The organism is Enterovibrio paralichthyis (assembly GCF_019209835.1).
GTDB classification, from domain to species: Bacteria; Pseudomonadota; Gammaproteobacteria; order Enterobacterales; family Vibrionaceae; genus Enterovibrio; species Enterovibrio paralichthyis.
Map to the genome: position 1 here is coordinate 1 of NZ_JAHUTS010000016.1, position 57,671 is coordinate 57,671.

Below are 57,671 nucleotides of genomic sequence, written 5' to 3' on the forward strand. Positions count from 1 at the left end.
ATTCGCGAGGGTAAGGGCTGTGGTCAATTGCAAAATAAAAGGCTCTAAGTATGGGGACTTAGAGCCTTTATAAGCCATCTGTTGGATCGTTCAACCGATCATTTATCTCTTAACTGATCGGCATTAGAGCATAGGCTCCCTTTTTTACTTTCTGCCAACTGTGCCGTTGAATCCTGACAATCTATCCCCATATACTCATTAATAACGAAAACGGAAGAGAGAAAAATATGAACTTGGAGCGTTCCGAGCGCATTGAAATTCCGGTCCTGCCCTTGCGTGACGTGGTTGTTTATCCTCACATGGTTATCCCACTGTTTGTGGGACGGGATAAATCTATCCGTTGCCTTGAAGCAGCGATGGACAATGATAAGCAGATTCTACTGGTTGCGCAGAAAGATGCCGCGACTGATGACCCATCCATTTCCGATCTATATAAAGTCGGTACAGTCGCTTCTATCCTCCAGTTGTTGAAACTGCCAGACGGCACAGTAAAAGTGCTGGTAGAAGGTCTACAGCGCGCAGAAATCCAGAAATTCCACGAAGATGATTTCTCCACTGCGGATGCCGAGTACATGCTTACCCCAGAAATGGACGAGCGTGAGCAGGAAGTGCTGGTACGTACGGCGATCAGTCAGTTTGAAGGCTTTATCAAACTGAACAAGAAGATCCCGCCTGAAGTGCTGACATCCCTGAATGGTATTGATGAAGCAGCGCGTTTGGCTGACACCATTGCTGCACATATGCCGTTGAAGTTGCATGACAAACAGCAAGTACTGGAAATCATTGATATCGCAGAGCGTCTTGAGTTTCTGATGACCATGATGGAATCAGAAATCGATCTGCTGCAGGTTGAGAAACGCATTCGCAGCCGCGTTAAAAAGCAGATGGAAAAGAGCCAGCGCGAGTACTACCTCAACGAACAGATGAAGGCAATCCAGAAAGAACTGGGTGAGCTGGATGACGCACCGGATGAATTTGAAAGCCTGAAGCAAAAGATTGATGAATCGAAAATGCCTCAGGAAGCCAAAGAAAAGACCGAGCAGGAACTGCAGAAACTGAAGATGATGTCGCCAATGTCGGCAGAAGCAACAGTGGTACGCAGCTATATCGACTGGATGGTCAGCGTGCCATGGTCGAAACGCTCGAAAGTGAAGAAAGACTTGGCGAAAGCGGAAGAAATTCTAAACGCTGATCACTACGGTCTTGAGCGTGTTAAAGAGCGTATTCTTGAGTATTTGGCGGTACAAAACCGTATCAACAAGTTGAAAGGGCCAATTCTTTGCTTGGTGGGGCCTCCAGGTGTGGGTAAAACATCACTGGGGCAATCAATCGCTAAAGCAACCGGTCGCCAATACACCCGCATGGCACTGGGTGGCGTACGTGATGAAGCGGAAATCCGCGGTCACCGCCGTACCTATATCGGTTCGCTGCCGGGTAAGCTTATCCAGAAGATGGCTAAAGTCGGTGTGAAAAACCCGCTGTTCCTGTTGGATGAAATCGACAAGATGTCTTCTGATATGCGTGGCGACCCCGCTTCTGCATTGCTGGAAGTGCTGGATCCGGAACAAAACAATGCGTTTAACGATCACTATCTGGAAGTAGATTACGATCTGTCAGACGTGATGTTTGTGGCGACGTCGAACTCAATGAACATTCCTGGCCCGCTATTGGACCGTATGGAAGTGATCCGTCTCTCAGGTTACACCGAAGACGAAAAGCTGAACATCGCCAAGCAGCACCTTGTTGATAAACAAGTGAAGCGCAATGGTCTTAAGCCGAAAGAAATTACCATTGAAGACTCTGCCATCATCGGCATTATCCGCTACTACACGCGTGAAGCGGGTGTGCGTAGCCTTGAGCGTGAAATTTCTAAACTGTGCCGCAAAGCTGTGAAAGAAATTTTGCTCAATAAAGACATCAAAACCATCACCATCAATCAGGACAACCTGAAACACTACCTGGGTGTTCAGCGTTTTGATTACGGCAAGGCAGATGAAAGCAACCGCATTGGTCAGGTAACTGGACTGGCATGGACGGAAGTGGGCGGCGATCTGCTGACCATTGAAACTGAATCTATGCCGGGTAAAGGCAAGCTGACCCAAACCGGTTCGCTGGGTGATGTGATGCAGGAGTCGATTCAGGCAGCGATGACGGTAGTCCGTACCCGTGCAGAGAAGCTTGGCATCAACAGTGATTTCTATGAGAAGCGTGACATTCACGTTCACGTGCCAGAAGGTGCAACACCGAAAGATGGTCCAAGTGCCGGTATCGCAATGTGTACGGCGCTGGTTTCGAGTCTGACGGGTAACCCGGTGCGTGCTGATGTTGCAATGACCGGTGAGATCACCTTGCGTGGTGAAGTGCTTCCGATTGGTGGCCTGAAAGAGAAACTGCTCGCGGCACACCGCGGCGGCATTAAGACTGTTATCATCCCGAAAGAAAACGAACGTGATCTTGAAGAGATCCCGGACAACGTCAAAGCCGATCTCGACATCCATGCGGTGCGCTGGATCGATGAGGTTCTGACGCTCGCACTGCAAGACAACCCGCTTGGAATCGAGCTTGTCGCGCCACAAAAGAGTGACGTGCAGCAAAATTAAGCAACGTAAAGCGCTGACAGTCAGTAAAAGGCTTGTCAGCGTTTTTTTTGAGGGCTAACTTAATGGAAACGCTGCAAGCCCTTAATTCATAACAGCTACAGCGTTTTTTTAGAGTCTTGTTTAGATAACTAAGGCGATATCAAATATACGCCACCGCAAAAAATGGGATTTGTGGTTCGTTTGTAAAGGGGATGAAAAAGTGAACAAGTCGCAGTTAATTGATAAAATTGCAGAAAACGCTGATCTGTCTAAAGCATCAGCTGGTCGTGCTCTTGATGCGCTGATTGAAGCAGTATCAGATAGCCTGAAAGACGGTGATCAAGTGGCACTGGTTGGTTTCGGTACTTTCTCTGTTCGTGAGCGTTCAGCACGTACTGGCCGTAACCCACAAACAGGCGCAGAAATCAAAATTCCTGCGGCCAAAGTACCTGGCTTTAAAGCGGGTAAAGCTCTGAAAGACGCGGTTAACTAATCTTAACGTTCCGTTTTGCTCTATGTCGCACACGTCCTAGTTTTAAGCTGTAAAGTGTGTGACATCAGCGTATAATCAGGCTCAATCAGAGTGTTAAAGGCGCATCTCTCGATGCGCTTTTTTAGTTTTAAGAGAAATGACAATTCAACCCTTGAATGTTGTTTTGAATTTTAAAAACGAACGTTTCAACAAGCAGGAGTGACGGCGCGTTATGATGGAGCGACTACGCGAGGGCGTAAATAGCATCGCGGTTAAGATCATCTTAAGCCTTATTATCTTTTCTTTCGTATTCGCCGGTGTTGGCGGCTATCTAGCCAGTGGTTCGGTTCAGCCCGCCGCAACAGTAGGTGATCACGAAATCAGCCGCAGCCAGTTTGAGCAAGCTTATCAAAATGAGCGTGCCCAGATGCAGGCACAGGCCGGCGACATCTTTACAACCCTGCTGAGTGACCCTGTTTACCTGGCACAATTCCGTCAAAACGTGCTTGATCGTCTGGTCAATCAAGTCGTGCTGGATCAAGAGGCTGACAGCCTGGGTCTTCGCGTGAGTGACGAGCAAATCAAACAGGCTATTCGAGAGATGCCGGCGTTTATTGGCAGCACGGGTATGTTTGACAATGATCTGTATCTGGCAGCATTGCGTCGTAATGGTTTGACCCCTGACCAGTTCGCTGAGTATGTGCGTCAGGACATGACCCGTGAGCAGTACATCAATGCGTTGGTAAACAGTGAATTTGCGCTGGAAGGCGAGTTGGAGTCACTTTACAAGCTGGAAGGTCAAACCCGTGTGGTTCGTACATTAACACTGCCACTGTCTGAGTTTGCTGCCAAAGCAAACATCACTGACGAGCAGAAAAAAGCGTACTACGAACAAAACCCTTCAGAGTTTGTTCGCCCAGAGCAATTCAAGATTTCCTACGTTGAACTGTCAGGTGATGGCATCGCTGACGGTGCTGATGTCACTGAAGAGCAAGCAAAAGCGTACTACGAAGCCAACAAGGCTAACTATGGTGCGGCTGAAAAACGTAAAGTTAGCCATATCATGATTCAGGGTGATGACGCGGATGCCAAACAAAAAGCAGAAGCGGTATTGACCGAATTGAACAATGGTGCTGATTTTGCAGAGCTGGCGAAATCCCGTTCAGATGATACCTTCAGCGCAGAGCAGGGTGGTCAACTGGATTGGTTTGACAAAGGCGTGATGGATCCTGCGTTTGAAGAAGCGGCATTTGCGCTGAACAACAAAGGTGACATTTCAGGTGTTGTGCAATCAGACTTTGGTTTCCACATCATCAAGCTGGACGATATCAAACCTTCTCAGGCGAAACCTTTTGCAGATGTGCGTGACGAGATCGTAGCACAGCTGGGTCAACAGCAAGCAGCGGAGAAATACTACGCGCTGTCTACTGAGCTGGCAGAAAAAGCGTTCGAAATGCCAGACAACCTGGAAGATGCAGCCAATGCGGTCACTAGCCAGGTTAAGAAGACCGACTTCGTATCACTGTCAGACCTGAGCGGTGTTCTGGCTTCACCAGCGGTTTTGCAAGCGCTGCAACAGCCGGAAGTTCGCGAAGATGGCTTGAACTCAGACATCATTGAAATTGCTCCTGAGCATTCTGTGGTCGTGCGTATCGACGATTCGCGTCCTGAAACTGTCCTGCCTTATGAAGAAGTAGAAGCACAGGTTGCTGAGCGTCTGCAACGTCAGGAAGGTGAGAAGGCGGCTGAGGCACTGGCTAACTCACTGGTGACAGAGCTGAATGAAGGTAACACCGCAGGTCTGGATGCATCCGGTTATAACTTTGGCGCAGAGCAAGAGTTGGGTCGCGTATCGGCGGAACGCGCAGTTGCACAACTGGCATTCACCATGGCAGCACCTGCTGATGGCAAAGCGGAATATGGCTTTACCCGTGAAATGAACGGTGATGTGGTTGTGGTTGCCCTTGATGCGGTGAAAGAGCCTAAGAGCGAAGAAATCAGTCTGCAGAGTCAAATGGCTGATCGTGTGATCAATACGACGGCGAATATGGATCTGTCTTCAATCGTCGAGCAACTGAAAGAAAATACGGAAGTGACTTACTCCATCGAACCTGTCGAGCAATAAGCCTCATAAAATTTGATGTCATTACAACTCGGTTGTAATTGATAAGTCGCTACGACGGAGGGCAATTCGCCCTCCGTCGTTTTTTTATCTACGCCAATGGCGACAATCTCTGCGACAGGTATGTTGAAAACGCATATGTGTTATGGAGAACCCAAGATGAAAACCTTTATTTCAGCCCTTATTTTTGCAGCAACCTTGATCATGGCGCCGATAGCAAGCGCCGAAGCCGTGGGCACGGACAATCAAATCGAGGTAAATATCAACGTAGCTGACGTAGAAGAACTGGATAAGTATCTGGACGGTATCGGCAAAGCGAAAGCGCAGGCAATTGTTGATTACCGCAATGCAAACGGTGACTTCGAATCTGTTGAGGCGCTTGAAAGCGTCAAAGGTATTGGTCCTGCCATCATCGAAAAGAACCGCGACAGAATTGTACTTTGAGTTAATTGGGGAGCGTGCTCCCCATTATTTATCCCGTCGATATCCCTGCTTTTGTCGTCAACGCTTGAGAAATCCCGTCACTGCTTACAGAATGGACTCCCATTCTTTGTGAATTATCTGGGATTGTATGACGTCTAAAACCAGTCACTTTTTTGCCCACCTGGCCCGTATGAAGCTTATCTACCGCTGGCCTCTTATGCGCAATGTTTTCAACGAGAATATTTCCGAGCATAGCCTGCAAGTCGCTTTTGTCGCCCACGCCTTAGCCTTGATTGAAAACCGCAAATTTGGCGGTAATTACAGCCCGGAACGAGTGGCACTGCTTGCCATGTTCCACGACTGCAGTGAAGTGCTGACCGGCGATTTGCCGACGCCAATTAAGTACTTCAATCCTGCGATTGCAGATGAATACAAAAAAATCGAGCGAATTGCGGAAGACAAGCTGGTTGGGATGCTGCCTGAGGAGTTTCGTGACGACTACCGACCCCTTATCGACAGCGATGCGATCAACCAAGAAGACTACCGCTTGGTTAAACAAGCGGATGCGATATGCGCTTATCTGAAATGTCTGGAAGAACTTTCTGCAGGCAACCACGAATTTGGTCAGGCCAAACGCCGTCTGGAAAAGACCATGTCTGACCGTGGCAGTGACGCCACGGCGTATTTTATGGAAACCTTCGCACCAAGTTTTGAGTTGACGCTGGATGAGATAAGTGACGAAGAGGAGCGTTAATCGCGTTTCCCAAAGTGCTTTTCATAAACGCCCGGTGGCATTTGCTGTATTTGGAAATCAATCATGCCATTAAAGGCATCAATCAAGGGCAGAAAAGGCTCGGTTTTACCTGTCATTGCAGACAGTGCGTAAAAGCCGGCCTCCACCGTTGAAAGACCATCAGCCTTCGGGGATTTTCGGATACGGTAGTTGCCCTTGAGTGTTTCTCCCAGTGCCACGCATGGCAGGGCTTTGAGGTTTTCAGACAACTGCCACATCTTAAACGCTTTGCGCCAGGTACCATCAAGCAGGATCAGACCCCGTTGCATGCCAGGTTGGGACTCCCAAGTTTCAATCGGCTTTGCATCGTCAGCAGGGTATAAAAGGGCAAAAGCTATATCGCTTTGCAACAAAGCGTTAAGTTCTGCGTTGTCGGTAAAGTCTTCACCCACAATGATGCGGCAATTGGGCAGCGACAACGACAAGATCCGCGCTGTTCCAACCGCCTGTTTCACCTCTGAGGGGTGCTGCAGGACAATCAGGGGAATATCACTGTCGATGCGCGTAATAAGTTGGCAGATACAGGCTTTCAGGGCTTTGCCACACTGCGGACAATATCGGCTGGCTTTATCGGTTGTGGCCACGGTACGCTATAACTCTTTAATAAATCGAAACTCATGGAGAACACGGTGTCCCCACTTTGGTTTATCGGCTCACTGACACTGCTTGTTGTCATTGCGCAGATCCCCGCATTGCACGCACTGCTTGTCTGGGAGCGCGCAGACATTCTTGCGGGACAGTGGTGGCGGATCGTAACAGGAAATCTGACCCATACCAATGCAATCCATTTGATGATGAATATTGCGGGTCTGCTGGTGATTTTCTTTCTTCACCGTCGCTACTACAGCGATCGTTCTTTGTTGCCGATGGTCTGGCTGATGATGGCGGCAATCGGTGTGGTGATGTTCTTCAGTCCTTACTCATGGTATGCCGGGCTTTCCGGCGTGCTTCATGGCCTGTTTGTGTGGGGCGTTGTCAAAGATATCCAGAACAAGGTGCCATTGGGGTGGGCAATGCTCGCCGGGGTATTTATCAAACTTGGGTATGAAGCTTACACCGGTGGTGACAGTATGACTGCGGCGCTTATTCAGGCAGGCGTTGCCTATCAGGCTCATTGGACAGGAGCAATCGTCGGGCTGATTTGCGCACTGGTTTGGGGAAGGAAGAGCAGGTCTTAGGAACGGGCGGTCCTAGCAGGGGAAGGTCCTAGGACCTGGGAAAAGCATAACCGGCCCTGGGGAAGAGCAAGAGCGTTAAAGAGCTTGACTCTAGCCACAACAAAGCAAAGCTCTGTAGGACCCAGGACCCAGGACCCAGGACCCAGGACCCAGGACCCAGGACCCAGGACCCAGGACCCAGGACCCAGGACCCTTACTGACTATACGTCGACAGGAAGCGCTCGAAACGGCCGATAGCGACTTCAAGATCATCCACGCGCGGCAGAGTCACGATGCGGAAGTGATCCGGTTTGTGCCAGTTAAATCCGGTACCGTGAACCATCAACACTTTTTCCTGCAGCAGGAAGTCCAGCATCATCTTTTCATCGTTGTGAATGCTGTAGCGCTTCAGGTCGATTTTCGGGAACAGGTACAATGCGCCTTTCGGCTTCACGCAGCTGACGCCCGGAATTTGGTTTAACAGCTCATGTGCTTTATCACGCTGCTCCAGCAGTCGGCCACCTGGCAGGATCAACTCGTTGATACTTTGATAACCGCCAAGTGCTGTCTGAATTGCGTGTTGCATTGGCACGTTGGCGCAAAGGCGCATGGAAGCCAGCATATCCAGACCTGCGATATAGCCTTTCGCCAAACTGCGAGGGCCAGACAGGATCATCCAACCGGAGCGGAAACCACAAACACGGTAGGATTTGGACAGACCGCTGAAGGTCACACAGAACACATCCGGTGCCAGTGGGGCAATCGAGTGGTGTTGTGCACCGTCGTAAAGGATCTTGTCGTAAATTTCATCAGCGAAAATGATCAGCTTGTTTTGGCGTGCGATCTCAGCGATCTGCATCAGGAAGTCACGACTGTAAACGGCACCGGTTGGGTTGTTCGGGTTGATCAGAACAATACCTTTGGTGTTTGGCGTGATCTTGGCTTTGATATCGTCCAGATCCGGATACCAGTCTGACTCTTCATCACACAGATAGTGCACTGGCTTACCGCCAGACAGGGAAACAGCTGCTGTCCAAAGCGGGTAGTCCGGAGAAGGAACCAGCAGTTCATCGCCACTGTTAAGTAGCGCTTGCATCGACATTACAATCAGCTCAGAAACGCCGTTACCGAGGTAAACGTCTTCTACATCCAAATCCAGCATGCCACGTTTCTGGTAGTGCTGAACAACGGCTTTGCGTGCTGAGTAGATGCCTTTGGAGTCACAGTAACCTTGTGAAGTTGGCAGGTTACGGATCACGTCCACCAGAATTTCGTCCGGGGCGTCAAAACCGAAAGGGGCGGGATTACCGATGTTCAGTTTTAGAATTTTGTGGCCTTCTTCTTCGAGGCGCTTAGCCTCTTTCATCACTGGACCACGAATGTCATAACAGACGTTATCCAGCTTGGTCGACATCCCGATTTCTTGCATCTTGATTCCTGAGCGAAAATTTTGGTGTTTCCAGTAAATTACACTAACGATTACCGATATATAAGTAGTGAATAGTAAAAAATGACGAAAAGAAGAAAATAAAGTAATTTAATCCTGTTTTAGCGATATATTATGCTGCCTGATACGATTTTCATCAGAATCAATAAGGTTGTAGAATGGCTTTCCAACAGGAAATATTATTAAGTTTGTTGAGAAGTAACGGGCTTTGACGCAAAAAACACCGATTCGGTGGCGTTTTAGACACTTTACAAGTTGAATGCACTTAACTGGCTCACAAACGCAGTTCCACAACATGGCAAAAGGTAACCCAAGGAATCGGATGCTTGCCGTTTTGGTTGTGAGTGAAATGAGAGGTTAGTTTGACCGATTTAACCCAGGCTATCGTCAGGCTGGTGTCATCCCTGTCGACAGCAACACCGATTCCGCATCAGATAACGTATCCTTTTGTCTGGTCAGAGCGTACTGACCCTGTCGAATGGCTGGCGGCTCAGCCACTCTTTCCTAAGTTTTATTGGCAAACCCGTGACGGCCTTGAAGAAGTGCTGGCATTGGGGCAGGTGAAAACCTTCACCGATCCGGCGGCCGCTGAAAAAGTGCTGGCGCCCGGTCAGCGTATCTGGGGAGGGAAAGCGTTTGATGGAAAAACAGAACGCAATCAACGCTGCCTGCAGTCCTTCTTCTTTTTACCTCAGATAGAGCTTGCCCGCCGTGACGGCAACTGGACAATAACGGTCAACGTCAGTGAAGATCTGCTGAAAGTCCGCGCCTCGCTATCAAAACTTACCGGCGGTTGCCCGTCACTCAACGCACCCCATTGCGACATTCTTGAAACGGAACACTCTCCGGCGTTTCCGCAGTGGGCTGAGATGGTAAAAAACGCGCTAAGCACCATTGGTACCAGCGCGTTGCAGAAAGTGGTTCTTGCCAGGAAATCGTCCTTAAAGCTCGACAGAGCGCTATCCGCATTTCAGCTTCTTAAAGCTTCCCGCGATGCAAATACAGCTAACTTCCATTTCCTTCTGGCGCTGGATGAAAAACACTGCTTTCTGGGGGCTACGCCGGAGCGGCTTTTCTGGCGGAGCGGACAGGATGTTTATACAGAAGCGCTGGCAGGCACCATTGGCCGAGGCAAAAACGCGGATGAAGATCTGCAACTGGCCACCTGGTTGCTGAATGATGAAAAAAATATCTACGAAAACCGCCTTGTCGTGGACGACATCTCTCAGCGGCTTGCGCCATTCAGCGAATCGTTGAACATCGAACAAACCCCGCATTTGGTGCGACTGAGGAAAGTGCAGCACTTGAAAAGGGATATCGAAGGCCAGTTAGCGCGGTCTGTCGACAGCGCCACTTTGCTGTCTGCGCTTCAGCCAACCGCTGCTGTCGCGGGCTTGCCCCGCAATGATGCAGTGAACTTTATCGCCAGCAATGAACCATTTGCCCGCGGCTGGTACAGCGGCTCGGTAGGTTACCTCAGCCCTGACCAAAGTGAATTCTGTGTGGCAATCCGCAGTGCGCTGGTGATGAAAGACACCCTGCATCTATTTGCCGGAGCGGGCATTGTTCCCGGATCTGATGCCAAGAGCGAATGGAAAGAACTCGACCGCAAAATGTCGACCCTTCGCAGCCTGTTAAGTCCGCTTCCGGACAACTTAATGGAGAAAAAGGCAGGATGAAGCCATCCACCTTAAACCGCATTTGGGCGCGCCTTATCCTGATGTCGTTAAGCCGCGCCGGTGTCAAAGACATTTGTATTGCCCCAGGTTCCCGTTCTACGCCTCTCACATTGGAGGCTGAAGCGCTGTCAGCACAGAACCCTTCAGTGCGTATCCATACCCATTTCGATGAACGCGGTTTGGGCTTCCTGGCGTTGGGATTGGCGAAAACGACAGATAACCCCGTGGCTGTGATCGTGACATCAGGTACAGCTGTCGCCAACTTAATCCCCGCGGCAGCGGAAAGCCGGCTGACACGGGAAAAGCTGATTTTCCTGACCGCAGACCGGCCACCGGAATTAATCCAGTGCGGTGCCAACCAGGCGATCAGCCAGGAAGGCATCTTTAGTCACCATGCAGAAACCACGACTTTCCTGCCTTCGCCGTCCGAGGCAGTTTCACCCTCCTGGTTGCTTTCAGTAATAGGAGAAGGTCTGCACCAGCTTGTGACTGGCGGTGGTAGTTATCACATCAACTGTCCTTTTCCTGAGCCGCTCTATGGCGAAATGGAAGATGCCAGCCACTACCTGGCCCCTGTAAACGCCTGGCTGGCCGGTGATCAGCCTTATCTGTCTTTTACCCATGCTCAGGCTGACCTGCAAACCTTGTTACCCTGCTGGCAGGCACTTCAACATCAAAGAGGTATTTTGGTAGCCGGGCGCATGCGCCGTGATGCGCGTGAGGCAGTGCAATCTTTGGCTGACCACTTGGGCTGGCCGCTGTTGTGCGATCCTCAGGCCGGAGAGGGATCAGATTTCGCCGGGTTTGATGTCTGGTTACAAAATCCAGATTGTTCAGCGCTGCTGAAGCAGTCTGAGGTCGTTATTCAGTTTGGTGGCCGCTTGGTTTCCAAACGCCTGGGGCAGTTTGTCGATGACTTTAAGGGGGCTTACTGGTTGGTGGATAAGCATCCAGGCCGGCTTGATCCTTCACATCGCTCAGGCACGCGCATTATCGCTGATATCCATAAGGTTGCTTTGGCGCTGGAAAAAGGTCTGGAAAAAAGCCCAGCCAACGCCGGGTGGGGTGACATGCTGAAAATGGCCAGCGCCCGGTATCTGGCATTGCTAGATAACGTTGCGGGCGGCACCTTATCTGAATTGTCTATGGCAACACATTTTGGGTCCTGGCTTGTTGGGGGGAGCGATCTGTTTATCGGTAACAGTATGGCAATCCGCCTGCTCGACATGGGGTGCCGTTTGCCTGCGTGCGAAGTATTTGCCAACCGCGGCGCTTCAGGAATTGATGGGCTGATCGCCACCGCCGCCGGGGTACAGCGTGGCAGGGAAAAGCCGATGTTGATGGTAATGGGCGATACATCGGCACTTTATGATCTCAACAGCCTTGCGCTGCTTGCCAATAACCTGAATCCAATGGCATTGGTGATCATCAACAATGATGGCGGCGGTATTTTCGACATGCTGCCGGTACCAGAAACGCAGAAAGACACCTACTACCGAATGCCACACGGTCTCTCCTTTTCCCATGCGGCGGCTATGTTTGGCTTGAAATACCAGCGCCCGGCGACCCTCCATGAGGCAAAAACCTGTTGTCTGGAAGCGCAATCCAGCCCGGGGACCACTGTGATTGAGCTTTGCACGCCCGCCGGTGCCTGCGGTCAGGATCTGAAAGCCCTGTTTGCCGATATTGCCCATGCCTCGCTTATCTAACCCGCTAGCCTGCCGTACCACTGGCGCACCCTCCAAACCGGCCGTGGTGTTTCTTCATGGCTTGCTGGGTAGCGCCAGGGATTGGCAACCGGTGCTGGATGACATGTCGCATGACTATTATTGCCTTGCCATTGATTTGCCGGGGCACGGTGACAGCAAAGCTGTTGATGTCTGTGGCTTTGAAGATACCAGCGAGGCGATTTTTCAGGCGATCACATCGCATATCAACGGCGCGTTTACCTTGGTGGGCTATTCGCTGGGCGCGCGTCTGGGGATGTATCTTTCTGCCTTTTACGCACCGCGTTTTCGCAACAGTGGCACGCCTCTGGAAGCGCTTATCATTGAAAATGGCCATCCCGGACTCGATGAATCTGAGCGTGAGGCGCGTTGGCAAAATGACGACACCTGGGCTGCGCGGTTTGAGGGCGAGCCAATGGAATCTGTGTTGCAAGATTGGTATCAGCAACCCGTGTTTTCATCGCTAAATCATGAGCAAAGACAAAGTTTCGTAGTAGCACGCAGTGATAACCTCGGTACCAAAGTGGCTGGGATGTTGCGTGCTACATCCTTGGCAAAACAACCACTTCTGGTTGAGCCTCTGAAAGCAGGCGGGGTTCCTGTCGCTTACATCTGTGGTGAGAACGACCGGAAGTTCAAGGCATTGGCCGCGCAAACAGGCTGGCCAATTGTTGAAGCCAAAAATGCCGGACACAATATTCACGCAGAGCAGCCCGCGCTGTTCTGTCGGTTAGTGAGAACGCTGACCAACCCTTATTTACAGACAAATTAATGGTAACAAGATGGCAAGAACAACAGGATTAACCGAGCAGGAACTGTATGCAGCGGTCGAGTGGAAAGATTGCTCTGAAGGCTACGAAGATATTCTTTTCCACAAGTCTCCGGAAGGGATCGCGCGTATTACCATCAACCGTCCGGAAGTGCGTAATGCATTCCGTCCACAAACCGTCAAAGAGATGATCAATGCGCTGGCTGATGCGCGCTACGACGAAAAAGTGGGTGTCATTGTGCTGACAGGCCAGGGTGAGCATGCATTCTGCTCTGGCGGCGACCAGAAAATCCGTGGCGATTACGGCGGCTACCGTGATGACGAAGGTACCCACCACCTGAACGTGCTGGACTTCCAACGCCAGATCCGTACTTGTCCGAAACCCGTGATTGCATCAGTTGCGGGTTATGCTGTCGGTGGCGGTCACGTGCTGCACATGATGTGTGACCTGACTATTGCTGCTGAAAACGCACAGTTTGGCCAGACGGGTCCGAAAGTGGGCTCATTCGATGGCGGCTGGGGTGCATCTTACATGGCGCGTATCGTTGGCCAGAAGAAAGCCCGTGAAATTTGGTTCCTGTGCCGTTTCTATGATGCACAGGAAGCGCTGGACATGGGTCTGGTTAACCATGTTGTGCCTTACGCAGAGCTGGAGCGTGAAACTGTGCGCTGGTGTCGTGAAGTGCTGCAACACAGCCCAATGGCGCTGCGCTGCCTGAAAGCTGCACTGAATGCGGATTGTGATGGTCAGGCAGGTCTTCAGGAGCTGGCAGGTAATGCAACCATGCTGTTCTACATGACAGAAGAAGGCCAGGAAGGCCGCAATGCGTTTAATGAAAAACGCCGTCCTGATTTTGACAAATTCCCTCGTAACCCATAATGGTTGAGCCAATGAAACAGGCACGTTTGTTGGCGTATACCCTGCCGATGGACAGTGGTGTGATTTTGCGTCACACCCGTCTGGCGCAGCGTGAAGGGTTTATCGTGGAGCTGAAAGATGGCGAGCGTATCGGGCGCGGTGAAATCGCGCCTTTGCCTGAATTCAGCGTGGAAACGTCGCAAGAAGCGGGTGAGCAGGCAAAGGCCGTCATGACTTCTTGGCTGGAAGGCGAGGTTATTGGTTGGGATACCCTGTATCCCTCTGTCGCATTCGGTCTGTCCATGGCAATCGCAGAGCTTGAAGGTGAATTGCCGTTGACGGGCAATTTCCTTGCTGCGCCACTTTGCTGCGGCGATCCGGATGAGCTGGTAGAGCGTTTGGCGGAGCTGCCGGGGCAGAAAGTCGCCAAAATCAAGGTGGGTATGTACGAGCCAATCCGTGATGGGCTGGTGGTCAATATGTTCTTGGAAGCTATCCCGGATCTTTGGCTGCGTCTGGATGCCAACCGCCAATGGACTCTGGAAAAGGCAAAGAAATTTGCCGGTTACATTGCACCTGAGTTCCGCCAGCGTATCGCGTTTCTGGAAGAGCCTTGCCAACAACCTGATGACAGTTTGTTGTTCTCTGCCGAAACCGGTATTGCGATTGCCTGGGATGAAACCGTGCGTGACGCTGGATTTGAACCTGCTGCGCGGAATGGTCTTTCCGCAATTGTGATAAAACCGACCCTGGTTGGTTCGCTTGCTTATGTGTGTGAACTGGTGAAAGAAGCGAAGGCTCTGGGTCTGGATGTGGTGATTAGCTCCAGTCTCGAGTCGAGCTTTGGCCTTAACCAACTGGCGCGGCTTTCGCATTGGCTGGTGCCGGAAACCATTCCCGGGCTGGACACCATTTCGCTGTTTAAAGCCCAGTTAGACACCCCATGGCCGGGAAGTGACTTGCCGGTTATGTCTTTGGATAGCTGCGACCTTGTATGGCAACAACGTCGCTGACTGACTGGCCGTGGCGTCACTGGTGTCAGACAAAGCCAGAAGCCACAGCCTTGTTAAATAACGGCACCGCAGTGAGTTGGCGACAGCTCGCTGCGGATGTCGATGCTCTGGCACTTCCTCTTTCCAGCGCCACAGACAAGCTGGCGATGGCAAGCATCAACAACTACCAAACTCTCATCACCCTGTTTGCGCTGTGGCAACGTGGTGTTGCGACCTTACTCCTTAATCCGGCATTCAGCGCCGGACAGCGCAATGAAATCCTTGATAAAGCCGGTGTCTCCGCTTTCTTGCAAGCCGAGGTCGCGTTCGATAGCGGAGCTGTATTTCCTGCGGTACCATTTCATCGCGATGCCGTGTTAACCCTGACTCTGACTTCCGGTTCGAGCGGTGTCCCCAAGGCGGTCGCCCACAGTGCAGGAAACCACATTGCCAGTGCGCAAGGCCTGTTTTCGTTGATGCCCTATGAAGCATCAGATTGCTGGCTTTTGTCGCTGCCACTGTTCCATATCTCCGGCATGGCTATCGTCTGGCGCTGGTTGACGCAGGGAGCAATACTGAAAGTCGCAGATACCCGCGGCGACGCGCTCTTGTCGGCACTTGACGGTGTGTCGCATGCTTCACTGGTGCCTACCCAGTTACAACGGGTGTTGGCTAAGGGAGAAACGCATACTTTGCAGTCTGTGCTGCTTGGCGGCGCAGCTATCCCACAGGCGCTGGTGGACAGTGCTGAAAAAGCCGGTATCCGCTGTTGGTGTGGCTATGGCATGACGGAAATGGCGTCGACAGTGACTGCCAAGCGCGCAGATGGGCGTTTTTCCGTCGGGCAACCCTTGCCAAACCGTGAGGTATTGCTCTCTGATGAGGGTGAAATTTGGGTAAGGGGGGAAACCCTTTCTCCGGGCTATCTTGTTAACGGTGTTTTAGTTCCACTTGCCGAGGACTGGTTTGCAACCAAAGACAAAGGAGACTGGCTGGCTGAGTGTCAGGAGCTTCGTATTGTCGGGCGGCTTGATAACATGTTTGTCTGCGGCGGTGAAAACGTACAGCCGGAAGACGTGGAGCGGCAGTTAAGCGGGTATCCCGGGCTGACCCAGCTATTTATCCTGCCGGTACCCCATCCAAAGTGGGGGGCAGTGCCTGTGGCGTTGACTGATACTTATACCGATCCGGATAAGTTTCTGGCTTGGGCGGCAGAAAAATTGCCACCACACCAGCGACCGCAGAAGCTTTTGGTTTATCCGGCCACGCTTGACAGCGGTGGTATTAAACTGTCACGTGCACGGCTTGCTCAATGGCTGGCTGAACAAAATCCATTGTTCTAGCGCAGGGCTAACACGCCTCGCCCCGGAGCGCTTTTACTTCGTCAAACAGCTTCTGGGCGTTGGCATCTTTGGGCTCGATAGGGCGTCCTGCAACCACCTCCACTTTTGACCAGAAGCGGCGCGGGAATTTCAGCAATGCCCGTCCACCTTCCCGGCTGAAATAACTTCCCCATAGCCCACGTAACGCCATCGGGATCACCGGTACTGGCGTTTGCCTCAGGATAATGTCGATACCGCGTTTGAACGGGATCATTTCCCCGTCATAGGTCAACTGTCCTTCAGGGAAAATGCACACCACTTCACCAGCATCCAGCTGCTCTTTGACGGCATTGAGTGCACTGCGTATGGAGCGGTTGGAAAGCTTTATAGGAATGGTGCGGCTGGCGCGGAAAAACCAATGCAGAATTGGAAGGTGGTAGTAGTCTTCATCCATCACAAAACGGATAGGTCTTGGACAGGCTCCGGCCAAAACCAGAGCATCGACATAACTGACATGGTTGCACACCAGCAATGCGCCGCCTTGCTCCGGAATGTTTTTCAGGTTGCGATGGTGGACACGGTAAAAGCTGTGGCTCAGAAGCCAAATCACAAACCGCAGAGCAAAAACCGGCACCTGTTTACCCACGTAAATCGCAACAACAAGGTTTACCAAGGCCAGCACCAGGAAAAATGCAGGGATAGACAACCCGGCCACACCCAGCAATACAATCGCCAATACAGCGCTGACGACCATAAACAGGGCATTATAGATATTGTTGGCAGCGATGACCTGTGAGCGCTCACTCTCTTTGGCTCTGGCCTGCATCATGGAATAAAGGGGAACGATAAATATCCCGCCAAAAATCCCGATGCACAGCAGATCGACGAAAACCCACCAAAGCGAAGGCTCGCTGATGAAAGCCAGTAGCCCTTCGGTTTGTGGCGGTTGCGCTGGTGTTGAGAAAAAGAGGTGGGTGCCAAATAGGGTCAAACCCAAGGCGCCAATCGGCACTATTCCCGGTTCAATACGGTGGCAGGAGAGGCGGTCGCAAAGCAGTGAGCCAATAGCGATTCCAATCGAAAATAACGTCAGCAAGAAAGAAACCGAGGCTTCCTGCCCGCCCAGATAGAGCTTGGCGAAATTCGGGAACTGAGTCAGGTAACTTGCGCCCAAAAACCAGAACCAGCTGATGCCGAGAATGGCCTGCAGCACCACTTTGTCGCGGTGGGCGATACCCAGTGTTGTTTTCATCTGGCGGATAGGCGAGAAGGATACCTTGAGTTCGGGGTTTCCTGCCGCGACAGTGGGGATAGCACGGGCGCTTAGATATCCCAGCACAGCAAAAAGCACGACAGCCACGGCTGCGATATTTTTCGCATCCGGCAGGTTGGCAATCACACCGGCTGCCATGGTGCCAAGAAGGATAGCGAGAAACGTGCCGGTTTCGACCAGAGCATTACCGGAAACCAGTTCGTTGGGTTTCAGGGTTTGTGGCAAAAGTGCATATTTTACCGGCCCGAAAAAGGCCGACTGGGTACCCATCAGAAACAGCAACACCAACAGGGTGAGGTAGCTGTCGTAGATGAACGCGATCGCAGCAAGCGCCATAATGCCGATTTCAAGCAGCTTAACACTGCGGATAAACCGCGACTTTTCGAACTTGTCCGCCAGCTCTCCGGCAAACGCGGAAAAGAGAAAGAAAGGAAGAATAAACAGCCCGGCGGCAAGGTTGATAAAAAGGTCGGTCGACATTCCGATAGCTGAAGGGCCGGCAAATGCCACCAAAATCAACAGGACGTTTTTGTAGACATTATCATTGAACGCGCCGAGTGCCTGGGTAATAAAGTAGGGAAGAAACCGGCGCTGCCTCAGTAGCCCTGATTGGGTGGTCATGCTGTTTCCCCTAGACGCCACATGATCAGTTTTCAACCCAACCGGCGAGGTAACCGGTCAGCAAGTTGTCAATCAAGGCTGCGCCGTCAACCGGAGCGGTGGTAAACAGTTTGTCGTCAACGCTCAGGAGCGTGATGCCATGAACACCTGCCCACAGTACGCGGCTGGCTTCGATGATCTGGGTGTCGGATTTGGAAGGTGAAAGCTGGCGCAACATGGCTTCCAACATTCCGGTCATGCTTTGGATCCGGTCACTTTGCCACTCAGGCAATGTGTCACCTTGCATGCTGTGCTCAAAAACCAGTTGCCAGCGGTAAGGGTTGGCGGCGGCAAAGTTGAGGTAAAGGTTGGCAAGGGCAAAGAGAGCATCTTTAGGATCTTCAACGGTGGCGAGCTTTTCTGAAACCTGCTGGCGCAGATCATCCAGGGTTCTGCCGACAACATGAAGTAACAGAATGTTGTAGCTGCCGAAAACATTTACCAAGGTGCTGGGGACATATCCGATCATGGCCGCGATTTTTCGCAAGCTGAGCGAGTGATAGGGCTGTGTGTTCAGATACTCTTCAACACAGTTCAAAGTCATTTCAACCAGTTCTTCGCGGCTGTGGTCGTTCCTGCGGGCCATTACGTCTTGCTGCAAATAGTGAACAATGTTCGATATTTTAGAAGTGGGGTCGGCAAAGGGCAAGGTGTATGCCTCTCAGATTGGCGTCTGCACCAAGAATGAGAGGCATTAAAGTGGTTGAATTAACTGAAGCGTTTGGCGTTGCGGATAGAAATCTGGTCGTTCAGTGTCCAGAAATCGTAAATCACGCCAAGGAAGAAAAAGCCGAACGTAAACAGGTAAAGGATACCACTGAGCCACTTGCCCATGTACATGCGGTGAATACCGAATACACCCAGAAACGTCAGTAAAATCCAGGTGACGGAGTAATCATACTGGCCGCTGTGGAATCGCAGGTCGGCTTCCCTGTCCATGGATGGAATGAGGAAAAGGTCAATCAACCAGCCAATGCCAAACAAGCCCAGTGTAAACAGCCAGATGGTGCCGGTGACCGGCTTGCCGTAGTAAAAGCGGTGTGCGCCGAGAAAGCCAAAGATCCACAAAATGTAACCCACGACTTTGCTGTGTGTATCATTCATACCTAAAATCCTACGAGTTTGTTTGGTGGCAAGTTTAAATCAAACTCTCTGTAAGAAAACAATGTGTTTGAGAAGTTCGCTTCTTTTTCGCCGATAGTCGCCAAAAAAAGATAGTGTGTCGCAGACTTAGCCGTATCCGGCGGCAAAATTTAAATGATTGGTAACATTTTAGTCGGCAGCAGGGTTTGACTTTCTGTGTGCGACAGATAAGCATGGGATACCCAAACGATCTGCGTCGCAGGTCGCCACGGCAATATTCTTTATGTATGTTGCGTGGAAACGTGAAACAGAAAAGGTTCTCAATGAAACGCTTCTTTACTCTATTTGCGCTGATGTTTGTGATGGTGCTTTCTGCGCCGCACGCTGAAGCGAAAAAATTCGGTGGTGGTAAGTCTTTTGGCAAGAGCTTTAAGACGGCACCTGCGCCTAAATCACAGCCGACGAATACCAACACGATTGGTAAGCAAAGCGATCCTGCCACTGCGGCGAAAAGCTCAAGCAAAAAAGGCCTGATGGGTGGTTTGCTGGGCGGTCTGCTTGCAGGTGGTTTGATTGCTGCAATGTTTGGCGGTGCTTTTGATGGCTTCCAGTTTATGGACTTCATCATCATTGCGCTGATTGCCTTCGTCCTGTTCAAGATCTTCAAAGGCATAATGGCAGCGAAAAATGGCTCGATCAGCCGACCGAGCAACCAGGCGTATGCCGGTGGTCATCAACCGCAGCAACCAGAACAAAATAAAGGTTACTACCACGAGCAACAGCAGTTTCGTGAGAATGCAGCGGCATCTTCTGCGTCTGCTGGTGGTTTTGGTGCGGTTAACAACGATGTGCCGTTTAACTACCCACCAAACTTTGATATTTCAGGCTTTGTGAATGGTGCCCGCGAGCACTACCGTACCCTTCAAGGTGCCTGGAACCACAATGAACTGGCGACTATTCAGGAATACGTCACCCCAGAACTGTATAACGATCTGGTTGAAGAGCGTCGTAAACTGGATGGCGATCAGCATACCGAAGTGATGTATGTGGATGCGGAAATCGTTCGTGCAGACTACGACGGTAAACGTGCACAGTTGAGCTTGCAGTTCAGCGGCCGTTATTGCGACCGTCAGGAAGGTGTGGAAGAAGACATTACTGATATCTGGCACCTTGAGCGCGACATGACCCAAGCGAATGCGCCATGGTTGATTGTAGGCATTCAGGCATAAGCCTTAAAAGCCCGACAATCCCTGAAAAAAGCAGCCGTCAAAGGCTGCTTTTTTTATGCGTCATGCAGTAGCCCCTCCTTTTTGAGGGCTTTTATTTGGTCGCATATTGAGCACTTCATCGTTACAGTGGGGAAAATGTCTTCAGGGAACGAAAAAGGTGAATGGACTGAAAACCCCAACCAACCTGCTGATCGCCATGGCTTTTATTATGGCCATGGCTTTTTCTGTCTGGAATGTATTGCTCAACAATTTTGTGATTGAAAGGGCTGCCTTCACCGGAAAGGAAATTGGCATTCTGCAGAGTCTTCGTGAAGTCCCGGGTTTTCTCGCCTTTACGGCAATTTACCTGTTGCTGTTTATCCGTGAACAACGATTTGCGCTGCTTTTTCTGGCTGTAATGTGTATGGGGGTGGCTGTTACTGGCTGGTTTCCATCTACATGGGGGCTGTATCTCACCACAGTGGTGATGTCCATCGGGTTTCACTATTTTGAAACCGTGAACCAGTCACTGACCCTGCAATGGGTAGACAAAGAGAACAGTGCCCACTTCATGGGGCGGGTGTTGGCATGGAAGGGCGCAGCGAGCCTGATTGCCTATGCGTCGGTTTGGCTGCTCATGGATATTCTCGGTGCCACATACAACGCGGTATACATGGTGTTTGGTTTCTTCGGCCTGCTGGCGACATTGCTGCTTTGGGCTGCATTCCCCGCATTTGGCGCCCCTCATACGCAACACCGCAAACTCATATTACGCCAGCGTTACTGGCTCTATTACGCGCTGGTTTTCCTCAGCGGGGCAAGACGCCAGATATTTATCGTCTTTGCCGGATTTATGATGGTGGAGAAGTTTGGCTACAGCGTCGGCGAAGTGAGCCTGCTTTTTATCATCAATTACCTGTTCAACATGTTGTTTGCCGCCCGGATAGGAGCCTGGATTGGCCAGGTTGGTGAGAAAAAAGCGCTGACAGTGGAATATTTGGGGCTGATTTTGGTGTTTACCGGATATGCCTTTGTCGAAAACGCCTCGTTGGCAGGGGCGCTTTACGTGGTCGATCACCTGTTCTTTGCCATGGCGATTGCTATTAAAACCTACTTCCAGAAAATTGCGGATCCTGAAGATATTGCATCCACTACGGGGGTGAGTTTCACCATCAACCACATTGCCGCAGTAGTGATTCCTGCGGCTTTGGGTTTGGTGTGGCTGTACTCACCAACCACCGTTTTTCTGGTGGGAACCGGGCTTGCGGTATGCTCACTGGTGCTCTCCCGCTGTATACCGTCTGCGCCGAGTGCAGGAAATGAAGTCGAGCCTTTTCGTCTTCGAAGGGCTGAGGATGTGGCGTGATTCAAATTTTGGGAGAATAGTGGGCGACAGCAATGGCTGATCGTAGAGTTCTTGATCTCGGCACAAATTACCACGGAAATGACGGTCTATATTCAGGTTGAAACTGATTAAGCAAATGCTGGAGGCGCTATGCCATTTCAAACTGAGCTCGTTGATGAGCTGAATATTCTGGTTCAATTTTCCCTTTCCTCCGACATGACGGGTATTAAGGTTCACAGCGATGCTGATCCACGTCTGGTTGCTGCTACAGCGCGTCTGTATGATAAAAAACTGATCACTGCCAAAGACGGTGGTTACCTGACGTCTATCGGCCGTGATGCCGTGGAGCACGCGAAAGAAGCGTTACGCATTCTCAAATCAAACCCGTAACGAAACCAATGAAAACGAAAGGGAGCCAGATGGCTCCCTTTTTTGATGATGTTGTGTTGTTGACTGCCTGCTTGCTTACCAGACGTCTTTATCGATTTGTTTGTCCAGTTTAGGAAACTTCTTACGGTCGAAAGTTGGCTCTTTGCCTTCTTTACGTTGCGTTTCGTAGTCTTTCAACAGGGCAAACGCAATACCGGACAGTGCCAGAATGGCCACCAGGTTGATGATCGCCATCATACCCATAGAGAGGTCAGCGAACGCCCAAACCGTTGGCAGGTCAACAATTGCACCAATCACAACCATGGCCAGTACCGCAACACGGTAGATATTGATCGCCAGTTTGCTCTTGAAGATGTACTCGATGTTCGATTCACCGTAGGAGTAGTTCGCAATCAGAGATGTGAATGCAAACAACAGGATTGCGATAGCGATAAACGCAGCACCCCAGTCACCCACTTCAGCAACCAGTGCTGCCTGTGTCAGCGCGATACCGGTCAGTTCGCTGCTTGGATCCAACATGCCGGATAGCAGGATGATTGACGCAGTGGCTGTACAGATCACGATGGTGTCGATAAATACACCCAGCATTTGAACATAGCCCTGAGCAACAGGGTGGTTTGGCGCTGTGGTCGCAGTTGCTGCGGCGTTAGGCGCAGAACCCATACCGGCTTCGTTCGAGAACAGACCACGTTTGATACCCTGCATCATTGCAGCACCGATAGCACCACCTGCAGCTTGTTCAAAGCCCAGTGCGCTGCCGACGATGGTGCCGATAACGTCAGGCAACAAGGTGATGTTGATGGCGATAACGTAAACCGCGACAATCAGGTAACCGATTGCCATAAACGGTACGATAAGCTCTGCAACACGCGCAACTGAACGCATACCGCCGAAAATAATTGGGGCAGTTGCCAGCGCTAGGATAATACCTACCCAAGTGTGGTCAGTGCCGAAAGCGGTGTTCATGGCTGCTGCAATTGAGTTTGACTGAACGCCGTTAAACGCCAGGCCAAACGCAATAATCAAACAGATTGCAAAGGCGATACCCAACCAGCGTTGACCCAGACCTTTTTCAATGTAGTAAGCCGGACCACCGCGGAAGGTGTTGTCTTTATGGTTTACTTTGTAAGCCTGTGCCAGTGTGGATTCCACGAAACTGGTAGACATACCCACCAGTGCGGTTACCCACATCCAGAACACGGCACCCGGGCCACCAAGGTAAATAGCGACGGCTACACCGGCCATGTTACCTGTGCCTACGCGCGCTGCGAGGCTGGTGCTGAACGCTTGGAAAGAGGAGATACCACCATCGGCGCCTTCACGGCTGCCTTTGATAAGGGAGAACATGTGCCCAAAAGAGCGGAATTGAAGGAAGCCAGTGCGAAGAGTGAAGTACAGGCCAGCGCCGATCAAAAGATAGATAAGCACGCTTCCCCACAACACGCCATTCCCGGCATCAACAAAGGAAACGAATAGTTCTTTTAGTTCCGTCATAACAAACTCTACTGTCGTCAAAATTAAACAGGCAGCGGAGCTTCAAGGAGGAGACAGCGGGTCTGAAACTTCCTTTTCAGCTCAGTGCCTCGGGCAAACAAAATACCCTGGCGACGCTTCCGTGCAGAGATTCATGACCGACTGTACCGCGCGTCTGTTGCGCTATCTACAAATCCGTTTGTGTATATACAGCGGCCAGTGATAAGTGCAAAAACTCTCGGTTTCGTCACTTAAAACGGCAGGATAATACTCTAATTTTTGCGTCCTATCACCTTTAAGTTTTACTCAATGGTGACAAATTAGACGATGTGTTCATTTATCAATCTGATCTGTAACATTTTACTCTGATAAATTTAACTTTCTCATCAAGGTTGATTACACATCAGGTGTGGGATCTGTGGGGGAATAGAGCCAAATGACTGAAAATTATCATTCTGATTCTTCAGTTGTTTTTACTTTTCTTTCCAGATCTGCTCGGACGATCTCCAGGGCTTTCAGAGCAACGTCAGGTTTGATGTCATGGGTTTCGAGTAGATAAATTAAATCTACCGCCAGTTTTATTTCTTCGGGGGCGTTTTCCAATCCAGAAGTGGTCATGGTAAGGGGCTCCAGTTTGGGTAGTAAGTGTCCAGTGCCGCGAGAATTAACTCTGCGTGAAGAGGCACCAATGCCTGCTGATCGGTACGGTAACCGCCGCCTATCACCGCTGCCACCGGGATTTGAAGATCGTGACAGGTGCGAAGCACTGCGCGATCCCGCTTGGCAATACCTTCCTGACAAACGTTGAGGTATCCGAGCTCATCATCCCGATGAATATCGACACCGGCATCATAAATCACCATATCAGGCTGGTGTTGAGCAATAGCTAGTGACAGGCAGGGAAGAAAATGTAAAAGGTATTGCTCGGTATCCGTGCCGATAGGAAGCGGCAAGTCCAGATCCGAATCAGGTTTGCGTGACGGGAAATTCTTTTCACAGTGAACGGAAAAGGTCGCTATCGCCGGGTTGGTTTGGGCAAGCACAGCCGTCCCATCGCCGTGGTGGACGTCACAATCAATGATAAGAACTTTGTCTATGCCTTCATGCGAAAGGGCATGATCAGCGGCCAGAATAAGGTCATTGAACAGGCAAAACCCACTGCCAAAGTCATGGTGGGCGTGGTGGTAGCCGCCAGTCAAATGTACGGCCATACCATGCTTCAGCGCGTTATCCACGGTTAACAAGGTGCCGCCAAGCGAAGTCAGGCTTCGCGTCAGCAGTACTTCACTCCAAGGGAAACCGATACGGCGCATTTTTACCAGCGGCAGTGTGCCGGTCACCAAGGCGTTGACATAGTCTTGATCGTGAATGGCATGCAGCCTGTTGTTTGGCAGCTTGGTAGGTTGGTGTTCAGCGACAGGCCATCGCTCGTTGGCGATATGCTCCCTCAGTAAGCGGTATTTCTGTAGTGGGTAGCGATGCCCCTCCGGCAGGGGAAAGTCAGAATAGATCGGGTGATAAACAATTGGCAGCACGACGACTCAGCCTTTCCTTTCTCGGAAGCTAATGCGGGATTCAATTTTCTGCTTGGCTTCGCGGCAGCGGGCAAGGCGTTTTTCCAGAGTCAATAGCTGATGCTGTGCCTGTTGCTGCTCGACCAGGGTATAGCACTGTCCGATTCGGGCTTCAGCATCGCGCACCATGTCAGCAAGACGGCGTTCCCACCCCTGGTGTTGTGCCAGATCCTGATACAACTGGCTGATTGACGCTTTCGGTTTTGGCGCCAGGGCTTTTTCCTGTGCGCGAAGCGGTTGGGTGGCGATTTCCCTTTGCAGGGCGCCAATTTGGTTCAGCAGTTTTTCGCACAGGTGCTCTGCGCGAAGGCCGGATAACTTGCCAGCGCTGTGCTCTCTTTCGAGGGTTGTCACCACGGCTTGCGCTTCCATCACACAGGGGGTAAGAAGACGCGAAAGACAGGTAAAAAGGCGCTCATCGAAAAGTGGCTTGGCGCTCTCGCCCCGCCTTCTGTCGATATCTGCTGCTTGATTCGCGAGCGTTTGGAGCTGCGCTTTCAGGTTGGATAAATCCATCTTGTCCTCAAATTACTCCTGTCAGTAGGAGTCAGCTGGCGTCAAAACCACGCATCTACCGCTAACTTGACCGATAGAATCACGACGACGGTGACAAACACAGGACGAATAAACTTCGCACCGAAGCGAATGGCTGAATGTGCACCCAAATAGGCGCCGGCCATCAGGCAGACCCCCATGGTCAGCCCTATCGTCCAGTTTACATGACCAAGAATAATAAAGGTGACCAGCGATGCAATGTTGCTGGTGAAGTTCATCGCCTTGGCAAGACCTGACGACAAAAGGATATTCATTTTGTAGAGGGACATCGAGGAGACAGTCCAGAATGCACCGGTTCCCGGCCCAACCACACCGTCGTAAAAACCCAGTGTCAGGCCTTGCCCCCATTGCTTTTGTTTGATTTTCGGATCGTCTTTAGGCAACTCATGGCTATCTCCCTTAGGCTGGGGATGCCATATGGTGTAGGCAGCCGTTGCCAACACCACGAGAGGCAGTGCTTTTTCAAGGAGCTCTGTGGAGATGAAATCCACCATCAGGGTACCCAAAATAGCGCCGAACAGGGTCGCCCAAAACGCATTTGACCAAAAGCGTGGGGAAAACAGCTTTTTACGGTAGTAAGTAAATGCGGCAGTGGAGGAGGCAAAAGTGGCTGAGAGCTTGTTTGTTCCCAACGCAATGTGTGGTGGTAACCCCAAAGAAAGCAATGCAGGTACGGTGAGCATACCCCCACCACCGGCTACGGCATCGATAAATCCGGCGGAAAAAGCCACCAACGCCAGAATGACGACGGTGGTCAAATCAAACATTTCAAGCATGATATAGGGTCTTTAAGTGTACTCAATGACACGGTGAAAAGGAGGCAGGGAATCCAACAGCGATTTCCCGTAACGCTTTGTAATGATTCTCCGATCGAGAAGCACGACTCTACCAGAGTCCTGCTCTTTGCGCAGCAGTCTCCCCACGGATTGGATCAGTTTTTTGCTCGCTTCTGGAACCGCGATTTGCAGGAAAGGATTGCCTCCGCGTCTTTCTATATATTCTGCATGCGCCTCTTCTACCGGTGAGGTAGGTACGCCAAAGGGGATCTTGGTGATGACCAGGTTTGTTAACTGGTCGCCGGGTAGATCAAGGCCCTCAGAAAAACTACCTGTGCCAAACAGTATTGAGGGCTGACCTTTCTCGCAGCATTTTCTGTGTGCGTCGAGCAGACGGGTGCGTGAGGACTCTCCCTGAATATGAAGGTGCCAGCCATTTTTCTTTGCTGTCGCCCTGATTGATTCCGCGATCTGGTTCATTTGCCAATATGAAGAAAACAATACAAGACTGGCTTTTTCGCCTTCAAGGTACTCGAGCAGGACTTCAGGCAGTATCTGGGTAAACTTCGGATCTTGAGGTTCACACGGCATAGCCGGGATCACCAGTCGCGCATTCTCCTGATAGTTGAATGGAGAGGGCAGTGCCAGAAACTGTGTACCATCATTTTCTTCCAGCCCGACCTGACGGCAAAAATAGCTGAAAGAGTTCAGAGCCCGCAATGTCGCCGACAATAAACAAACCCCCGCGGCGCGCGACCACAGCAACTGGTCAAGCCGCCAGCCAATTTCCAGCGGCGAAACGTGAACGATAAGATCGCTCTCGCGTTCTGGGCAACGTTGAATCCAGCGAGCTAGCGGTGCACCTTTATCTGAGTTTGGTTGAGCCATCAGGGCCCAAACTTTTTCGAGGTTTTCCAGCCGCTGCAGGAAAAACGCGGATTCGGCCAGAATAGGGTCGGCAATCCGGGTGCTGATTTCCCCATCTTTTAAACGCTCAGCGACCAAGTCGTGGAGTTTTGCCTGTGATTGGTTGGCCTTCTTGGCCGCTGTGTGCAGGGTTTTTGCTTCATTGAATAGCAATTCTGGCAGTTCCCCGTCAGGAAAACGGTAAACGCCATCATTGTTTAATGGATAGGCCTGAAGCATATCGCGGACACCGCGTAAGCCCGGTATCAGCGTTTGAACACCACTTTGCAAGGCATCCAGAAAACGGTTACTGCGCTTGATGTCACCGGCGTTGGCGAGCTTTGATGCTGATTGGTTAAGTTTCTCCAGCCAGGAAGCCGCGCCCACCAGACTTGCGGAAGCGGCTGAAAAGTCCCTTGCGACGATAGGTAAGTGGTGGGCTTCGTCGATCATATAGAGGGCCTGTTCAGGCTCGGGCAGTATCACTCCACCGCCCAGCTCCAAGTCGGCCATTAACAGGCTGTGGTTGGCAACGATAACGTCAGCTTTATCCAGATGCTCTCGGGCTTTGGCAAATGGGCACTGTCTGTGTGCACTCAGGCCAGAATGGCAGGTATGTTTGTCGGAAACGATGGATTGCCAGATAGCGTCCGGGATGGTTTTTGGCCAGCTGTCTCTGTCACCATCCCATTTCCCCCGGTTGTAGGCGTCATAGAGGTCGTTGATAAGATCGATGTCTGCCTTCTTGGGTTTTTCCGCAAACAGAACCTGCTGGCCGGCGCCTTCAGCATCCGCTGCACCCGCCAGTTTCTGGCTACAACAGTAGCGTTGACGCCCTTTAGCCAACACAAAACTGAACTCTTTCGGTACAACGCGGCGAAAAAGGGGTAAGTCCTTTTCAATCAACTGTTCCTGTAAAGCAACAGTGGCGGTAGAAACAACAACTTTCTTGTTGTTGTTTACTGCAAACGAAATCGATCCCATCAGGTAAGCCATAGACTTTCCGATCCCCGTTCCGGCTTCCGCTACCAATATCCGGCGTTTAGGGCTGTACTCCCCTGCCAGCGTTTTTGCTATCTCAGCAACCAGGTAATTTTGAGCTTTGCGCGGGATAAAATTCTGCAATTGAGATTTAAGATTCTCATAGCTGGATCGGATGTCTTTTTTGACTGAAGGACTTAGCATTTTTAGGGGTCATCTCGTTTTCGACGCCGCATTATATCACGGGTGGAGAATTGTGAATGACTTCAAGGATTCGAGCATTTGTTTTTATTTATGAGAGTCAGATCACGAAAATCTATTGAACTAATATTAGCTATCACTATGAATTCCAAAGGGAATGCCATTCACTGTATAAATGGAATGCTGGCGATATTTTATCCTGTTATGTTTATTTTTATCGTTATTTATTAGATTAAAATCCTGTGTAATTGTTGCGAGTAAGTTTGCAGAAAATTGACAATTTGACTTCACTATTGTGACCTTACTCGATAATAAAATCATAAGACTATGTATTATAACGATATTTTGATGTTTTGATGTTGTTTTTTGTTGATTTGACAGAATTTAGATTTCTCTGCACTCTAAGTTTCGAAGTTTAAGCGTGTTTGTTGCCGCGTTTTTGTGACGTTGTGACAAGGACAATCATAAAAGGGATTTCGGAACAGGAATTCCAAATTAATAAAGAAAAGGCAGTGGATTAACATGAAAAAGACAATTCTAGCTATGGCAGTCCCAGCTCTGCTGGCAGCAGGTTCAGCAAGCGCTTCTATCACTCTTTATGATGCTGATGGCACTAGTGTTGAGCTGTCTGGTGCTGCAGAAGTTCAGTATCGTCGCACGGGTGCGGAAGACTTCTTTGATCCTGCAAAAGTGTACCTAAACAAAGTCGTCGGTGGAGCTTCTACTGAAGATGGTCAAATCCGTGTTGATGATGGTGATCTTGCATTCCGTATTACTCACCAAGAAGGTGACAACTACGCGTTTGGTGCAATTGAACTGCGCATTGGTGAGCAGGGTGACGAAGCAAACGCCAACTTCTCTGGCTCTGGTGACGTTGTCAATGACGGTTTGTACGTTGGTTTTGGTGGCAACTGGGGTGAGCTGAGCTTCGGTCGTCAACTGGCTATCATCGATGATGCTGGTGTAGGCGTAGACTACGAGCTGAAAGACGTTGCTGGTGTTGACTTTGAAGATACCGACTTTGACCAGCTGATCAAGTACCGTTACAGCGGTGAAGGTTACTGGGCAGGCGCAAGTTACAACGTATCTCAGGATGACGCTTCTGGTTCAAACAGTGACCGTTTGTACGAGCTGGCGGGTGGCGTAAACGTTATCGACTCAGTTGAAGTTCGTGCTTACTATGCAAACTTCAAAAATGAAGCAACAGCAGACGTGGATCAGACTGCTTGGGATCTCGAAGTTGCTTACAACGAAGGCCCATTCTATGCAGGTATCCTGTACGGTCAGTTTGAATCTGAAAACAAAGCTGGCGTTAAGACCCAAGACGTTGACGTAATTGAAATTGCCGGTAGCTACTCTAAAGACAAGAGCAAGTTCGGTGCAGGTGCTGCATTTAACGACGGTCAAGGCCGCGAAGAATCTACCAGCTACTACATCAACTACGGTTACAACCTGCTGACTAACTGCAAACTCTACGCAGAAGTGGGCTATGAGGACTTCCAGGCTGATGATGCTGCAGGCGACTGGGATGGCGTAGGCTACGTTGCTGGTATCGAAGTTAAGTTCTAATTACAGGTTATCCTGTTAAATCTAGCCGCCCAATTGGGCGGCTTTGTTGTTTGAAACATGTTGGAAAAGGAAACGACTACATGAAAGCGCCTTTGCTGTTATTGTCTTTGCTATCTTTTGGTGCGACCGCTGCGACACTAACTCTTGACCCTGGCCTTGAACTGCAAGTGCTTAATGGTGCCAAGTACGAGGGAGACAACTCAGGCATTGAATTGAATGAAGGGAAAAACCAGGTTGTTATCCGTGTTTACGATAATTTCCCCAAAGGTTCGAACGAGGAGTTGTTTGTTTCAAACCCATATGTGTTGACCTTTGATGCAAATGACGCTGACTTGGAATTGTCCCTGTCACCTAAAATCAACGACTACCGCAAAGTCACCAAGGCATTCAGAAAAGAGATGCCAGAGTGGCAGTTATTAGCAGGTAGTACCAAAACAAGCTTTGACAGTGAGCCATTGCCGGGAAGGGAAGGGCTGGCGCCGTTTTCCAATTTGGAATTGCTGGTGGCTGATTACAATAAATCAAATGGCATTATGGTGACCAGTGGTGTTGGCGTGGAAGACTTGGGTGACGAGGTGATTGTTGCAGTTTCTGAATCTGGCGACGTGGAACTTACCGGAAATGCACTGACACAACTAAAACTTTGGTATTCAAAAGCAAGCGAGGAAGAGCGTAAGGCATTCCGGAAATGGATTATTGACGTCGAGTAACCATCGCTTGCTTTAAGCGCGTTATTTACTGGCGCGCATGTTTATAGTGACTTTTGTCTCTGCAGCCTCGGCAACGGGGCTCTGCAGGATCCTCAGACAGATCGTCAAGTTCAATCTCTTCCTCACAATCTGCGCAAAGGCCGAAAAGTTCGGTTTCAATGGCGCAAAGTGCCGCATCAATTTTTTCTAGACGCACCCCTTCAGCCAGTAAGTCCTTACTGGTTTCCGTTCGGCAAAGCTTGATTAAATAGGCAGTAGGTACACTGGTGATATCTGAACCGGTCAAACAAATGAGTTTGTCTTCCACTCGGCTGCGCACCACATCTTTTTCTTTTTCGAGCGATTGTTGCAGTTGTGCTACGATTTTTATATCAATCATGGTGATGTCTCGGTCCGCAATATAACCGGAACAGTGTAGTAAATTCGGCTATCTTTGTTCTGACATATATCAAGACAACAACCAATTAACCATATCGTTTGTCGGTATTTAGGATGTGGTGAAACGGGTATATTGTCACCCTGCTCAACGAGGCGACTAAAAAATACAAGCCATGACATAAAAGGAAGTAAAAATGGACTCTAACTTTAAAGAACCGTTCAATGTTTTATACTTTTTGGGAATCGTAGCTGTGCTGCTTGTTCCGACTCTGCCGGCAACATTGACCTGGATTGAGATCCTAAGCCATTAACGGTATTTCTTTGGGGGGAAGCGTGGGACAGACACTGACACGTTTTGCTTTGTTGGGATTTGGCTGGCTTAGCCTTTTCCTTGGCTTTGTAGGCATTTTCCTCCCGTTACTTCCTACCACACCTTTCTTGCTTCTCGCCAGCGCTTGTTTCATGCGCGGCTCTCCAAAAATCGCCAATTGGTTGCTACAACATCCGCACTTTGGCCCGATCATCGATAACTGGCAGCGAAACCGGGCGATAGACCGACGTATCAAGCGTCGCGCGAACGTTTTCATCGTGCTCAGTTTCGCGTTGTCTATTGCCTTGGTGCCCGCGCTTTGGCACAAGTTGATGCTTCTGACGATGGCGGTTGTACTTTTAATTTGGTTTAACCGTTTGCGTGAAATTGAACCTGTTGCCCGCGCCCCCGAAAATACATAACATGGCGGTTTCGGTTTCTTCGCAACAATGCGTGATACGTGTCAAAAGTTGCGGGGACGGACTATCTATCTACGTATTACGGGAAGCCACGTTTAGTGGTGAGACACTATGAGCCAAGACACAATCGCGTTTATCAAAGACAGCATTAAAACCGTTCCAGATTATCCAAAGCCGGGCATCATGTTCCGTGATGTCACCAGCCTGATGGAAAACGCTGAAGCATACAAAGCAGCCATCGCGCTGCTTGTAGAGAAATATCAGGGTCAGGGTTTCACCAAAATCGTTGGTACAGAATCCCGTGGTTTCCTGTTTGGTGCACCTCTGGCGTTGGAGTTGGGTGTAGGCTTTGTTCCTGTCCGTAAGCCGGGTAAGCTGCCTCGTGAAGTGATCAGTGAAAGCTACGAGCTGGAATACGGTGTGGATACGCTTGAGATTCACATTGATGCAATCAGTGAAGGCGACAAAGTGCTGATGGTTGATGATCTGCTGGCAACGGGCGGCACTATCGAAGCAACAACCAAACTGATCCGTCGTTTGGGCGGCGATGTTGAGCATGCAGCATTCATCATTAACCTGCCAGAGATTGGCGGCGAAGCGCGCCTGAAAGCCGCTGGCATCGATGTCTACAGTATTTGTGAGTTTGACGGTCACTAATTGCCCGTTTGACACATACCGGATGGTAGAGCGTGATCGTCAAGATCGCGCTCTTTTTTTGTCTGTGCTAGGATGCGAGCAGACTAAAGACAGAAAATCTAACGCATGAGTTATCAGGTACTAGCCCGAAAATGGCGTCCACATCAATTTCGTGATGTGGTGGGTCAATCCCACGTTCTTACCGCATTGGCCAATGCGCTCGATCACAACCGACTTCATCACGCTTACCTGTTCAGTGGCACGCGTGGCGTGGGTAAAACCACCATTGCCCGTATTTTTGCAAAAGGCCTCAATTGCGAACAGGGCGTCACATCTACACCTTGTGGTGTATGCGCAACCTGTCAGGAAATTGATCAGGGCAGGTTTGTCGATCTCCTGGAAATCGATGCTGCGTCCCGCACCAAAGTGGAAGACACGCGCGACTTGCTCGACAACGTGCAATACAAACCTGCGCGTGGCCGCTATAAAGTTTACCTGATTGACGAAGTTCATATGCTTTCCCGCCACAGCTTTAATGCGCTGTTGAAAACGCTGGAAGAGCCACCTGAATACGTCAAATTCTTACTGGCAACGACAGATCCGCAAAAACTGCCGGTCACCATTCTTTCCCGTTGCTTGCAGTTCCACCTCAAGCACTTGGATGCCAACCAGATCAAAGATCAGTTGGAACATGTCCTTGAGCAAGAATCCGTTGTTTCTGAACCGCGCGCCCTTTCCCTGATTGCAAGGGCGGCCGAAGGAAGTATGCGTGATGCGTTGTCTTTGACAGATCAGGCGATTGCCCTTGGCAACGGCACTGTGCTGGAAGCGCAGGTGACCGAAATGCTTGGTACCCTGAGCACAGATCAGGCCATTTTGCTGTTGGAAGCGTTGTCTGATGGCCACGCGGATACGGTGATGCAATGTTTAACCCATCTTGCCGAAGTCGGTGTGGAATGGGATGGCTTGCTAAAAGAAATTGCAGCCCAGCTTCACCGTATTGCCATGGCGCAAGCGTTGCCCGCGTCAGTGGATGCGGCATCGCCTGATGCTCAGCGCGTGACTGCACTGGCAACAGCCATGACGCCTCAGGACGTTCAACTGTTCTATCAAATTGCGCTGCAAGGCCGTCAGGATTTGCCGTACGCGCCAGATGGCCGTGCAGGGTTGGAAATGGTTTTGCTGCGCATGTTGGCTTTCAGGCCGGTGACATCACACCAGTTTGAGCCCGTCGCAATTCCTGTTCCTGCAACAGAGCCAGCTGCCGGCAATGCCGCGTCGTCTGGCCAGGCAAACGATCGGTTGGCATCGCTAAAAGCCCAAGTGGCTGCGAGCAGAGCCCCTCATACTGGCTCTGCACCGGTAGCTGCACAGCAGCCAGTCACACCGCCACCACAGAGTGTACAGCCTGCGCCAACGCCGGTTAACCAATACGCAGATGATCCCCAAATGGCATCCCACATGGCAGCCATGGAAGTGGAATCTCAGCGTGAAGACGACTACGGGCAGGATTATGATGCCCGCCCTGTTGTTGATTCAAGGCCTCAGGAACCTGTGCGTCCTGCGTCTGCACCATCAACGGCGGGAAGTTTGGTTGCTGCACGCAATATGTTGCGCAGCCGAGCACGTGGCCCGGAGGGGCAAACACCAAAAAAGGGTAAAACGGTATCGGCTGGCAGTGATGCACTGTCAGTGATTGATCGGATCGCGGCGAAACATAAACCCGCTGATCCTGCCAGCTTCCAGACAGAGCCGGTGCCGAATGGCTTGATGCCAAAAACTGATGATGCCTATCGCTGGACACCCACCAATGTGGTTGCAGCACCCGTACAATCTTCAGTGACACCGGAAAAAATTAAAAAAGCACTCCAGCATGAAAGAACGCCGGAGATGCGAGACAAGCTGGAGCAGGAATCTATCGCACAGGATGCTTGGAGCCAGATCGCCAGTGCGTTGGAAGTACCAAGGCTGGTGAAGCAAATGGCGCTCAACGCGGCGATGGAACGTGAAGGTGACCATTTCACGCTATTGCTTCGCGCAGAGCAGGCACACCTGAATACTGAAAAGGCGACTGAGGCGCTGGTCAATGCGCTTAGTGCCCAGCTTGGCAAGCCTGTTACTCTGACAGTGGTGCAATCTGATCAAGGGATCACACCACTTGAATGGCGGGACAAACTGTATACCGAAAAATTGGAGCAGGCAGCGCAAAGCCTGAACGACGATCCGAATGTACGCTTTATCTGTCAGCGCTTTGCTGCGCAGATTGATGAAGATAGCATTCGACCATTATAAACCACTGAGCTGCCAGCATATTGTCTGGCAACTTTGACCAAAAAAGAGAGAGTACTATGTTTGGTAAAGGCGGAATGGGTAACCTGATGAAGCAAGCGCAGCAAATGCAAGAGCGCATGCAGAAGATGCAGGAAGAAATCGCAAATATGGAAGTAACCGGCGAGTCAGGTGCGGGTCTGGTGAAAGTGACTATTACCGGCAGCCACAGCGTGCGTCGCGTTAACATCGATGAAAGTCTGATGGAAGACGACAAAGACATGCTGGAAGACCTGATTGCTGCAGCTTTCAACGATGCCGCGCGTCGCATTGAAGAAGCGCAGAAAGAGAAAATGGCTTCTGTTACTGGCGGTATGCAGATGCCACCAGGCTTTAAAATGCCGTTCTAATTCGCGATGCGTACAAGCCAACTGCTTGAACAATTGATGGAAGCCTTGCGATGCCTGCCAGGGGTTGGCCCTAAGTCAGCGCAGCGCATGGCTTTTCATCTTCTGCAGCGTAACCGTCAGGGCGGTGTGAAACTGTCTGAGGCGCTACTGTCAGCGATGACGGACATTGGTCATTGTGAAAAGTGCCGCACCTTTACTGAAGAGGAAGTGTGCGCCATATGTAACAATCCCCGCCGCCAGGAAAACGGGCAGATTTGCGTGGTTGAAAGCCCGGCAGATATCGCTGCGATCGAAGCAACAGGCCAATATTCTGGCCGCTACTTTGTTCTGATGGGGCACCTGTCACCACTTGATGGTATTGGCCCTTCTGATATCGGTTTGGATTTACTGGAAAGACGCTTGGCATCGGAAACTGTGTCAGAGCTGATCCTTGCGACCAACCCGACCGTGGAAGGTGAAGCCACGGCGCACTATATCAGCGAGCTTTGTGCTGAGCATGAAGTGATAGCCAGCCGTATTGCGCACGGTGTGCCAATGGGCGGTGAGTTGGAGCTGGTGGACGGCACCACACTTTCGCATTCCATTATTGGACGCCATCGTATTGGTCAATGACCAATACAGAGAATAAAGGAAAGGCCGCATGCGCGGCCTTTTTTATGAGTGGGTTTTGCTATAGAGCACCATAGAGCCATGGTTGAGACTGGTTAGCAGTAACGATCCATCATTTAAGATATCAATGCGACGCACTTTTTCTGCGCCCAGTCGATAAAACGTACGTACCAGTGTCAAATCCTCCGCGGAAAATTCCGTGGTGTCTCCGGTTGTCACATCCTTGATGTCACCCAGCTTAAGCTTCAGGTAGCCGCCGCTGACTTCCCAGTCGCCTGACTCTGAAATCGACATGACAACTTGAATGTTTTCCTGCTCATTCTTGAGCACAATCTGTGTGTCGCGCGAGTAGGTGTTATCCGGCAGAAAAACCATGTTTACCTGCTGCTCGGTCGCGGTCAGGCCGGTCACATCGCGGTACGCAGACTCTTCAATATGATTGATGGTGCGGGATTTCCAAGCCTTCGAAATCAAATGGTTCGCGGTACGGATATCTTCGCCGAGGAAATACCAGGCACTGCCCATCAGTGACAGCAGCAACAGGATGAAAGGACCAACACGTTTAAGTTGATCGCGACGGCGTGGGGTCGTGTTCATTAGCGGCATATAGAGTCGCTCTCCTCATGGCTCGTCAGCAAAACATAAGTTAGGTTGTCGTCTGCATCCTTGGCACTGTGGATATAGTTGAGCGAGATTTCGTTATCCTGCCCGCCTGTGACAATCACTTCTTCCAATTCACGGTCCTGGCCATAAAAGTTGATGTATTTTTCAACGCAGCGCTGAACCATGGGTTTCCACTGTTTAATGCGCACGTTGGTAACAGGAATAGAAACCGGGACATCCTGAACGGTCAGGATCTGGCGAAACGCCTCAGACTTTGGCGTTGAAGCAATAAAAAAGGCTACAGGTACGATCATTGCCAATATCAGTGCAAACCAGGAATTCAGTGGCATCTTTGCTTTTCGGGCCGGCACCGGATCTGAAGTTTGTGCAGGCGCTGGCGTTGCTTCTTCAATTTCCGCAGTGGGCAGCGATGATGTTGTCTCTACAGGTTGATTTTCTGAAGGGGCAGTCTCGAACGCCTCTGTCTCTTGTTCGGGTAAAACGTTTTCTTCCACAGGGGCGGGCACTGCTGGAATATCAACAACCTGATCGTTGTAGACCTCCACCGAACAAATAACCTGATAACCGCGCTTTGGCACAGTTTTGACAAACATTGGTGTTTTTGTAGAGTCTTTCAGGCTTTTTCTCAGGGTAGAAATCGACTGTGTCAGGCTGGAGTCGTCCACCTCAAACCCTTGCTTGCGCCAGACGAAGTCGTGGATACGGTTGCGAGTCACGATCGCGTGGGGTTCTTCGATCAAAACCATCAGGACGCGGCACTCGTTGCTGCCCAACCGAATAAGTTCGTCATTTTCATAAAGATCGACCAGTGAGCTGTCGCTGGGAGAGAAAACAAAACGTTCTCCCAACAGATAACGGTTCGATTTATTGATCATTCGATATATCAACCTGCTAAAAACGTGGGCAATTCAATGGCGGAATCAGAGCCTGTTGGCGTTTTGTTGTGTCGATGTTGTTATAAATCGCACTTTCGCCGTAAAAAGCGCCTGAAAGAGCTAAAAATTGAGACGATTATACCTGAAGTGTGAAAAATAGCTCAAGAAATCAAAAAATCGCTGACTGGACTTGAAATGGATTTTGCCGCCCCTATTTAAGAAATGAGACTAAACCGAAAACCATTTGTTTGGGGTTAAAATGAGCGATCAAGCAACGTTACAAAGTAAGGAAACGCGTGGTTTCCAATCTGAAGTGAAGCAACTGCTGCACCTGATGATCCACTCACTCTATTCCAACAAAGAGATCTTTTTACGTGAATTGATCTCAAACGCATCCGATGCGGCGGACAAGCTGCGCTTCAAAGCCCTGTCTGATGCGGCACTTTACGAGAGTGATGGCGAATTGCGTGTTCGCCTCAGCGTTGACAAGGAAGCCGGTACCTTGACCATTGATGACAATGGTATTGGTATGACACGCGATGAGGTGATTGAAAACTTGGGTACGATTGCAAAATCCGGTACCGCAGATTTCTTCAAACAATTGTCAGATGACCAGACCAAAGACAGCCAACTGATTGGCCAGTTTGGTGTTGGCTTCTATTCTGCCTTCATCGTGGCAGATAAAGTGACCGTGTCGACTCGCGCTGCCGGGGCTGATGCTTCTGAGGCTGTACGTTGGGAGTCAGCAGGCGAAGGTGAGTACACCATTGAAAGCATTGAAAAAGCCAGCCGTGGTACGTCAATCACCCTGCATCTGCGTGAAGATGATAAAGAGTTCCTCGACGAATGGCGCCTTCGTGATGTGATTGGTAAATACTCTGATCACATCGGTATTCCCGTTGAAATGTGGGAAACCGAGCGAGACGATGAAGGCAAAGAAACCGGTGAAGGCAAGTGGGAGAAGGTCAACAAAGCCCAAGCGCTTTGGACTCGCTCTAAGTCAGATATCTCTGATGAAGAATATCAAGAATTCTACAAACACCTTTCGCATGACTTCGCTGAACCGCTGCAGTGGAGCCACAACCGCGTAGAAGGTAAAAATGACTACACCAGTCTGCTTTATATTCCATCGAAAGCACCATGGGATCTGTTCAACCGTGACCATAAACATGGCCTGAAACTGTATGTTCAGCGTGTGTTTATCATGGATGATGCATCGCAGTTCATGCCGAGCTACCTGCGTTTTGTCCGTGGTCTGATTGACTCCAACGATCTGCCGCTGAACGTGTCGCGTGAAATTCTGCAAGACAACAAAGTGACGCAAAACCTGCGCAATGCCTGTACCAAACGTGTACTGACGATGCTTGAGCGTATGGCCGGCAATGATGCTGAAAAATACCAGTCGTTCTGGAAAGAGTTTGGTCTGGTCATGAAAGAAGGCCCGGCGGAAGATTTTTCAAACCGCGAGAAAATTGCCGGTCTTCTGCGTTTTGCTTCAACACATAACGACAGCAGCGAACAAACTGTGTCGCTGGCCGATTATGTGTCACGCATGAAAGAAGAGCAGGATAAGATCTACTACCTGACAGCCGATTCATACCAGGCAGCGAAGAACAGCCCGCACCTTGAACAGTTCAAGGCAAAAGGCATCGAAGTTATCCTGATGTACGATCGCATCGACGAGTGGCTGATGGGATATCTGTCTGACTTTGATGGTAAGCAATTCCAGGCGATCACCAAAGCAGATCTGGACTTGAGCAAATTTGAAGATGACGCGGAAAAAGAAAAGCGCGAAGAAACCGAGAAGGCCTTTAAGTCTGTGGTTGAGCGCACCAAGACGTATCTTGGCGACCGTGTAAAAGATGTCCGCACGACCTTCAAGCTTTCTGGTACACCCGCCGTTGTGGTTACCGACCAGTTCGACATGGGAACCCAGATGGCGAAACTGCTGGCAGCAGCAGGTCAACAAGCGCCGGAAGTGAGGTACATCTTCGAGCTTAACCCTGAGCATGCTCTCGTTAAGCAGATGGCGGACGAAGCCGACGAGCAGATCTTTGGCCGCTGGGTAGAAATGCTGCTGGGTCAGGCAATGCTGGCGGAGCGCGGTGCAATGGATGACCCATCCCAGTTCTTGAGTGCGGTCAATCAGCTTCTGACTAAAGGCTAATTGCGTCGAAATTCATAACCGATTTAACTGTTATCAAGCCCGGCTATTTTGCTGGGCTTGTTTTTTCATACCTAAATGAGTTCGCGACGAAACGCCGTGAAATGGTGCCACCTGAAGACACGCTGAGGCACAGGAAGTGCCCGGGTAATGCGGTGGGTTTTCCTCGTCAATTGTGTTGAAAACGTCGGCTGTGAGGTTGTTTAGGTATCAATATCCGTGTATGTTTCAGGTTTTTGCGAAACTCCAAGTAAAGAAAGGGGATAACTATGCGCATCATTCTTCTGGGCGCACCAGGTGCAGGTAAAGGAACTCAAGCGCAGTTCATCATGGAAAAATATGGTATTCCACAAATTTCCACAGGTGACATGCTGCGTGCAGCAATCAAAGCCGGCACAGAGCTGGGCAAACAGGCGAAAGCAGTTATCGACGCAGGCCAACTCGTTTCTGACGACATCATTTTGGGTCTGGTTAAAGAGCGCATTGCGCAAGAAGACTGTGCGAAAGGCTTCCTGCTGGATGGTTTCCCACGTACGATTCCACAGGCTGATGGCCTGAAAGAAATCGGTGTTGTGGTTGATTACGTTCTTGAGTTTGACGTGCCAGACGCAGTGATCGTTGAGCGTATGAGCGGTCGCCGTGCACACCTGGCATCTGGCCGTACTTACCACGTTGTTTACAACCCACCTAAAGTGGAAGGTAAAGACGACGTAACCGGTGAAGATCTGGTTGTTCGTGATGACGACAAAGAAGAAACCGTTCGCGCGCGTCTGGGTGTATACCACGAGCAAACAGCGCCGCTTATCGCTTACTACTCAAAAGAAGCGGAAGCTGGCAACACCAAGTACCTGAAATTTGACGGTACCAAGCTGGTGTCTGAAGTGAGCGCAGAAATCGAGAAAGCGCTGGGTTAGTAGTCCCTACTCACTCATACAAAAAGGCAATCTTTTGATTGCCTTTTTTTGATCCTAAATTCCCCGGCATGAGTAATCTTGGAGCAGGGATCATGATATTCTTAGTCCCGTAACTAACTGGTGAATCAGGACGAAATGGAAAACAAAAACAACAAGACAGGGGTGTTACTGGCAAACCTAGGTACGCCAAAAGCACCAACCGCACAGGCAGTGAAAGCCTTTCTCAGTGAGTTTTTACATGATCAGCGTGTCGTAGACATGTCGCGTTGGCTTTGGTGCCCCTTACTGCACGGGGTGATCCTGCCAGTGAGATCGCCAAAGGTGGCCAAGTTATACCAAACCATATGGATGGAAGAAGGCTCGCCATTGATGGTGTATTCCCTGCGCCAGAAAGCCGCGCTGGAGCAAGCGACCGGCCTGCCAGTTGAGTTGGGTATGACATACGGCGAACCCAGCATAAAAAGCGGCCTGGAAGCGCTCAAGGCGCGTGGTTGCGAAAAGATCCTGGTGTTGCCTTTGTACCCGCAATATTCGGGCACCACGACGGCCGCTGTTTTTGATAAATTGGCGAAGTCCGTAAAGCAGGATCCATCGTTGCCAGAGCTGCGCTTTATTAATTCCTACTATGACGAAAATGCCTACATAGAGGCACTGGCGCAATCAGTGGAAGCGCACTGGGCACAAAATGGCAAACCGGACATGTTACTGTGTTCATACCATGGCATTCCGAAGCGTTACGCTGACAACGGCGACCCTTATCCAACGCATTGTGTAGCGACAACCGAAAAGCTCGCTGCGCGCCTGGGCGGCGAGGTACCATTGAAAACCACGTTCCAGTCCCGCTTCGGCCGCGAAGAGTGGCTACAGCCCTATACGGACAAAACGTTGGAAAAACTGCCGGGAGAAGGCGTTAAACGGCTGGATGTTATTTCGCCAGCGTTTTCGGTGGATTGCCTCGAAACACTGGAAGAGATCTCTGAACAATGTCTGGAAACCTTCCTTGATGCCGGTGGTGAGGCCTTCAATTACATACCTTGCTTGAATGATTCACCATCGCACATTGCGATGATGAAAGGATTGGTTGAAAGAAACATCCAGGGCTGGTAACGCTTTAAAATATCGACGAATAGTGTACCCAGGCGCGATCAGTGTCTGGGTATATTTTTATCCGGGATATTCCACCTCGAAAATTGTGTGATAGAATTCGCATTTTCGCCACAACCACGACGCATCGAATCATGAAATTTCCGGGCCAACGCAAGTCTAAGCATTACTTCCCTGTCCATGCGCGCGACCCGCTGCTGGTACAAGCAAGCGAACAACGCAAACTCAAACGCCCCCATGTAATTGGTATTGACCAAACGCTGGTTGATATTGAAGCGAAAGTAAGCGACGAGTTCGTGGCTAAATACGAACTGAGCAAAGGCCACTCTCTGGTGATTGATGACAAGCGTGCCGAAGCGCTGTATCAAGAGCTGAAAGAGAACAACATGATTAGCCATGAGTTTGCAGGTGGCACTATCGGTAACACGCTGCACAACTACTCAACACTGGCCGATGACAAATCGATCCTGTTGGGTGTGATGAGCCGCGATATCACTATCGGCAGCTATTCCTACCGTTACCTGTGTAACACATCCAGCCGTATGGATCTGAACTACCTGCAAGCTGTTCAAGGTCCGATTGGCCGTTGCTACGCGTTGATCAGTGAAGAAGGTGAACGTACTTTCGCTATCAGCGAAGGTCTGATGAACCAGCTTCACCCGGATTCTATCCCAGAGCATATTTTCAAAAATGCATCTGCGTTGGTACTGACTGCGTACCTGGTTCGTTGCAAAGAAGGCGACCCAATGCCTGAAGCAACCATGAAGGCGATTGAGTACGCGAAGAAACACGATGTGCCGGTTGTGATGACCATGGGCACCAAGTACGTGATTCAGAACAACCCTCAGTGGTGGCGTGATTTCCTGTCAGAGCACGTTTCTGTCGTTGCGATGAACGAAGAAGAAGCCGAAGCCCTGACCGGTGAGTCTGATCCGCTGCTCGCCGCTGACAAAGCGCTGGAGTGGGTAGACATGGTTCTGTGTACTGCCGGCCCAGTAGGTCTCTACATGGCAGGTTTCACTGAAGATGATGCCAAGCGTGAAACCACGCTGCCGTTGCTGCCAGGCTCAATTGCCGAGTTCAACCGTTATGAGTTCAGCCGCCCGATGATGAAATCTGAGTGCCAGAACCCAATTAAAGTTTACTCGCACATTGCCCCTTATATGGGCGGCCCAGAGCGTATCAAGAACACCAACGGTGCCGGTGATGGCGCACTGTCTGCTGTCCTGCATGATATGTCGGCAAACCGTTACCACCGCGACAACGTGCCAAATTCAAGCAAGCACAGCTACCAGTTCCTGACTTACAGCTCATTCTCTCAGGTTTGTAAGTACGCAAACCGCGTAAGCTATGAAGTGCTGGCGCAGCATTCACCGCGTCTTTCTCGTGGTCTTCCAGAGAAGGAAGATAGCTTGGAAGAGGCATACTGGGAACGTTAATCTCTTCGCCTTTGCTACCAATACGGCGTTGACTGCTTTCACAAACCCCGGTCACTTAGCGGACTAAGCTCTCGGGGATTTGCTCAATCGTCGCCTTGTCTTGATAGCAAATGCTTTGAGATGTAAATCCAGTATCGCACCCAGTGTTTGTTAGATTCGCCTTGCCTAAGCACCAACTAAGTTGTGATTGCTGATTTCATAAAGAAAAATCCGCCACTTGGGCGGATTTTTTTATTCGGTGGGAAGGGCTGCTCACTTACCCTAAAGTCTTTAGCCTTATGATAGCTTCTTGGCCCAGGCATTCGTTGCTCGAACGAGTGTCTTATAAAGAGTATCAAAAGACGCTTTTGGCTCTAGGATGGGGTCTTCTATATCCCCGAGGCCTATCCATTGACCAAACAGCATGGTTTTATGTCTTGAACCGGGTGAAAGCATCGCAACTTCTTCGATATGCGCATGTGACATCACCAATATCAAATCAAAGCTATCACAAAGTTCGGGTGTCAGTTGGCGTGCCGTATGAGCAGAGATATCAAGATTGTTCTCAGTACATACTTGCTGACTGTGTGGATGTGCAGGCGCATCGGTTAAGTGACTCTTTGTGACTGCAATTCCGGCTGATTCGACAGTTAGCTTCGGCAAAAGCTCCTTCATTAACACTTCCGCGATGGGTGAACGGCAAATATTCCCGGTACAGACAACGAGAACGCGATTAAACATGTTCGGCATCCTTCAAGCGCTCACCGTGACAAGGTTTTGGGGCAATGGAGACAAGTTGCCCGACTGCAGGTAATACCGCGCTTGCATTGGCAAGGAAGAGTATCAGGATAAATGTCAGCGCGTTAGCCATTGGCTGAAGGTTAAAATCCACACTGATATGAATGAGCATACCAATGATGGACATGATGCAACCCAGCGCTATTCCTTTCATTGTTCGGCTATGTCTTTTCCGAATAGTATGGAAAGCCCGCCAAAAGGCCAAAAGCACCACGAAGCCTAAAAGCAATGTCGCAGGGATTCCGGCTTCGACCATAAACTGGATATAGTCGTTGTGGGCATGGTCATAGAACCCAATATCGGCCTTGGAATACATGGGGAAGATCGTGTAAAAGCTAGCCATACCAGTGCCGGTGAAAGGGAAGTCTCTGATAATATCCAGTGACCATACCACCACCTGATCGCGGGACTCCGCGCCAAGGGAGGTTTCAACCAAGCGCTGTTTGACCTTTTCCAGCCCAAACAAGGCGCCGACAACTATTGTATCGACAGCAATAACACTGCCCACCAAGACGGTTAACGCGCGCGGCTTATTATTATAAAACACCAGTGCAATCAAACCACCGACAGCCGTAGCGGCAAAAAAAGCGGTATTTCCCATTCTGGAACGCGTCATTACCAGCGCGATGACCATGATTACAAGGCAGAGCCGTATGTACATTTTCCGGCTGAGAATACCTTCCATAATCCTTTTAACGAACATATGGAGCGACTCGGAAGGGGTAGTGTGAAGTTGAGAGACGATAAGGCCAATACCCATACAAAGCGTCATCATCAAATAGTTCGCTAAGTGGTTCTTGTAGACAAAAGAGCCAGTGGCAATCCCTTGTTCACTATAGCCAAAAACCAAGCTTTCTTTGATATCAAGCAAAACAACCAATGCTGCGTAGAACGCTTGCAAAGTACCGCTAACCACAATCACAAGAACGAGTTGCTTCAGCCGTTGGCTGGAATTCACAAGATATATCGCATTGAAAACCAGCATGGTGTAGGCAATCCCTTTGAAAAGAGATGCCAATGTCATTCGCGAATCAAGGGAAATAAAACCTTCGGGTGCCCCAACGAGCTGGTAAATCTCAGCACTTTTTCGCGAAAAGAAGGCCAGTAGTTCCCAAGGGAGTGGAAGAGTTTGGAAGAATACCCACAGTTGGAACAATGCCAATCCAGAAAGCAGCCATTTGTAATGTTTTAACGGCTCGAAAGGTAAATTTCCCCGATAGGCGATGATCAGCAGTATTGACTGCAATGCTATCCAGAACTCAGCAATGGACCAAGCCCAATCCCGGTTACTTCCCAACGGAATGGGTAACCAAATGATCAGCGCGAGTAGGGAGTAGAACGAAAGCCTTTCAATAGACGCCATGTAAATCACTCTGAGTACAACAAAAAGCCCAACGAATGCTGGGCTTTAGTGGGGTAATTTTCTTATTGCTCAAATTAATTCGGAGAGATGACGTCTTCACCCCCCCCACCTTGCCCACCAACTGCTGGTGCTGATGGTGGAGCAGGGCCTGCAGCTGCTGTCTGGATACCCGCAGCGGTCGCTTCTGCAATTTCTGTTGGGTCGAGTCCAGCCAACAGTGCCGCAGTCGTGATATTTTCGTTGGCAATACCTGCATCCCGGGCAAATTGAGCAATGTCAATGGCTTTGTCCGGAGCGGTTGTCATGGCTGCCTGAATCGCGAACTGAGGGTCGACACCTTCCATTTCCAACAATAAACCAAGGATTTCAATCACGAACTCAGCGTTTTCCAGCAAAACGTTTTGGTACGTTTCTTCGTTTGGAACATCACCGAGTTGTGAAATGATGGATTGACGCTGTTCGTCACTTTCGAAAGCAAAGGTCATTGAAGACAATGCCAAGCTTGTCACACCAAAAATGGTAGCGGTAATTTTCATGGTTTTTCCTTGAAAATGGTTTCAAGAGTCTGATTAAAAAAGACTATATCAAAGTTAAGAAGATTGAAAATGGGTATAGTGCCGTTAGAAAAGCTCAATCAGTGATTTGCTTTTGTTTTTAAACGAACTGTCGCAATTGCGCTGCAAAAATATGTACCAAGCAGTACGCCAAAAACATTGACGGTCATATCCAGCCAGGAAAACTGTCTTGATGGGATTTGGGACTGCAGTGATTCGTCCAGTACGACCAAGAGCAGTACAAAGAGAGCTGTGCTGGGAAGTCCTAAAACAATTCCCTTCGATGAGGCTAAGCGGCAGAGCATCCCCAGTGTAAAAGATCCGACCATATGCAGATAAATGGCACCACCTACCATGAGTTCGGTCTCTCTTACATGGATACTAAAAATACCAGTAGATTTCAGTACTGAAGCAGCACCCAGTAAAGACAGCATTGCGACGAGGATAAAAAACGGCACTTTTTGAACGCTATGCACAAGCTCTCACCTTAATAGTATTGAAAGCCAATAGGTTACACATTCTCTGTTTTGCAGGGGAATAAGAAATCATAGTGTCCAGCGCATCTCTGTGACGCCATATACGGGCAAGAGAAACCAGATGCTGAGATGCCAAAACTTGTTTATCCAAATCTGCTTTTTCCCAACTCGTAAAAGTGTCTTCAATCATGAGTAATCGACTTGATGGCGCATATGGGCCGAACAGCGAAGCCAAATTGATGTATCTATCACGCTCACTCTCTGATTCAGAGAGCTTTGCCAATTCAACGTAAGTGTTGGACCAAACCGGTCTTATATGGGTGCTGGTTTGTAAAACTGATTGTGAATCAAGGTAGGGCTCACCCCCTTGTTCGAGGTAAGACATCCACTGGCTGAACAACACAAGATTGTTTAGCTGGTGGGCTGTTCCAACCAAACCGAATGCGGTATTGACTAACTGTTCGTCGCTTCGGCGTATCGTCTGTTCAGGATGGTGAGCAAACGACACTAACCTCGACGTCATTGCTTTCGAAGTCAGAGCATTCGTCAATGAAAGTGGGCTGGCAATGAGTAATAGAGAAGCGAGCACAAGTGTGACGATAGAAACAAGATTTAGCTTCATATGCTGCTTCGAATCCTAATGCATACCAAAGTGACTATCCCTTTTAAAAAACAAAACCGGACTTGGAGCGCTAGACGCTTCCAAGCCCACTAAGCAAACCCTACCTCAACGAGCTAGAGCGGTAGGAATTGTTCAAAAGCCAACTTGGCAGTTCGTTCTGCGGAACTTTACCTTCTTGTGTGATATTGGTTTGGTGATATGAATGCTGGTTCCAAATGCGGGTGGCGTTCTGCCAAGGCATTTTTTTATTGGAGGATTCAAATACACGAACACCTGTAGTTTTGGAGTAGAGTGGGTGATAGTTGTTAGAAACAACAATTATTTCAGCATTGTTGTCACCTTCGAGATCTACGACAACGGGGTACTCCCACAGTGTCGCTGTTGAATTAGGTACTTTAGCTCTTACTTCACCTGATTCACCGTTCAAGACGTAAAGGTGTTCATGATCTTGTAAAACCACTTCTTGAATACCATCGCTGTCGAAATCGAACGACGTTACGCCAACTTTACCACTTGTTTCGTCGTTAATATCTTTACTCCAAATGAGCATACCTTTGGTATTAAACATATCTACTGAGTTATAACCTGCTACAGCAATCCCTAATTTGTCAGCACCAAGAAACGAACCAATGGCTTGAGCACCACCACCTTGTCCTGAAGTAAATGCTTCCCATATAACGTTACCTGTATGAGACAACAAACTTAGATTGCTTTCCCCATCTTTAGGATCTGGGAAAGACACAAGGATTTCGGGGAAAGTATCCCGATCTGTATCTACAACAGAACTAAACCAAGCTAGCTCGTTAGAGCGATGGCTCCACAATAGCTGACCGTTACTGTCGAACAATTTGTTTCCGGATAAGACCTCAGAAATGCCATCACGATCAACATCTACCGAAATGTGATCAGCCACCCAATGCATTTTGAATAGCATACCGGTGTGATAGTTGTAGGCGCTAGTGCCAGCAAGGATTTCAATAGAGCCATCGCTATCTATGTCTGTCAAAGTGACATTGCCTGCTAGCGTATCAGCCATTTCAATTCTTTTGCTTACACTGCCATCGTGGTTGAATATGACTAATTGTCGATTGCTATCATCGACTGCAACAACTTCTATGAATCCATCATTATCTACGTCCCCGAGAGCAGGAGTAAATCTTGGATCTACCGATGCAAAACCATTTTCGTAAGACCAAAGCTCTACTCCATCAATACCACTCAATGCTCGGACTATGCCTGTTCCTTTGTAATCATTTCCTTTGAAGCTTACAACGACAACATCCGCTGAATCGAGACTGTCGATATTTCCATCTCCATTGTCATCGTTGAGTTGGCCAATAATCGGGGAAACCATGACCTGACTGTGGTCTGGCATAAAACCTTTACCATTCCAGTGCCATTTCAAAGACATATCTACTGACTCATTGGTCCCTGGTATACGGCCATTGAATGGTTTGTAGGCAAGTGACATAGACCCCTGCCAGCTATTTGCTATGATACCCACTGATGAAGAGCCTGAAGGAGCAGAAATGTCAGCGAATGGGGCCAACAGTAAACCTTCTATTGCCACACCTGATATTGAAAGCGATGTTGCTTCGTACAAGTTGAAAACTGTCTTAGTGCGATTTGGAATAAAATCCGAAAGACTGATGTTGCTCAATGCTTTGAAGTCATTCATATTACCGTTAATGTTAACAATAACCGTTGCGCCTTCAGGGACGCAGCTCAATGCGAGGGTGTGCGCTTTCTCAAGAGCGATACCATCAACGTTAAAAACATGAAAATCACTTGAGCAGTCACCTTCTAGATAGATCCCCCCCCATTGGTAGACAACCGAACCTGTATCCTTTCTTTTACTTAGCACTGAAGAAAAATTCATTGCTTTGTTTCTTAAATCACTAAAGTCAATCGGTAAGATGGAGTTGCCATTTATATCGCTACCTGGTGACAAACTAGAGCGAACTGATTCAGAAACATTAGAAATATCCCCACCGGTAATGACACTTCCGTAATACACCTGTCCGTTAGCGTAAGAAAGATCTCCTCCAACAACTAGTGCATATTCTTCTGGTGGGAAATCATGGTTCCCATAGAGAATGCCATAACCGTTAAGATTTGCATCATTTCCAATTGCCAAGGGTCCATCACTAGAAGAGTGGGGTGAACTAAAATCTTCAAACACTAAGGCACTGTACTTGTTTTCAAGTGCTGAAGCCTGAGAACAGCATAATAATAGCGTTATACTAATTATATTTTTCATTATCATCCTTAATTTTAGGCGAATAGAAGTTAGCTTTTAATATGAGTGTGTTATCGACAAAGGAAAGGGTTGTTGGCTTACTTTTTTGAAATCTTATTCCTTATTAATAGATAAGCAAATTTGGTATTTGTTACTAGATACCTTTTCCACATTCTTCGTGGTTCTTGTATCACCCTATAAAACCATTCCAAACCAGTTTTTTGCATCCATACCGGAGCACGATTTACCTTACCGGCGACTACGTCGAACGTCCCTCCAACTCCCATAACGAAATCAACGCCGAGCTCTTCCTTCCATTTGTTAATGAAGTTTTCTTTTTTCGGAGAGGTAATGGCTACAAAAAGCAACTTCGCACCAGAATTTCTAATTTTATCTACTACAACTTCTTCGTTGTCCCAAAAATAGCCATCATTGAAACCAGCAATAGTTAAATTAGGATAAAGTTCGAGTACTTTGTCGTGGGTTTTGATAACTACATCTTTTGTGCCACCGAGCAAAAAGACCGGAAAATCTCGTTTCGCGCTCATCTTTAGAAGTTCATGAAACAAGTCTACTCCAGCTACTCGATCTGGTACATTGTACCCAAGAAACCTAGCTCCAAAAACGACGCCCATACCATCGATATTAATGACATCACATGACTTTACTGATTCAGCTAATGCTTTATCTTTTCTCATGTTGACTATTTTGGCGACATTGACGACGACATGTTGCAAAAATTCTCCCTTTGAAACTTTTTCCTCAATGAAAGACACCGTTTCTTCCATTGTAGATACATGCATTGGAGAACCTAGAAGTTCAATACGATCCATGATGTTTAACCTAGATTTTTTTGATGATTTTTAAATTTCTAAAATAGACATGATTGTTTGTGGTAATATCCGGATGTCGATACAGTCCAATCTTTAGATAATGCTGATAGTCGTTGTGCATATTTGGTCCTTTAAAAGTGAAATTAGAGTTATTTACTTTTAAGTTAAGAACCCCACTGTTACTATTAGACCAACGAAAATGGTATACGATACTGTTCCATGTGCCGATATTAATTGGTATAGCTCTGGCTTGGTCACCATAAACAATTGTAATAATGGTTTCACCATTTACTACTTTGTCATATAGAGCAACGAGTGGGCTTCGACCCGGAAAATTCGCCCATGTTTCTCCCTTGTTGGGATTAGGTTGGTCATGCCATTGGCTTATTAGGGACCATCGGCCATGTATATCACTTTGATACTCATTTGGAATAAATAGTTCATAACTATAAATGACTTCATCTTCTAGTTTGAAGGGAAAGTCGATTGCTAATTCAGAACGACGGCCATTGTTTACCTTTTTCTGAGTCCCCGTGATGGAAAATTTTAGCTTTCCATTTTCCGCAATAATTGTTTTCCCATAATAAGACTCGACTTCAAAGTGTTCAACGAGATCAACTGCACTAAGAGATTTCGCTATACTGTCCAATTGTTCTGATTTTTGAATAGATAAAGCCTGAGGAGATAAAGATAGAAGAATAAGTGAAGAAATTATTTTAGGAGCACTATGACATCTTTTCATAAATACTTTGCCATTTAGGCAGTATAACCTCCGAAGTAAAGTTCTCGACATATTTCTGATGTCCATTATCTACAATTGCATTAAGTTCTGGTGGTGAGGAAAGCACATAATTTAATTTATCTGCTATTTGATCAATAGAGCCTGGTTCCACCAAATACCCTGTTTCGCCGTCTACTATAACTTCTGATATAGCACCTACTGGAGTACTGATGACCGGTATTTTGCAGCCCAATGATTCGATCAACGTCATTGGTAACCCTTCATTGTATGATGGAAGAATCATTACACTGCACTTACTTAAAAGATCCTTTTTGGTGTTTGCATCTACCCAGCCATGGAAGGTCACACTTTCTGTTAAGTTGAGCTTTCCGACGAGCTGCCTAACTTTCTCATCCTCTCCGGCGCCACATAGATGTAGATGGAAATCTCGATTGAGTAATGTGCAGGCATTCAATAGGTCATAAATACCTTTTCTGGTAATAAATGCAGCTAAGAATAGGATATGTCCTTCTAGTCGAGTAGTGGCGACACTATTGATGTTTACATAATTATTAATTGAAGTGACATTGCGACCTGAAATCCCTTCTATATAAAGTTTCCAACTATCTGAGAGTACAACGAACTCATCAACATTTCTAATTAGCCATAGTATGGAATTTTTCGTCAGGCTGGATCTAGAGGAGTAATACTGCTTAAACTCAGAACCATGCAGATGGACTAGGGTACGAACATTAAACAATTTAGCAATTAATACAAACGTAAGTTTTCGCCAAAAACTCCCTTTATAAGACATATGACAATGTAAGATTTTAACTCTTACTCTTAAAAAGACTTTAAAAAGAGAAAGTATTGCATTTACAAAAAGCCATAGGTCATGAAATTTCGACTTTCCAAGATGGCTAACGACTCGAATATGTGAGTATGAATCGAAAAGACCATCGCTTTCATACCCCTTTACCACAGAATCTATTCCACCATTGGCTCCTGTGCCAATAGTAACTATATGCTCTTTCAATTGTCCTCCTTCCACACATTAACCAAAGCACTTGAAGAGCCATTATATGAAACGATGCGGGCAGGATTTCCTACAACAACTGCATTGTCGGGTACATCTTTAGTCACAGTTGCATTTGCTCCAATTATAGCATTATTACCTATAACTACACCCCCGAGGATGCAGGCGCCACTTCCAATATATACGTTGTCTTTTATTTCTGGAAATTTGCCATTTTTACCTGCTATTGTTACTCCATGAACAATAGTTACGTTATTACCAATTTTTACTGAAGACCCAAAGGAGGTGCAAAAAACATGGTATATGGAAAATCCAAGACCTATATCTGCCCTGTAGTTAATATCAGAAACATAGACTCTTTTGTAATAAGAATATATAATTTTTGGTATGTATCGAATCAAAGGAAATGAATCGAAATGCTTTGCCGCCCTCATCCAAAAAACAAACTTGAACCCTTTTCTGAATAAGATATCTTTAAGGAATAGTAATAAGCTTACCTTTCCATTTTGTCGATAAAGGTCAGATTTTACCAAGTATAGGAAACTATATTTTTTCATCTAAAGTTCTTGTAATTGCAGTGAAATATTGAGACGCAATGTTTTCTTCAGAAAAATCAGTGGATCTAGATATCAATTCAGACTGATTAACTAAAGGACTTTCTGCTTCTTCGAGGATAGCCTTTGCCAACGAGTAACTATCTGAAACCGGCGCTAGACGTCCATATCGGCCACCATCAAGAATTTCAGATGGTCCGTAATTACAGTTGGTCGCTACGACAGGTAGTCCGAAAGACATCGCTTCAACAATAACATTTCCAAATCCTTCCCAAGCAGAGCTGAGAATGAATATATCTGCCGATTTATAGTATTTAGCTACGTTATCGGTGTAACCTACGAAGTGGACATAGTCATCTATACCTAAACCATTGATTAACGATTTCAGCTTTTCATATTCCTTTTCGCAGAATATACCTCCAACAATGGTTAAGCTTACTTCTCTTTCCTTTAAAATTAGTGGAATAGCCTTAATCAATGTTGAGTAGTCTTTTGGCCTACTTATTCTACCAACGGAAAGTAATTGTAGAATATGACGTTCCATTTTCCTCTCTGCTATATGTTCATAAGGTTTATATCGCACCGGGTTATAGATTGTTTCAATAGGTGTATTCGAACCTAACAAGGATTGAACTTGATTTTTTAAACCGTTTGATACACATACTACTCTTGAAGCTAACCGATAGATATAAGAGACATAAAGCCTCAATAGAAATCTTTTAACGATTGATTTGTTCCGCCAATGTTCCCTTAAAGATGCATGTTCACTAACAATAACCTTACAGTGTGACTTTGACAGGGCCTTCGAAATTAGACATGCGGCATTGGTGTCAGTATAAGCTGAGATCATGATTTCAGGTTTTTCAAGATTAAGGAGATTTATCAATGGAAAGATAGAGGACATTGTTCGACTAGCTTCCAAACTGATAACACGAAAACCAAGTTCTTCAGCTGTTTTTACATTTTCTCCATTTCTACTATCGACGATAAAGGAGATTTCTACATCTTCAATTTTTCCCAGTTCTTTTGCTATAGATAAGAAAACTTGCTCTGCTCCACCAAATCCCAACTTAGAGATCCTAAAAAACACTTTCACTTCTTTAAAATCCTCTTCAGTAAACGATGTGAATTTGGGAATCCTAAAATCAACTTTTTCCTCGAATTCAAATTTCCATCAAAGGCATACTTTAGAAATAGTTTGAGAAATTCAATTCTCACTAGAAGCGGTAATTTTGCTCCGTTGTAGCACTTGTATAGTAAATAAGATAGATTTATTTTAATGTAGTCTATATGTATAGCGTCTATTTTTGGTAATGAATAGTAAAACGTCAGTAGGTTTGAGTGATAATCGGGTTTTATGTTCCGTGTTGCTCCTGCATCATTTATTCGATATCCATATAGAGTGCGGTCAATATGATATACATACTTAACATTCTCATATATTTTTGTAAGTACCATCATGTCTTCACAGAAACGAACGCCGACGGGGAATGAATAATTATCAAATAAAGTCTTCCGGAATGCGCGGATACACGGATACCAGATGGATTTTTCATATACTACGTTTTTAATTGATTTAAACTCAATCAATCCAAAATTCTCGTGGACAAATTGTTCATCACATGAGTTAATCTTGTCTGAGTCTATAAATGTTTTAAAGCCAAACTCAATTACGTCCATATCGTAGGACTCAATTACATCAATTATAGAGTTTGTGTAATTGTCTAGAAGAATGTCATCAGCATCTAGGAATGTTACATACTTTCCTCTTGCCATACCTATTGCTTTATTTCTTGCTGCGCTTACGCCAGCATTTGATTGATGACATAATACCAGAACGCCTTTCGCTATATGTTCCTTGAAGTTTTCGCTAACTACTTTATATGTATCGTCAGTTGAACCATCATCTATAACAATCAGTTCTATCTGGTCATGATACTGAGTAAAGAAAGATTTAAGTGCTTCCACTATAAAAACGTCACCATTATATACAGGCATAACTATCGATAGATACACTACTTTGCCTCCAGAGTATTCATGATATTTTTCATTGCTTTAGGTGGGTTAAAAATCGTAGTGGCATAAGATAAAATGGCTTGTTTGAATATGTGGCGCGTTTGCTTGAATAGTGAGTAGAATATTAGATCGGCAAGAATGTATGAACATAGAGAAACAACTGCCGCTCCAATGATTCCGTATTTTTCAATAAATATAAAGTTCATAGATAAACTAAATATAGCAATTGTTAAAGATTTTATGAATTCATATTTCGCAAGATTTTGTAGCACAAGAAGTCTAGAAAATAAAGCTGCAGGAAAAATGAACACTAAATTCCAGCAAATAATCTTGAGAATGTTCTCTGCGCCAATGAACTTCTCTCCATAAAGGGTGCTTATGATTTGCTCTGAGAGCAAGTATACAGTCAAAGCTATCCCAAACCCTAGTATGAAAAGAATTTTTATTAGGCCATCTAAAAATAACTCATAGTCTTTGCTTTTTCCGAAATATTTATCAGATAGCGCTAAGTAAAAAGTCATTGTAACGATATGACCAATAAATACTAGCTGAGACACAAGTCTAGTTGCTGAGCTGTATATTCCTGTATTTTTCTCATCTAGAATTGACGAAATAAGTAGTATGTCGCCTTGCATAAATATCGGAAACAACATCGAGGAGCCTATGAGTGGAAGTGCTTCTTTGAGTAGTGACTTTGATCTTCTGTGATCATATTTAAGGCTTTTGATATCTATATTTCTACAACAAAAAAACTGTAATAGGAGTACCAAAAATTGAGCGAAAGCTTGTATTGGGATAAAGATTATCACTAGGTGGTAATCAAAATTTAGAACTAAAGCTGCTGTAAGATAGCTTAGTGAAATTACTCTTGAAATTATGGCGGATATGGCAATTTTTTTTGGTGCGTTTATTGCTTGGAAAAATAACTTTAGTACAGTTCCCCTAGAAAAGTAAGTTGCTAGTAACACGGATATTGTTATATAGATTAAGCTTATTTCAATAGGCTCTTTGCCAATGAACGAAATAGAAAAAATTACAAAAATCACATGAGCAATCCAACCGATGATTTGGATTATCATTGATGTGAAAATTAAATCATAGTCATCATTTTTTTTTGCTAGTTCTCTAACAATTATATGATCTAAGCCGAGAGTAACTAAGAACATTGTTGTGGCTGACAAAGCTTGTATAAAGCTAAGTTTTCCTAAGTTTTCGGGACCAAATACTCGAGCTACGACGATTACACTTATTAAACCGAATGCAATCATTGTTGAGTTTTCTACTGCATACCATGCTGCTTTTTTTATGTTTGACATTTTTGACATTAGTAGTTCTCTATTTCTTCAATTGCTAAAAAAGATGTCAAAATCGTCAGAACCCAAAGTATGTTGGTTGAAAGTAAAAATGAGGTTTCGGTTATGTTATGACATGCAATGAAAAACAAAAAACTAAACAACACAGCAAAATAAGTTGAGTTTTTTATAATGATTAAATTTATCATCGTATTTATGATGAAGAAAGAGAATATGCATAGACCAATTATTCCTAAAGAAACCGTTATGTCTATATATCCACTGTCCGAAGCAGCGAGTGCTTCAATCCATAGTGGATTGGTTCTATATAATTCTGTAAAATATATTTCCGAATAATCACTCTTTCCCCAAACGGAGTTGAATCCAAACCCATTAACTATGTTGTCTTCTGAATGGATTAGCATTGTTAACCACAACTTTCCTCTTCCGGTTAATAACTCTTCATTTAAGTTGTAGTAGAGATAATCCAAAATTTCATATCTATTGATTATTAAAAAAGCCATAGCTACCATCGTTAATATTAGAGTGAATATTTTTAGTGATGGAATGGATGCATTATTGATGTCTATTTTTGTGTTTTTTATCGCAAAAGATACTGCAACAGACAAAGCAACTAGAAACATTGATGTTTTTGAAATGGATAGAATGAGGAGTGTTGCAGCAATAACTATGAAAAATAAGGTCATGGCTGACTTTTTGTCCATGTAGTCAAAAACAAAAACTATTACACTCAATGCCATTATTAAACCTAGTTGATTTTTATGTGGATGTATCCCATGCAAACCTGCGGCTGTATATGATGCGCTGTTTAATAATGGGATTGATATTATGTTGACTAATACAACAACACATAGACTGACTTTTAATATTGCTATGACTTCTTTTGTTCTATAACTACAAGAGATCATTGCAATTGTTAATATTAGCATTAGTTGAACTAGAGCTTCCTCTAGGCTTTTATACATCCAGGCAGACCAACTGATGCTAACAAAGCAGTATCCTATTACAACTAATATAGGCGCATTCTTTACAAGCCTTGATACGACCAATGGGATTTTTTTGATATTATAGGCACATAGTATTACGAACAGAGCGAATAGTGTTTTTCTATCAAAAAGATTATGTCCTAGAAGTAGCAATGTAAATGATACAAAAAGACTGGCATTCATAAATTGTCTTTTATTTACATAGATATTAGGCATTCTTTTTAACCAAAGTTAGGCGAGAGAAGTAGGATAGTTATAATTACATACTACGAAGATGGCTTTTTCGATATAACCTCCATGGTTTCAGTGGCAGATGATAGAGGTGTATGCATGGAACTAGGATCTGTTACTTAATTCCCAAGCGCACTATGTATATCCTAAACTGTTGACATACACCTCTGGTCTTCCTAGAAAATTCCTCTCGTATCAATAACGACTTTAGTCGCCAATTGTTTGCTATCCGTCTCTTTAAACTGCTTATGATCTACTAGAACAACAATAATATTGGCGCGCTCGATTGCCCCTTCTAGCGTCATCTGTTCGACCCCAGCATGCACAAGTCGCTCCGGTATTGACTCGACATTTGGTTCAACGGCAAAAATCTGCCCAATGTTTTTGCTCGCCAATTCTTCAACGATTTGCAGAGCCGGACTTTCCCGTAGATCGTCAATATCCGCTTTGAACGCTAGGCCCAAACATGCAATGACTGGGCGTTTAAATTCATCTGCCGCTTTGGCCACTTGCTCGATAACGTAGTGAGGTTTTGAATCGTTGGTTAAGCGAGCTTGTCGAATGATTTTTGCTTCTTCTGGGCAACTATCGACAATGAACCATGGATCCACTGCAATGCAGTGACCGCCGACGCCTGGCCCAGGGTTAAGTATATTGACGCGAGGGTGACGGTTGGCTAATCGAATCAGTTCCCAAACATTGATTTTCAATTTGTCACTGATCATAGAAAGCTCATTGGCAAACGCAATATTCAC

The 57,671-nt window shown here is 47.7% G+C and carries 55 protein-coding genes (1 of these 55 running past the window's edge); 26 read left to right on the forward strand and 29 right to left on the reverse strand.

Translation table 11 applies throughout. The features are described from left to right. Positions 1–227: 227 nt before the first annotated feature. The 5 genes from lon (at position 228) to yfbR (ending at position 6,350) form a co-directional block, all read left to right on the forward strand. A complete protein-coding gene (lon, locus tag KU854_RS16940) occupies positions 228–2,600 on the forward strand; it encodes an endopeptidase La (protein ID WP_218359610.1) in 2,373 nt (790 codons plus the stop codon). Positions 2,601–2,799: 199 nt separating this feature from the next. Continuing rightward, a complete protein-coding gene (gene hupB, locus KU854_RS16945; protein WP_054780411.1) occupies positions 2,800–3,072 on the forward strand; it encodes a nucleoid-associated protein HU-beta in 273 nt (90 codons plus the stop codon). A 211-nt stretch (positions 3,073–3,283) separates the two neighbouring features. Beyond that, on the forward strand, positions 3,284–5,176 hold the full coding sequence (gene ppiD / locus KU854_RS16950) for a peptidylprolyl isomerase (protein WP_218359611.1): 1,893 nt from the start codon (positions 3,284–3,286) through the stop codon (positions 5,174–5,176). A 156-nt stretch (positions 5,177–5,332) separates the two neighbouring features. After that, on the forward strand, positions 5,333–5,617 hold the full coding sequence (locus KU854_RS16955) for a ComEA family DNA-binding protein (protein ID WP_218359612.1): 285 nt from the start codon (positions 5,333–5,335) through the stop codon (positions 5,615–5,617). Between the two features lie 127 nt (positions 5,618–5,744). Beyond that, positions 5,745–6,350: a 5'-deoxynucleotidase gene (yfbR, locus tag KU854_RS16960; RefSeq protein ID WP_218359613.1), complete on the forward strand. Its 606-nt coding sequence runs from the start codon at positions 5,745–5,747 to the stop codon at positions 6,348–6,350. Here yfbR and KU854_RS16965 read toward each other — a convergent pair. After that, on the reverse strand, positions 6,347–6,973 hold the full coding sequence (locus tag KU854_RS16965; RefSeq protein WP_218359614.1) for a tRNA-uridine aminocarboxypropyltransferase: 627 nt from the start codon (positions 6,971–6,973) through the stop codon (positions 6,347–6,349). The two genes, yfbR and KU854_RS16965, sit on opposite strands and share 4 nt — an antisense overlap. A gap of 33 nt (positions 6,974–7,006) precedes the next feature. Here KU854_RS16965 and rrtA point away from each other — a divergent pair, with 33 nt between their 5' ends. Next, entirely contained in the window at positions 7,007–7,567 is a 561-nt protein-coding gene (gene rrtA, locus KU854_RS16970) for a rhombosortase (RefSeq protein WP_218359615.1), read from the forward strand. 193 nt (positions 7,568–7,760) lie between these two features. On the opposite strand, the gene KU854_RS16975 is transcribed toward rrtA, so the two are convergent. Continuing rightward, positions 7,761–8,975 (reverse strand): pyridoxal phosphate-dependent aminotransferase, encoded by a 1,215-nt coding sequence (locus KU854_RS16975; protein WP_218359616.1) that lies wholly within the window; start codon positions 8,973–8,975, stop codon positions 7,761–7,763. Positions 8,976–9,355: 380 nt separating this feature from the next. Between KU854_RS16975 and KU854_RS16980 the strand changes: the two genes are divergently transcribed. Genes KU854_RS16980 through KU854_RS17005 form a run of 6 tightly spaced genes read left to right on the forward strand, consistent with a single transcriptional unit; the run spans position 9,356 to position 16,362 of the window. Beyond that, positions 9,356–10,672 carry an isochorismate synthase gene (locus tag KU854_RS16980; protein WP_218359617.1) on the forward strand — a complete coding sequence of 439 codons (1,317 nt, stop codon included), beginning with the start codon at positions 9,356–9,358 and terminating at the stop codon, positions 10,670–10,672. Further along, positions 10,669–12,381 carry a 2-succinyl-5-enolpyruvyl-6-hydroxy-3-cyclohexene-1-carboxylic-acid synthase gene (gene menD / locus KU854_RS16985; protein ID WP_218359618.1) on the forward strand — a complete coding sequence of 571 codons (1,713 nt, stop codon included), beginning with the start codon at positions 10,669–10,671 and terminating at the stop codon, positions 12,379–12,381. Before KU854_RS16980 ends, menD begins: the two co-directional genes overlap by 4 nt. Next, positions 12,365–13,171: a 2-succinyl-6-hydroxy-2,4-cyclohexadiene-1-carboxylate synthase gene (gene menH, locus KU854_RS16990; RefSeq protein WP_218359619.1), complete on the forward strand. Its 807-nt coding sequence runs from the start codon at positions 12,365–12,367 to the stop codon at positions 13,169–13,171. The genes menD and menH overlap by 17 nt, the downstream gene beginning before the upstream one ends. 10 nt (positions 13,172–13,181) lie before the next feature. Next, on the forward strand, positions 13,182–14,048 hold the full coding sequence (menB, locus tag KU854_RS16995; protein ID WP_054780402.1) for a 1,4-dihydroxy-2-naphthoyl-CoA synthase: 867 nt from the start codon (positions 13,182–13,184) through the stop codon (positions 14,046–14,048). Positions 14,049–14,059: 11 nt separating this feature from the next. Further along, positions 14,060–15,040, forward strand: a complete 981-nt coding sequence (gene menC, locus KU854_RS17000) for an o-succinylbenzoate synthase (RefSeq protein WP_218359620.1) — start codon at positions 14,060–14,062, stop codon at positions 15,038–15,040. Further along, a complete protein-coding gene (locus tag KU854_RS17005) occupies positions 15,022–16,362 on the forward strand; it encodes an AMP-binding protein (protein WP_218359621.1) in 1,341 nt (446 codons plus the stop codon). The genes menC and KU854_RS17005 overlap by 19 nt, the downstream gene beginning before the upstream one ends. Positions 16,363–16,369: 7 nt before the next feature. Here the strand turns inward: KU854_RS17005 and KU854_RS17010 are convergent, their stop codons facing one another. From KU854_RS17010 to KU854_RS17020, 3 genes are all read right to left on the reverse strand, one after another. Next, positions 16,370–18,235, reverse strand: coding sequence for an MFS transporter (locus tag KU854_RS17010; RefSeq protein ID WP_218359622.1), 1,866 nt, complete (start codon positions 18,233–18,235; stop codon positions 16,370–16,372). A 25-nt stretch (positions 18,236–18,260) separates the two neighbouring features. Continuing rightward, a complete protein-coding gene (locus KU854_RS17015) occupies positions 18,261–18,860 on the reverse strand; it encodes a TetR/AcrR family transcriptional regulator (protein ID WP_218359623.1) in 600 nt (199 codons plus the stop codon). A gap of 122 nt (positions 18,861–18,982) precedes the next feature. Continuing rightward, positions 18,983–19,378: an NINE protein gene (locus KU854_RS17020; RefSeq protein WP_054780400.1), complete on the reverse strand. Its 396-nt coding sequence runs from the start codon at positions 19,376–19,378 to the stop codon at positions 18,983–18,985. Between the two features lie 302 nt (positions 19,379–19,680). Between KU854_RS17020 and KU854_RS17025 the strand changes: the two genes are divergently transcribed. The 3 genes from KU854_RS17025 to KU854_RS17035 all read left to right on the forward strand — a co-directional run bounded on the left by KU854_RS17025 (position 19,681) and on the right by KU854_RS17035 (position 22,300). Continuing rightward, positions 19,681–20,586, forward strand: coding sequence for a Tim44 domain-containing protein (locus KU854_RS17025; protein WP_218359624.1), 906 nt, complete (start codon positions 19,681–19,683; stop codon positions 20,584–20,586). A gap of 196 nt (positions 20,587–20,782) precedes the next feature. Next, positions 20,783–21,931, forward strand: coding sequence for an MFS transporter (locus KU854_RS17030; RefSeq protein WP_218359692.1), 1,149 nt, complete (start codon positions 20,783–20,785; stop codon positions 21,929–21,931). Positions 21,932–22,060: 129 nt separating this feature from the next. Continuing rightward, positions 22,061–22,300: a TIGR02647 family protein gene (locus tag KU854_RS17035; RefSeq protein WP_054780398.1), complete on the forward strand. Its 240-nt coding sequence runs from the start codon at positions 22,061–22,063 to the stop codon at positions 22,298–22,300. Positions 22,301–22,375: 75 nt separating this feature from the next. Here the strand turns inward: KU854_RS17035 and KU854_RS17040 are convergent, their stop codons facing one another. The 6 genes from KU854_RS17040 to dinG all read right to left on the reverse strand — a co-directional run bounded on the left by KU854_RS17040 (position 22,376) and on the right by dinG (position 28,769). Beyond that, positions 22,376–23,794 (reverse strand): alanine/glycine:cation symporter family protein, encoded by a 1,419-nt coding sequence (locus KU854_RS17040; protein WP_218359625.1) that lies wholly within the window; start codon positions 23,792–23,794, stop codon positions 22,376–22,378. A 429-nt stretch (positions 23,795–24,223) separates the two neighbouring features. Beyond that, the gene (gene rsmS / locus KU854_RS17045) at positions 24,224–24,391 is read right to left on the reverse strand and encodes a pleiotropic regulatory protein RsmS (RefSeq protein ID WP_218359626.1); all 168 of its coding nucleotides are present in this window, start codon (positions 24,389–24,391) and stop codon (positions 24,224–24,226) included. Beyond that, entirely contained in the window at positions 24,388–25,308 is a 921-nt protein-coding gene (locus KU854_RS17050) for a histone deacetylase family protein (protein ID WP_218359627.1), read from the reverse strand. The genes rsmS and KU854_RS17050 overlap by 4 nt, the downstream gene beginning before the upstream one ends. Positions 25,309–25,314: 6 nt before the next feature. After that, positions 25,315–25,863, reverse strand: coding sequence for a primosomal replication protein PriC (gene priC, locus KU854_RS17055; protein ID WP_218359628.1), 549 nt, complete (start codon positions 25,861–25,863; stop codon positions 25,315–25,317). Positions 25,864–25,904: 41 nt separating this feature from the next. Continuing rightward, a complete protein-coding gene (locus KU854_RS17060) occupies positions 25,905–26,678 on the reverse strand; it encodes a sulfite exporter TauE/SafE family protein (protein WP_218359629.1) in 774 nt (257 codons plus the stop codon). 12 nt (positions 26,679–26,690) lie between these two features. After that, complete coding sequence (gene dinG / locus KU854_RS17065) at positions 26,691–28,769, reverse strand: ATP-dependent DNA helicase DinG (RefSeq protein WP_218359630.1); 2,079 nt, start codon at positions 28,767–28,769, stop codon at positions 26,691–26,693. A 519-nt stretch (positions 28,770–29,288) separates the two neighbouring features. On the opposite strand from dinG, the gene KU854_RS17070 reads away from it, so the two are divergent. Further along, complete coding sequence (locus tag KU854_RS17070; RefSeq protein ID WP_218359631.1) at positions 29,289–30,335, forward strand: porin; 1,047 nt, start codon at positions 29,289–29,291, stop codon at positions 30,333–30,335. A gap of 80 nt (positions 30,336–30,415) precedes the next feature. After that, the gene (locus KU854_RS17075; RefSeq protein WP_218359632.1) at positions 30,416–31,045 is read left to right on the forward strand and encodes a YccT family protein; all 630 of its coding nucleotides are present in this window, start codon (positions 30,416–30,418) and stop codon (positions 31,043–31,045) included. 25 nt (positions 31,046–31,070) lie between these two features. On the opposite strand, the gene KU854_RS17080 is transcribed toward KU854_RS17075, so the two are convergent. Further along, positions 31,071–31,424 carry a DksA protein gene (locus KU854_RS17080; RefSeq protein WP_218359633.1) on the reverse strand — a complete coding sequence of 118 codons (354 nt, stop codon included), beginning with the start codon at positions 31,422–31,424 and terminating at the stop codon, positions 31,071–31,073. Between the two features lie 332 nt (positions 31,425–31,756). On the opposite strand from KU854_RS17080, the gene KU854_RS17085 reads away from it, so the two are divergent. From KU854_RS17085 to recR, 5 genes are all read left to right on the forward strand, one after another. Further along, on the forward strand, positions 31,757–32,155 hold the full coding sequence (locus KU854_RS17085) for a YbaN family protein (protein ID WP_218359634.1): 399 nt from the start codon (positions 31,757–31,759) through the stop codon (positions 32,153–32,155). A 108-nt stretch (positions 32,156–32,263) separates the two neighbouring features. Next, a complete protein-coding gene (gene apt / locus KU854_RS17090) occupies positions 32,264–32,809 on the forward strand; it encodes an adenine phosphoribosyltransferase (protein WP_218359635.1) in 546 nt (181 codons plus the stop codon). A 105-nt stretch (positions 32,810–32,914) separates the two neighbouring features. Beyond that, complete coding sequence (gene dnaX, locus KU854_RS17095; RefSeq protein ID WP_218359636.1) at positions 32,915–35,080, forward strand: DNA polymerase III subunit gamma/tau; 2,166 nt, start codon at positions 32,915–32,917, stop codon at positions 35,078–35,080. A 56-nt stretch (positions 35,081–35,136) separates the two neighbouring features. Further along, complete coding sequence (locus tag KU854_RS17100) at positions 35,137–35,466, forward strand: YbaB/EbfC family nucleoid-associated protein (protein WP_054780391.1); 330 nt, start codon at positions 35,137–35,139, stop codon at positions 35,464–35,466. A 6-nt stretch (positions 35,467–35,472) separates the two neighbouring features. After that, positions 35,473–36,078: a recombination mediator RecR gene (recR, locus tag KU854_RS17105; protein ID WP_054780390.1), complete on the forward strand. Its 606-nt coding sequence runs from the start codon at positions 35,473–35,475 to the stop codon at positions 36,076–36,078. Positions 36,079–36,120: 42 nt separating this feature from the next. On the opposite strand, the gene KU854_RS17110 is transcribed toward recR, so the two are convergent. Together KU854_RS17110 and KU854_RS17115 are read right to left on the reverse strand one after the other, a co-directional pair. Further along, on the reverse strand, positions 36,121–36,681 hold the full coding sequence (locus tag KU854_RS17110) for a regulatory protein ToxS (RefSeq protein WP_218359637.1): 561 nt from the start codon (positions 36,679–36,681) through the stop codon (positions 36,121–36,123). Next, complete coding sequence (locus KU854_RS17115; protein WP_218359638.1) at positions 36,672–37,574, reverse strand: transcriptional regulator; 903 nt, start codon at positions 37,572–37,574, stop codon at positions 36,672–36,674. The genes KU854_RS17110 and KU854_RS17115 overlap by 10 nt, the downstream gene beginning before the upstream one ends. A 259-nt stretch (positions 37,575–37,833) precedes the next feature. Between KU854_RS17115 and htpG the strand changes: the two genes are divergently transcribed. The 4 genes from htpG (at position 37,834) to KU854_RS17135 (ending at position 43,195) form a co-directional block, all read left to right on the forward strand. Next, positions 37,834–39,741 (forward strand): molecular chaperone HtpG, encoded by a 1,908-nt coding sequence (gene htpG, locus KU854_RS17120; RefSeq protein ID WP_218359639.1) that lies wholly within the window; start codon positions 37,834–37,836, stop codon positions 39,739–39,741. Between the two features lie 266 nt (positions 39,742–40,007). Continuing rightward, positions 40,008–40,652, forward strand: coding sequence for an adenylate kinase (adk, locus tag KU854_RS17125; protein ID WP_054780685.1), 645 nt, complete (start codon positions 40,008–40,010; stop codon positions 40,650–40,652). Positions 40,653–40,787: 135 nt separating this feature from the next. Further along, positions 40,788–41,759: a ferrochelatase gene (gene hemH, locus KU854_RS17130; RefSeq protein WP_218359640.1), complete on the forward strand. Its 972-nt coding sequence runs from the start codon at positions 40,788–40,790 to the stop codon at positions 41,757–41,759. A gap of 131 nt (positions 41,760–41,890) precedes the next feature. Further along, positions 41,891–43,195, forward strand: a complete 1,305-nt coding sequence (locus tag KU854_RS17135) for an inosine/guanosine kinase (RefSeq protein ID WP_054780686.1) — start codon at positions 41,891–41,893, stop codon at positions 43,193–43,195. Positions 43,196–43,471: 276 nt separating this feature from the next. Here the strand turns inward: KU854_RS17135 and KU854_RS17140 are convergent, their stop codons facing one another. The 15 genes from KU854_RS17140 to wecC all read right to left on the reverse strand — a co-directional run. Beyond that, on the reverse strand, positions 43,472–43,915 hold the full coding sequence (locus tag KU854_RS17140; protein ID WP_218359641.1) for a low molecular weight protein-tyrosine-phosphatase: 444 nt from the start codon (positions 43,913–43,915) through the stop codon (positions 43,472–43,474). Further along, a complete protein-coding gene (locus KU854_RS17145; RefSeq protein WP_218359642.1) occupies positions 43,908–45,335 on the reverse strand; it encodes an O-antigen ligase family protein in 1,428 nt (475 codons plus the stop codon). The genes KU854_RS17140 and KU854_RS17145 overlap by 8 nt, the downstream gene beginning before the upstream one ends. A gap of 74 nt (positions 45,336–45,409) precedes the next feature. Then, entirely contained in the window at positions 45,410–45,871 is a 462-nt protein-coding gene (locus KU854_RS17150) for a hypothetical protein (protein ID WP_218359643.1), read from the reverse strand. A 98-nt stretch (positions 45,872–45,969) separates the two neighbouring features. Continuing rightward, positions 45,970–46,365, reverse strand: a complete 396-nt coding sequence (locus KU854_RS17155; protein ID WP_218359644.1) for a VanZ family protein — start codon at positions 46,363–46,365, stop codon at positions 45,970–45,972. After that, positions 46,358–46,987, reverse strand: coding sequence for a hypothetical protein (locus tag KU854_RS17160; protein ID WP_218359645.1), 630 nt, complete (start codon positions 46,985–46,987; stop codon positions 46,358–46,360). The genes KU854_RS17155 and KU854_RS17160 overlap by 8 nt, the downstream gene beginning before the upstream one ends. Positions 46,988–47,087: 100 nt before the next feature. Next, on the reverse strand, positions 47,088–49,247 hold the full coding sequence (locus KU854_RS17165; protein WP_218359646.1) for a choice-of-anchor A family protein: 2,160 nt from the start codon (positions 49,245–49,247) through the stop codon (positions 47,088–47,090). Between the two features lie 77 nt (positions 49,248–49,324). Then, positions 49,325–50,059 carry a WecB/TagA/CpsF family glycosyltransferase gene (locus KU854_RS17170; RefSeq protein WP_218359647.1) on the reverse strand — a complete coding sequence of 245 codons (735 nt, stop codon included), beginning with the start codon at positions 50,057–50,059 and terminating at the stop codon, positions 49,325–49,327. 10 nt (positions 50,060–50,069) lie between these two features. Further along, positions 50,070–50,801, reverse strand: a complete 732-nt coding sequence (locus KU854_RS17175; RefSeq protein ID WP_218359648.1) for a heparin lyase I family protein — start codon at positions 50,799–50,801, stop codon at positions 50,070–50,072. Further along, on the reverse strand, positions 50,785–51,816 hold the full coding sequence (locus tag KU854_RS17180) for a glycosyltransferase family 4 protein (RefSeq protein ID WP_218359649.1): 1,032 nt from the start codon (positions 51,814–51,816) through the stop codon (positions 50,785–50,787). The genes KU854_RS17175 and KU854_RS17180 overlap by 17 nt, the downstream gene beginning before the upstream one ends. Then, complete coding sequence (locus KU854_RS17185) at positions 51,813–52,373, reverse strand: serine O-acetyltransferase (protein ID WP_218359650.1); 561 nt, start codon at positions 52,371–52,373, stop codon at positions 51,813–51,815. The genes KU854_RS17180 and KU854_RS17185 overlap by 4 nt, the downstream gene beginning before the upstream one ends. Next, on the reverse strand, positions 52,360–53,466 hold the full coding sequence (locus KU854_RS17190; RefSeq protein WP_218359651.1) for a glycosyltransferase: 1,107 nt from the start codon (positions 53,464–53,466) through the stop codon (positions 52,360–52,362). The genes KU854_RS17185 and KU854_RS17190 overlap by 14 nt, the downstream gene beginning before the upstream one ends. Then, on the reverse strand, positions 53,463–54,368 hold the full coding sequence (locus KU854_RS17195; protein ID WP_255555629.1) for a glycosyltransferase family 2 protein: 906 nt from the start codon (positions 54,366–54,368) through the stop codon (positions 53,463–53,465). The genes KU854_RS17190 and KU854_RS17195 overlap by 4 nt, the downstream gene beginning before the upstream one ends. A gap of 17 nt (positions 54,369–54,385) precedes the next feature. Continuing rightward, a complete protein-coding gene (locus tag KU854_RS17200; RefSeq protein ID WP_218359653.1) occupies positions 54,386–55,711 on the reverse strand; it encodes a flippase in 1,326 nt (441 codons plus the stop codon). Continuing rightward, a complete protein-coding gene (locus KU854_RS17205; RefSeq protein ID WP_218359654.1) occupies positions 55,711–56,868 on the reverse strand; it encodes an O-antigen ligase family protein in 1,158 nt (385 codons plus the stop codon). The genes KU854_RS17200 and KU854_RS17205 overlap by 1 nt, the downstream gene beginning before the upstream one ends. A gap of 224 nt (positions 56,869–57,092) precedes the next feature. After that, on the reverse strand, positions 57,093–57,671 hold the end of the coding sequence (wecC, locus tag KU854_RS17210; RefSeq protein ID WP_218359655.1) for a UDP-N-acetyl-D-mannosamine dehydrogenase. It continues 660 nt past the right edge of the window; 579 of the gene's 1,239 nt are visible here — the last part of the coding sequence; its start codon lies off the right edge, out of view; it ends in the stop codon at positions 57,093–57,095.

Coding starts and splice junctions, on each gene's coding strand:
- KU854_RS17175 (WP_218359648.1), bottom strand. CDS start 50,801: ATGAAAAGATGTCATAGTGCTCCTAAAATAATTTCTTCACTTATTCTT.
- recR (WP_054780390.1), top strand. CDS start 35,473: ATGCGTACAAGCCAACTGCTTGAACAATTGATGGAAGCCTTGCGATGC.
- KU854_RS17075 (WP_218359632.1), top strand. CDS start 30,416: ATGAAAGCGCCTTTGCTGTTATTGTCTTTGCTATCTTTTGGTGCGACC.
- KU854_RS17060 (WP_218359629.1), bottom strand. CDS start 26,678: ATGCTTGAAATGTTTGATTTGACCACCGTCGTCATTCTGGCGTTGGTG.
- KU854_RS17040 (WP_218359625.1), bottom strand. CDS start 23,794: ATGACGGAACTAAAAGAACTATTCGTTTCCTTTGTTGATGCCGGGAAT.
- KU854_RS17110 (WP_218359637.1), bottom strand. CDS start 36,681: ATGCCGCTAATGAACACGACCCCACGCCGTCGCGATCAACTTAAACGT.
- rrtA (WP_218359615.1), top strand. CDS start 7,007: ATGGAGAACACGGTGTCCCCACTTTGGTTTATCGGCTCACTGACACTG.
- htpG (WP_218359639.1), top strand. CDS start 37,834: ATGAGCGATCAAGCAACGTTACAAAGTAAGGAAACGCGTGGTTTCCAA.
- KU854_RS17200 (WP_218359653.1), bottom strand. CDS start 55,711: ATGTCAAAAATGTCAAACATAAAAAAAGCAGCATGGTATGCAGTAGAA.
- KU854_RS17205 (WP_218359654.1), bottom strand. CDS start 56,868: ATGAATGCCAGTCTTTTTGTATCATTTACATTGCTACTTCTAGGACAT.
- KU854_RS17025 (WP_218359624.1), top strand. CDS start 19,681: ATGAAACGCTTCTTTACTCTATTTGCGCTGATGTTTGTGATGGTGCTT.
- adk (WP_054780685.1), top strand. CDS start 40,008: ATGCGCATCATTCTTCTGGGCGCACCAGGTGCAGGTAAAGGAACTCAA.
- KU854_RS17135 (WP_054780686.1), top strand. CDS start 41,891: ATGAAATTTCCGGGCCAACGCAAGTCTAAGCATTACTTCCCTGTCCAT.
- KU854_RS17035 (WP_054780398.1), top strand. CDS start 22,061: ATGCCATTTCAAACTGAGCTCGTTGATGAGCTGAATATTCTGGTTCAA.
- KU854_RS17030 (WP_218359692.1), top strand. CDS start 20,783: ATGGCTTTTATTATGGCCATGGCTTTTTCTGTCTGGAATGTATTGCTC.
- rsmS (WP_218359626.1), bottom strand. CDS start 24,391: ATGACCACTTCTGGATTGGAAAACGCCCCCGAAGAAATAAAACTGGCG.
- KU854_RS17010 (WP_218359622.1), bottom strand. CDS start 18,235: ATGACCACCCAATCAGGGCTACTGAGGCAGCGCCGGTTTCTTCCCTAC.
- menD (WP_218359618.1), top strand. CDS start 10,669: ATGAAGCCATCCACCTTAAACCGCATTTGGGCGCGCCTTATCCTGATG.
- KU854_RS17145 (WP_218359642.1), bottom strand. CDS start 45,335: ATGGCGTCTATTGAAAGGCTTTCGTTCTACTCCCTACTCGCGCTGATC.
- dinG (WP_218359630.1), bottom strand. CDS start 28,769: ATGCTAAGTCCTTCAGTCAAAAAAGACATCCGATCCAGCTATGAGAAT.
- KU854_RS17100 (WP_054780391.1), top strand. CDS start 35,137: ATGTTTGGTAAAGGCGGAATGGGTAACCTGATGAAGCAAGCGCAGCAA.
- KU854_RS17080 (WP_218359633.1), bottom strand. CDS start 31,424: ATGATTGATATAAAAATCGTAGCACAACTGCAACAATCGCTCGAAAAA.
- priC (WP_218359628.1), bottom strand. CDS start 25,863: ATGGATTTATCCAACCTGAAAGCGCAGCTCCAAACGCTCGCGAATCAA.
- KU854_RS17015 (WP_218359623.1), bottom strand. CDS start 18,860: ATGGCCCGCAGGAACGACCACAGCCGCGAAGAACTGGTTGAAATGACT.
- KU854_RS17150 (WP_218359643.1), bottom strand. CDS start 45,871: ATGAAAATTACCGCTACCATTTTTGGTGTGACAAGCTTGGCATTGTCT.
- KU854_RS17165 (WP_218359646.1), bottom strand. CDS start 49,247: ATGAAAAATATAATTAGTATAACGCTATTATTATGCTGTTCTCAGGCT.
- KU854_RS16975 (WP_218359616.1), bottom strand. CDS start 8,975: ATGCAAGAAATCGGGATGTCGACCAAGCTGGATAACGTCTGTTATGAC.
- dnaX (WP_218359636.1), top strand. CDS start 32,915: ATGAGTTATCAGGTACTAGCCCGAAAATGGCGTCCACATCAATTTCGT.
- ppiD (WP_218359611.1), top strand. CDS start 3,284: ATGATGGAGCGACTACGCGAGGGCGTAAATAGCATCGCGGTTAAGATC.
- KU854_RS17140 (WP_218359641.1), bottom strand. CDS start 43,915: ATGTTTAATCGCGTTCTCGTTGTCTGTACCGGGAATATTTGCCGTTCA.
- hemH (WP_218359640.1), top strand. CDS start 40,788: ATGGAAAACAAAAACAACAAGACAGGGGTGTTACTGGCAAACCTAGGT.
- menB (WP_054780402.1), top strand. CDS start 13,182: ATGGCAAGAACAACAGGATTAACCGAGCAGGAACTGTATGCAGCGGTC.
- KU854_RS17070 (WP_218359631.1), top strand. CDS start 29,289: ATGAAAAAGACAATTCTAGCTATGGCAGTCCCAGCTCTGCTGGCAGCA.
- lon (WP_218359610.1), top strand. CDS start 228: ATGAACTTGGAGCGTTCCGAGCGCATTGAAATTCCGGTCCTGCCCTTG.
- KU854_RS17170 (WP_218359647.1), bottom strand. CDS start 50,059: ATGGATCGTATTGAACTTCTAGGTTCTCCAATGCATGTATCTACAATG.
- KU854_RS16955 (WP_218359612.1), top strand. CDS start 5,333: ATGAAAACCTTTATTTCAGCCCTTATTTTTGCAGCAACCTTGATCATG.
- KU854_RS17020 (WP_054780400.1), bottom strand. CDS start 19,378: ATGAATGATACACACAGCAAAGTCGTGGGTTACATTTTGTGGATCTTT.
- menC (WP_218359620.1), top strand. CDS start 14,060: ATGAAACAGGCACGTTTGTTGGCGTATACCCTGCCGATGGACAGTGGT.
- KU854_RS17195 (WP_255555629.1), bottom strand. CDS start 54,368: ATGCCTGTATATAATGGTGACGTTTTTATAGTGGAAGCACTTAAATCT.
- KU854_RS17005 (WP_218359621.1), top strand. CDS start 15,022: ATGGCAACAACGTCGCTGACTGACTGGCCGTGGCGTCACTGGTGTCAG.
- menH (WP_218359619.1), top strand. CDS start 12,365: ATGCCTCGCTTATCTAACCCGCTAGCCTGCCGTACCACTGGCGCACCC.
- yfbR (WP_218359613.1), top strand. CDS start 5,745: ATGACGTCTAAAACCAGTCACTTTTTTGCCCACCTGGCCCGTATGAAG.
- apt (WP_218359635.1), top strand. CDS start 32,264: ATGAGCCAAGACACAATCGCGTTTATCAAAGACAGCATTAAAACCGTT.
- KU854_RS17115 (WP_218359638.1), bottom strand. CDS start 37,574: ATGATCAATAAATCGAACCGTTATCTGTTGGGAGAACGTTTTGTTTTC.
- KU854_RS17185 (WP_218359650.1), bottom strand. CDS start 52,373: ATGAAAAAATATAGTTTCCTATACTTGGTAAAATCTGACCTTTATCGA.
- KU854_RS17160 (WP_218359645.1), bottom strand. CDS start 46,987: ATGAAGCTAAATCTTGTTTCTATCGTCACACTTGTGCTCGCTTCTCTA.